This window comes from Roseisalinus antarcticus, from assembly GCF_900172355.1.
In the GTDB taxonomy this organism is placed as follows: domain Bacteria; phylum Pseudomonadota; class Alphaproteobacteria; order Rhodobacterales; family Rhodobacteraceae; genus Oceanicola; species Oceanicola antarcticus_A.
The window spans coordinates 1-56958 of record NZ_FWFZ01000021.1; the positions used below are offsets into that span (position 1 = coordinate 1).

Here is a 56958-nt window from a genome sequence, read left to right on the forward strand (position 1 = left end):
CCGCCCCAAAGCGTGTCGTCCTCGATCCCGCCCGAGATCTTGTCGTTGTCGTCGCCGCCCAGCAGGCTGTCGCGGCCGGCGTCCCCGGTGATGCTGTCGGCGCCCTGCCCGCCCGCGATGCTGTCGTCGCCATCGCCGCCCACAGCCAGGTCGTCGTCGGCGCCGCCCTCGATGCGGTCGTCGTCATCGCCGCCCCAGAGCCGGTCGGCCCCGTCGCCGCCGATCAGCCGGTCCTGGCCCACGCCGCCGAACAGCGTGTCGCGCCCGCCGTCCCCCTCCAGCCGGTCGTTGCCGTTGGCGCCGGTGATCACGTCGTCGCCGGGCCCGCCCGTCACCGTGTCGGAAGAGCCGCCGCCGTCGATCACGTCGTCCCCGCTGCCGCCGTCGATCAGGTCGGTGCCGCCCCCGCCCGACAGGGAATCCGCCCCGGATCCGCCCCAAAGCGTGTCGTCCTCGATCCCGCCCGAGATCTTGTCGTTGTCGTCGCCGCCCAGCAGGCTGTCGCGGCCGGCGTCCCCGGTGATGCTGTCGGCGCCCTGCCCGCCCGCGATGCTGTCGTCGCCATCGCCGCCCACAGCCAGGTCGTCGTCGGCGCCGCCCTCGATGCGGTCGTCGTCATCGCCGCCCCAGAGCCGGTCGGCCCCGTCGCCGCCGATCAGCCGGTCCTGGCCCACGCCGCCGAACAGCGTGTCGCGCCCGCCGTCCCCCTCCAGCCGGTCGTTGCCGTTGGCGCCGGTGATCACGTCGTCGCCGGGCCCGCCCGTCACCGTGTCGGAAGAGCCGCCGCCGTCGATCACGTCGTCCCCGCTGCCGCCGTCGATCAGGTCGGTGCCGCCCCCGCCCGACAGGGAATCCGCCCCGGATCCGCCCGAAATAGAGTCTGCGCCGCCAGCCCCCGACAGGGTATCGACCCCCCATGTGCCGGTCAGCGTATCGGCCCCGGGCCCGCCGGTCTTCGTCAGGCTGGGCGGGCCGAAGGTGCGCTGCGGCGCGCCCGCGATCAGCGCCTCGGTGACCTCGCTCCGGCTCAGCCGCCCGGTGACCGAGCGCAGCTCGATCTCGTCGCCGTCCCAGCTGACCAGCGCCCCCCAGGAGGTCGACGTGACCTCCAGCAGCCCCGGTGTGTAGATATAGGGCAGGCCCGACAGGTCGATCCGGTCGGCGCGGTGGTCGAAATCCTTGATCACGTCGCGGGCCTTGTCGCCCTCCAGCACGAAGATGTCCGCGCCCGCCCCGCCGGTCATGGTGTCGGCGCCTCCGCGGTCGAACAGGATGTCGTCGCCCGCCCCGCCGCGCAGGTCGTCGTCCCCCGTCCCGCCCGAGATCATGTCGTCCCGCGCCCCGCCGCCCAGGGTCTGGCCGCCGTTGCCGGCCTTGCGGGTGACGCCCTGGCCGGAGAGGTCCCAGGTCATCTGGGTCAGCCCGCGCTCGGCGCCCGAGGCGGCGAAGACCTGCAGCTCGTCGCCCACCACCGCGGCGGCCACCGCCTCGACCCCGGCCAGCGACCGGGTGGTGGTGTCCTCGACCGCGTCGAGGTGGAACAGCCGCCCGCCCGGCAGCACCGTGAACAGCGACACGCCCAGGTCGCCACCCCCCGCCACGACAAAGGCGCGGCCGTCGTGATGGGCGACTGCAAGGCTCTGTACCTGCGCGAAACGGGTGGCGAGCGTGTCCATCACGTGGTCCGCCGGGGTCAACTCGCCACTGGCCGAGAGCCGCATCAGCGTCAGTGCGCCGCTGCCGCCCGCGGCCGAGGCCAGCACCACGAAGGTCTCGCCGCCGACCTCGGCCACCGCGAGGTCGGTGGGCGCCATGATGCCCAGCCCGCTGGCGGCCGAGACGCTGCCGGTCACCTCGGCGCCGGCATTGGTGACCTTCCAGGCGGTGACGCCGTATTCCATCGAGCAGGCGCCGATCAGGAACTTGGCGCCGCCAAGCTCGGCCGTCTCCAGCGCCGACAGGCGGCGGGCATGGCTGTCGGAAGTGTCGGCGATCAGCCCGTCATGGGCAAAGCCCGACCCGGTCACGTCATAGCGCCGCAGCCCGCCCGCATCGGCCGCCAGAAAGACGTCGCCGGCGATCTCGACCCCGTCGGCCAGGCGCCTGGAGGCGGTGCCCGAGACGCTCTGTTGCGCCGGGCCAGAGACGGTCGCGTCGGCACTGGCCTCGACCACCATCAGCCGGCCGGCATCGTTGCGCCCGACGATCAGCTTGTCGCCGCACCAGACCAGCCGCTCGGCCGCGCCCAGGGTCCAGCCCTCGGCATAGACGATCGTGTCGGCGGTCACCGCCTTGGCGCCGTCCGACAGGCGGAACCCGGCGAGGCCGCCGAACCGGCCCGATGTGGCGAAGAGCTGGATCTCGCCGCCCAGGGTCGCGACGCTCAGGTCGGTCACCCCGTAATCGATCAGATCATTGCCGGTGCGGACGATACCGCGAACGGTAAGCCCCATTTCCCAAACCCCCATCCGAGACATGACGGAGGCAGGCTGGGAAGGCCGCGCGGCGCGGAGCGGCCGGGCATTGCGGCAGAAGGGCGACCTTTGTCGACAATCCTAGGGGATCGGCCGCTTTGTGGCGGCCTGCGGACGGGATGGGGGCGCCCGCGGGCCCGGAGCGGGCGGAAATGCGGCGAAATCGTGGCAGCCGGGGTGGCGCAGCGCACACCCCGGCATCCGCGCCCCGGCCGGGCGGGGACGATTCGGCGGTCATGTCCGAGAGCTCAGGTCAGAGGGGCCCGGTCAGGCCGCGAGGTTGATCGCCTCGTGCCGGGCGATGGCCTCATCGAGGTCCTCGTAATATTCCAGCCGCCCGTCGTTGAGCACGATGCCGGTGTCGCAGAACTGCTTCACCTGGCGCATCTGGTGCGACACCATGATGGCGCTGGCATCCTTCACCCGCTCGCGGAAGATCGCCTTGCTCTTGCGGTTGAAATTGGCGTCGCCCACCGCCGTCACCTCGTCGATCAGGTAGGTGTCGAACTTCACCCCCATCGACAGCCCGAAGATCAGCCGCGCCTTCATCCCCGCCGAGTAGCTGCGCACCGGCATGTTGAAATGCTGGCCGATCTCGGCGAAATTCTCGACGAAGGCGATCAGCTGGTCGCTGTCCACCCCGTAGACCCGGGCGACGAAGCGGACGTTCTGCGCGCCCGTCAGCTCGCGGTGGAACGAGCCGCCGAACCCCACCGGCCAGGAGATCGTGCCGTCGGTCACCACCCGGCCGGTATCGGGCGCCAGCGTGCCGGCGATGATCTGCAACAGGGTCGATTTGCCCGCCCCGTTGCGTCCCAGCAGGCCCAGCGACTTGCCGGTGGGCAGCTCCAGGTTCAGGTTGTCGATCACCAGCTTGCGGTGACCGCGGATCCAGAAGCTCTTGGAGAGGTTCTCGAAGCGGATCATGGGCGGCCCTCAGCGACTGTCGCGGATCGAGTAATAGACCAGGGAGACGATCGCCCAGGACAGGAACAAAAACAGCGCGGCCAGCCCCATCAGCACCAGGCGGCGGGGGTATTCCGCGCTCTGGGGCAGGGTCGGCTCTATGTAGGCGGCCAGATAGCGGGTCTGGCGCGTCACATCGGCCCGTGCGCTGTCAAGCGCGGCGCGCGCGGCGCGATAGCTCTCCTCGGCGAATTCCCGGTCCACGGCGAGGCTTTCGTATTCCGCCAGCAGCCGGGGGTAATCCTCGCTGACCACCGAGCTTTCGCGCTCTTCGTCGATCCGGGCGCGGATCGCGTCGATCCGGCTCTGGGCCTGGGCGACGCGGGGGTCGGTGCCGCCGGCGCCCTGCAACAGCAGGTCGTAGTCGATCAGCGCCTGGGCGAGCTGCTGTTGCAGCACGTTGATCAGGCTTTCCTGGCCGCGGCCATAGGTTTCGGGGTCGACGATCTGGGTGCGGGTGCGGAACAGCACCAGCGCCTCGCGGGCGTCGCGCAGGCGCGACTCAGCATCGGCCAGATCGTCCTGGGCATAGCGCAGGGTGTCGGACCGGGCGGTGGCATTGAGGTCGTTGATCAGCGCCTGGCTTTCCTCGACGATGGCGCGGGCGATGGTCCGGGCCTGCTCGGCTTCGAAGGCCAGCACCCGCAGCTCCATCAGCCCGGTGGCGGAATCGTAGGACAGCTGCACCACCCGGGACCAGTAATTGGTCAGGTCCTCGATCGTGGCATCGGGGTTGAGCGCGAAGATCGGATCCTTGTCATAGGGGACCGAGTAATGGCCGACCAGGTCGACCCGCTCGTCGATCCGGCTGACCAGGCTCTGACTCTGGATGAACTCGTAAAGCACGTCGCTGTCCGAGGACCCGCCGCCGCCGCCGAGCCCGCCCAGAAGCGGGGTCAGCAGCTCGGTGGCCGAGGTGCCCTCTTCCTTGCGGACGGTGAAGCCGACGATCGAGGCGTATTGGTCCTCCGAGCGGAACTCCAGATACCAGCCCGCCGCGGTCAGCGGGGCCACCACCATCAGCACGAAGACCAGCGCGAGGCCCCAGTGCCGCTTGCGCATGACCGCGGGCTGCGCCACCGGCGCGACCTCGATGACCTGGACGGTCTCGGCCTGTTTTGCGGGTTTCTTGCGCGGAGGCTCGCCGCCCTCGCCCTTGTTGGCGGGGCCGGGGCCGGGTTTCTTGTCGGCGGGCTTCTTGTCGGCGGGTTTTCCGGGCGCGGGTTTTCCGGGCCCGGGGGTGGCGTCGGCCTTGTTGGCGGGGCGGTCGCCGGCCTCGGCTTTCGGGGCCTGCGGTTTCGCAGTGTCCGCCTTCCCAGTGTCCGGCTGTGCCGTGCCCTGCCGTGCCGCGTCCGCTGTCGCGGTGTCCTGCGCGCCGGCCCGCGGCGCGGTATCTGCCTGGTCAGCGGGCGCCGTGGCTCCGGGCTCCGCCACATCGATGACGCTCAGTCGTCGTCCATCGCCCAACCTGTTATCCGCCAACGGCGTGCCTCGCTTGACCTGATTGATCTTTGTCCATCACCTCTACATAGTTGCAGCCTGAATTTCCAGCGCGCCGGAGCCGCAGCCCTGCCATGACAGACACCGCGCAGACGCCCCTGCCCGCCCCCCAGACCCCGCGCCGGCAAAGCAACTGGATCGTGGTCTCGCTGCGCACGATCATCGCGCTCATCCTGCGCGAGATGTCGACCCGCTATGGTCGCTCTCCGGGGGGCTATGTCTGGGCCATCCTGGAGCCGATGGGGATGATCGTCATCCTCGCCTACGGCTTTTCGCTGCTGATGCGGACGCCGGCGCTCGGGACCAGCTTCCTGCTGTTCTACGCGGCGGGCTTTCTGCCGTTCAACTTCTTCCAGACCACCAGCAAGCTGGTCGGCAGCGCGCTGAAATTCTCGCGCCCGCTGCTGAGCTATCCGGCGGTCAGCTGGATCGACGCGGTGATCGGGCGGTTCGCGCTCAACCTGCTGACCAGCATGCTGGTGTTCTACATCCTGATCACCGGCATCCTGACCCTGACCGACGCGCGGGCCACGATCTCGGTCGGGCCGATCCTGCTGTCCTACGCGCTGATGGGGCTGCTGGGCCTCGGCATCGGCATGGTCAACTGCGTGATTTCAGGCTTCATTCCGGTCTGGGATTCGGTCTGGTCGATCATCACCCGGCCGCTGTTCCTGGCCTCGGGCGTGATCCTGATCTACGAAGAACTGCCCCAGTTCGCCCAGCAGGTCCTGTGGTGGAACCCGCTGATGCACCTGACGGGGATGATGCGCACCGGATTCTATCCGATGTATCAGCCGGAATATATCTCTGTCGAATACGTGCTGATGGTGGGGATGCCGCTGCTGTTCTTCGGGCTGGTCTTCATGCAGCGCTATCACAAGGACATCCTCAGCAAGACCTGAGGGGGGTAGGCTAGAGCCGCGTCACAGCCTCATGCGGCCTCAGAGCCGCACCACCACCTCGTGCGGCAGCGACAGGTCGCGCCGCAGCCCGTCGCGCACCGCCCGCCGCAGGATCCTCCGGTAGGCGGCGCGGTCGGCCCCGTAGCGCAGGCCCATCCGCCACCAACGCGGCAGGATCAGCGCCAGCGCCGGCCAGAAGAACAGCGGCCCCGCCGCCCGGCGATAGGCCAGAAGCAGGTTGCGGTGATAGTAATAGGCCTTCCACAGGGGGCGGAACGCCTGGCTTTCGGGATCGAAAGTCGCGCAATCGTGTTCGAAGCGCAGCGCCGGGTCGAAAGCCATCCGCATCCCCCGCGCGGTCAGCCCCAGGGTATAGATCACGTCGTCGCCATAGACGAAGAGCCGCCCGTCGGGCAGCCCGCCCACCTTCACCGCCCGCCGCGACAGGAACAGCCCGACGAAGGACCCGCCGTCGATCGGGGTGGGCGCGGGCGCGTCATAGGCCGCGGTGGGCAGATGAAACCCGGCCCGGCCGCGGCGCAGGGTCCGCAGGAAGGCCCGCACATGCCAGAACGGGTTCACCCAGGGCCGGTTCATCTCGCAAAGCCCGCCGCCGGGGTAATAGACCGCCGCGGCCCAGCCGTCGCGGCGCGCGCGGTCGCCGGCCCGGAACCGGGCGAGCGCCTCGGGCTCGGGATGGGCGTCGTCGTCCATCAGCAGCATCCAGTCGGGGTCGAGCCGGTCGCGGGCATGGGCCAGCCCGGCCTCGAAGCCGCCGGCGCCGCCGCTGTTGACCTCCAGCCGCAGCACGGCCAGCCGCGGATCCTCCAGCCCGGCCAGCCAGGCGGCGGTCCCGTCATCGGAGGCGTTGTCGACCACGACCAGGTGCGCCAGATCTTCGGACGGCGACGACAGCAGCCGGGTCACGGTCGCCGTCAGCTTCTCCAGCCGGTTGTAAGTCACGACGATCGCCGCGACGCGCCCTGCACCCATCTGCTTTCCCCAAAAAGCTCGTGCCCAAAGGCCACGGATCGGCGCCACTGTCAAACAGGCGCGGGGTTTCAAAGGCACGGGGCAAGTCGCTGTTTCGGAAATGAAACATCCCGCCCCGTTTCGCGCGCGAAACGGGGCAGACGGGGCCGGGGCGGGTTGCGGGCGGATCAGGCCCCGGGGGCGCCGAAAGCCTTCAGCAGCCGGGTGCGGAAGGCATCCGTCACCCCCGGACCGTAGAGCGTGACACTGCCGTCGGCGGCCACCCGCAGCCGCACCTCGCGGGCGAGGGTGCAGGTCTGGCCCGGCGCGACCCGGGGCAGGGCGGGCGCCTCGGCGGGGGCGCCGCGCCGGGACCCGCCCGCCAGCAGCCTGGACAGCACCGCCTGTTCGGCGGCCGCATCGGGGCGCGGCGCGGCGGCCAGGGCCTCGGCCGCGCGGGCGGCAAGGCCCGGCTCTTCGGTCAGGGCCTTCGACAGCTGCAGGCCCAGCCGCTCGCCGATGGCCTGGGGAAAGCGAAGCGCGCCGTCCAGCCCGGCCACGATCGGCAGGAACGACTTGATCTTCGACCGCCGCGGCCGCGAGGCGCTGGCAAAGAGCGTCTGCAGCGCCGCGGTGTCATCGGCGAACACCCCCTGTTCCACGGCGCGGGCGGCGATGCGGGCGCGCTCGTAATAGCTCAGCCCGACGCGGATCTCGTTCTCCTCGACCATCGCGCGATAGGCGTCCGAGGCCTCCTCCGGCCGGCGCAACAGCGCAAGAACAGAGCCGAATTGCACGGCCCCGGTCTCGTCCCGCAGCGCGCTCAGCGCCTGCAGACGGCGCCAACCCGAGATCAGGCCATAGCGCTTTTCGCCGCCCGGGGTCTCGGCCACCTCGATCGGGGTCTGCTGGCCGCGGGCGCGGAGGCTTTCGACCAGCGCGCGGGTCTCGTCGGCCTCCACCGCGATGCGGTCGCGCACCAGATAGCCCGCGTCGATCTGCTCCAGCGGGATCGACAGCACCAGGCGGCCCTCGGCGCGGGCCTGCTCCATGCTTTGCGACAGCTCCGCCAGCGCCGCCGAGGCCGAGGCCTCGCCCGCAACGGAGGCGATCGGCGGGGCGGACAGACCGAAGGCTTTCGTCTCCAGCCCGGCAGGCCCCGGGGCTGCGCCGAAGACGTCGGAGCGGGCGGGGGTCAGGCGTTTGCGCTTGGCCATGATGTCTCTCCTCTCAGGCAGGCGGGGCAGGGTAGGGCGGATGGATTACCAGCGCCCTATGGCAGCGCCCGCTCACTTGGCGGCCTGCCGGGCGGTTGTGGCCTCGCCCGTCTGCCGGGCGGTTGTAGCCTCGCCCGTCTGCCGGGCGGTTGTAGCCTCGCCCGTCTGCCGGGCGGTTGTAGCCTCGCCCGTCTGCCGGGCGGTTGTAGCATCCCGATACCAGCTGCCCACCAGCAACGCCTTGAAGGCGGCATAGGTGGCATCGAACGTTTCGCGCCCGCGGGCATAGGTCTCGCGGTTGAAATCGCGGTAATCGGCCTCGTAGATCCCCTGCACCTGCTCGCCCGCCTGGCCGATCAGCGCGGTGAAATCCTGCCGGTGCGGCGACAGCGTCTGACCCAGATAGGCCTGCATCAGAGACGCAAGTTCCCCCTGCTGGCTGCCGTCGAACCGGGTGACCACGGCGCGCACCGCGTCCCATTCGAACCGCAGCTCGTCGCGCCCGAGCGCCCGGGCGGCCATGTTCTCGCCCTCCTCGATCGACCCGAAGGTGGCGTGCAGCATGTCGAAGAACCGCCCCGTGCTGTCGAACTCCAGGAACGACGCGCCCAGCGGCACCAGCAGGATGTCGGCCGCGGCCAGCCCGTTGATCGTGAGGTAGCCGAGCGCCGGGGGCGTGTCGATGAAGACGACGTCGTAGGCATCAAGAATGCCGTCCGCCTCAAGCCGGTCGGTCAGCGCGTCCCACAGCTTCCAGCCGCGCGCGGCCATCCGCCAGACCGGGATCTGGAACTCCGCCCAGTAGAGGTTCAGCTGCGCGCCGATCAGGTCGATATTGGGCCAGTGGGTGGTCTGGATCAGGTCGGTGCTGGAGATCTTCAGCGCCTCGTCCAGGGTCTCGTCCAGCGGCTGCGGCGCCTCGCCCCGGTCGGCCCGGCGCTGGTTCTCGCCCCGCAGATGCTCGGCGTAATGCCGCGCCAGCAGCGGGAACACCGTCTGCCATTCGTCCTCGACCCGGCCGCCGAAGATCGAGGTCATCGAGCCCTGGCTGTCCAGATCCACCACCAGCACCCGGTAGCCGTCGAGCGCCGCCGACATCGCCAGATGCGCCGCGGTGGAGGTCTTGCCCACCCCGCCCTTGAAATTCGCCACCGCCACCAGCTTGGCGGGCTGGCCCTCGGGGCGGTAGGGCAAGTACTGCTTGGCCTTCGAGCCTTCGGCGCCGAAATGCGCCCGCAGCCGCAGCACCTCGTCGAGGGTGAACCACTTGGCCCCGGCCTCGGTCTCGCTGCGGCCCTGGGGCAGGTCGGGATTGGCCTTCAGCACCCGGCGGAAATGCCCCTGGGCCACGGGGATGAGGTAGCGGCAGATCTCCCAGGTGGAGAACAGCCGCAAGCGGCGCGCACCGTCGGCCTCAAGGCCGCGGCTGGCCAGGTCGCTGCGCCCGGCGGCACAGGCCCGGGCGATGGCGCCGAAGCCTTCGGTGCTGGCCGGGGCGCCGAGGCTGGCGGCTGATTGCGCCGGGTCCACGCGGAAATAGGGGGGAAGGTCGGTGCTCATGCTCTGGGGTCCCGATGCTGCCTATGGGGCTGCGCCTCTTGATGTGCGCTGTTTCGGGCAGAATACCGAAAAACAGCTGACATGGAAGAAAAACCGCAACACGTGTGCGTTTTCTCAGCAAGATTCGGGGGGTTGGGCCGGGCGACCCCCTGCATATTGGGGCAAGCGGGGGCGTCCTGACCAGCCCGGCGCTGTTATTTCTGGTTAGTATAATGTTACGGGGGCGCTCCAGGGGCGTTTTGGCCTTGCAGGACAGGCCTGTGGCGCGGGGCCCCCGACTCCGAACCCCCGATAAGGCGACTCCGATGCCACGAGCCGGCGATTCCGATCCATGACTCCCGCGGCACTCCGGCGTGGACGGCGGCTGTGGATAACTCTAGGGTGTCACTGAAACCCCGATAACGGGGCGGCCGGCAACGACCGGCATCGGGCAAGCGCGGGCGGGCCAGCGCAGACAAGAGCAGGACGGACAGGCGAACGTCATGACAGAGGCCACAGGCGATCCGGGGCGGGGCGGGCTTTTGCCCCTGCGGCACCCGACGGGCGATTTCTTCGTCTGCGACATCTTCGGGGCCTCGCCCAAGGATGACCTCGGCACCATGGAGCATCCGGTCTTTTCGCTCTCGACCCGGCCCGACCGGCGGGTGCTGAGCTATGCCCACAACGGCATCACGGTCGAGGTGATCCCCAGCGTGAAGGGCCGCGCCACGATCCACGACAAGGACGTGCTGATCTATTGCATCAGCCAGCTGATGGCGGCGATGAACGCGGGCCGGCAGATCTCGCGCACGCTGACGCTCAAGGCCCACGACCTGCTGGTGGCCACCAACCGCGACACCTCCGGCGACGCCTACCAGCGCCTGCGCGAGGCGTTCGAGCGGCTGGCCGGCACCCGGATCACCACCAACATGGCCACCGACGACCAGGAGACGACCCGCGGCTTCGGCCTGATCGAGGCCTGGGAGATCGTGCGCAAGACCCGGGGCGGGCGCATGGTCAGCGTGACGGTGACGCTCTCGGACTGGCTGTTCCGGGCGGTGCTGGCGAAATCGGTGCTGACGCTCAGCCGCGACTACTTTCGCCTGCGCAAACCGCTGGAGCGCAGGGTCTACGAGCTGGCCCGCAAGCATTGCGGACGCCAGCCGATGTGGCGGGTCTCGGTGACAGTGCTGCACAAGAAATCCGGCAGCGCCGCGCCGCTGCGGGTGTTCCGGGCGGCGCTGCGCAAGATGATCCTCGAGGGCCACCTGCCCGATTACGAGATGGCCGAGGAGACCGGCGACATGATCGCCTTCAGCCGCCGCCGGGCGCTGTCGGACAGCGGCCCGCACCTGGGCGCGGAGGCGCTGGAGGCCGCCCGCGCGATCGCGCCGGGCTGGGATGTCCACGCCCTGGCCGCCGAATGGCGCGGCGTCTGGGAGGCCACGGGCCGGCCGCGGCTGACCTCCGCCGACCGCGCCTTCCTGGGCTGGGTCCGCAAGACCCGCGCCGGGGCGCCCCCCCGCTAGCTTTCCGGCGGGGCCGCGCGGCCCCGCCGGGTCAGCCCCCCGGGGTCAGGCGGCCGTCAGGACACCACCGCGCGGTCGGTCGTCCGGCGCCAGTCGGTGCCGTCGCTGAAGGCCGGGACCGGGCCGCCGGTCTCGTCGGTGACGAAGATCATCGCGCCGGCCCCCAGGGCGGCCGGGTCGGGCAGGGCCGCCACGCTGAAGCCGGCCGGCTGGACCGCGCCGGCAAACTCGCTGCACCGGGTGACGCCGTTGAACAGCACGTGGTCGATGCCGCCGGTCTCGTCGCGGATCTTGAACGAGCCGTTGTTGGTGGTCTTGACCTTCCAGTCCCCGCCCGAGGAATCGTCGATCATCCGGAAGCCGGCGCCGCCGATCCCGCCCACGTTGCGCACCTGGATGGTGGGCGAAAGCCCGTCGGCGGCCACGCTCAGCGTGGCGTCGGTCCCGGCCAGCGGCCCGATCCCGACCGCGCCCGTCGCCCCGTCGATGCGCAGCGCCGTGCTCCAGGCGGTGCCGTCGGCGCTGACCTTGACGGCGAAGCTGTCGTCGCCGGCCAGCCCCATCTCGGCCCGGCCCGACCAGTTCGACTGGAACAGCAGGCTGGCGGTGTCGGCGGGGGCGGCCTTGTTGACCTTGACCTGGTGGCCCGCCCCCGCATGGGTCAGCAGCGTGGCCTCGGCGGCCACGGCCAGCCGGTTGGTGGCATCCGCGCCGGTGTTGATCCCCAGCATGGCGGGATCGGCCAGGCTGGCCTTGGGCAGCACCCAGGCGGTGCCGGTCCAGATCCGCAGCTCCTGCGCGGCGGCGTCCCAGGCCCGCCAGCCGGTGCGCGGCGGGATGAAATCCCACCCCGCGCCGTCCCATGCGGCGACCGAGCCGTCCTGTCCGGCCCAGTCGCCGCCGGCCCCCACCCCCACCACATGGGCCTCGCCCGGCAGGGGCGCGGCCGGTGGTGTCACCGTGCCGATCCCGGCGACCGCCAGCTGGACGATCGCGTCCAGCCGGGCCAGGGCGGCATTGTGCGTCACGTGTTTTTGCGCCTGGGCGGGCTGCAGATAGGGCAGGGCGAGGCGGTCGGAGGTATCGGACATGGGGAAAGCCTTCCGGGAAACGGGCGGGAAACGGGCGTTGTGCCGCAGTCTCGCCGGAAGGGTTTAAGGACGGCTCAGGGGGCCGGCCGATCGGGTAGGGAAGCGTTAAGCTTTGCCCGCCACAGGGCCGAGACCGGGGCCGAGACCGGGGCGCAACAGGCTCTGTTCCGGGGGGCGGGGCGCCTCAGCCCCGGCTTGCGTAGTAATCGTGGGTCGCCCGGATCGCGTCGTCGAACGGGGTGATCCGGTCGCCCAGCAGCACCCGCACATCCTCGCCATTGGCGATCACGTCGCGCGGCTCTGTCGCCAGCAGGTCGGTGGCGGGGATCTTTTCATAGGCCAGCGGCTTGCCCGCGGCCTTTTCCACCGCCGCGATCACGTCCATCAGCGAGGTCGATTGCCCCGAGCCCAGCATGTTCACCGGCGCCACCTCTTCGCCGTCGCGCAGCCGGCGGGCCATGGTGGCGATGCCGTAGCCCACGTCGCCGGCATAGATGAAATCGCGCGTCTGCCCGCCGTCGCCGTTGACGAAGACCGACTTGCCCTCGATCGCGGCGCGGGTGAAGGCGTGGATCGCGCTCTTCTTGTTGTCGGAGAAGCGGCCGAACACGTTGGTCATCCGGATCACCCCGAAGCTGCCGCCGCGCAGCTCCACCAGGCGCTGCAGGATCATCTCTTCGGCGGCCTTGGTGGCACCATAGAAGTTCTTGGGGCAATAGGGGCTGTCGAGGCGCACCTCGAAGCTGCCGTCGAACAGCGCACCGGCGGTGGAGATCAGGATGAACCGGTCACCGGGCTGCACCGCCTCCATCACGAAGCGCGAGGGCTCGGCGATGTTGGCCTCGATGAAATCGAGCGGCCGGTCCTTGCTCTCCGCCACCCGCGTCTCGCCGGCCAGGAAGACGAAGATCCGGCCCTCGCCGGTGTCTTCGAGCCCCGCCAGGAAGTCGAGCGCACCCCGGCTCTCGTAGCCGCCCTTGTGGTGTGGCAGATCCAGCGCCTCGTGCCCCGGCGCGGCGTTCGACATGTCGTCGATGACCACGGGCGCGAGGCCCGAGAATTCTTCCGAGCCGGCGATGGTGTCGAGGATGTTGCGCCCGACGAAGCCGAAGCCGCCGACAAGGACGAGGGTGCTGGAATTCTTCATGGCGAAACAGGGCTCCGGAACGCGGGGGATACGGGAGGTCTCATAGGGCCGTTCGGGGGCGAGTTCAAATCCCCCGGGCGCCGCCGCGCCTGGCCTGGGGCGGCGCGGCCACAGGGCGGGCGGCGCCCCCGATTCCACGTTGAAGACGGAAGGGCGCGGCGGTAAGCGGGCGGTCATGCCTGGACCGGGGGACACAGACGGGATGCGCGGCCAGACCAGCGACGGGGCGAACGGGCGCGGCGGATTTCTCCGGCGCCTGGCCGACCGCCTGCCCAAGGGGGCGCTGCGGGCCGCCCGCGCCGCCTATGGCCGGGCCACGGGGCGCAAGCCCGGCGGCATAGAGATCCCGGCCGATGTCCGCGCCCGGGCGCTGGCCGAGATCCGCACCCGCATGCCGCCGCCGCATTGGGGCGTGCCCCTGGCCGCCCTGGCCCGGGCCGCCGAGATGGCCCCGCGCCCGGCGGGCTACGGCGCGGAATACGATCTGATCAAGCCGCATTTCGACGCTCTCTACTATTTCGGCCGCCATGCGGACGTGGCCCGGCGCGGCTTCGATCCGGTGGCCCATTACCTGCGCGCCGGCGCGGCCGAGAACCGCGACCCCGCCGCCTGGTTCGGCACCGCCGCCTATCGCGCCCGCTATGGCGCCGAGATCCGCAAGAGCGGGCTGACCCCGTTCGGCCACTGGGTGCGCGAGGGCCACGCCAGGGGCTATCTGACCGCGCCCTTCCACGCCTTCGAGGCGATGGCCGAACAGGTGCTGGGCCGCCCCCCCGCCGAGGTCCAGGCGCAATGGTCGGCGCAATACGACGACCTGCGCGACAGGCTCGGCCGCGGCACCTTGGGTGAAATGGTGACGAAAGCGGCGGCGCTCGACCCGCTCGTGGCGCTGTCCTGGCCCCGGGCGCAGGATATCCGCGTGCCGCCCTTCAACTCCGACCTGGTGGTGACCCGCACCGAGGCGCTGCACCGGCTGCAGGCCCGCGCCGGCGGGCGGCGGGCGGCGGCGGTGATCGTGGTCAACCGCCCGCGCTGGGGCGGGGGCCGGCGGATGGAGGGCCACCTGGCCCATGCGCTGGCCGATCTGCACGGGGCGGAGAACGTGCTGGTCCTGACCACCGAGGCGGACGGGGCGATGCCGCCGGGCAAGCTGCCCGAGGGTCTGCGGGTCGTCACCATGGCCGATATCGCCCCGGGCGATGCCGAGATGCGCGAGCGGCTGCTGTTCGAATTCCTGCGTGCGCTGCGGCCCGGGTCGGTGTTCAACGTCAACAGCCGCCTGTTCTGGGAGATGCTGACGCCCTATGGCCGCGCCCTGTCCCGCGACACCGCGATCACCTGCGCGCTGTTCTGCGCCGAGCGCACCGCGCTGGGGTACTGGACCGGCTACCCGGTGCGCATGGTCTACCGGCATTTCGACATCCTCCATGCGATCTGCACCGACAGCCAGGCCCTGGCCGAGGAGCTGGCGGCGCGCTTCATGATACCCGAGGCTGCCCGCGGCAAGCTGCGGGTGCTGCCCGCGCCGGCGGATGCCACGATCCCGGTGGCCGCGATCCCGGTGGCCGCGGCGCCCGTGGCCGCGGCGCCCGTGGCCGCGGTGCCGGTGGCGGCCGGGCGGCGGCCGCAGATCTTCTGGTCGGGGCGGTTCGATCCGCAAAAGCGCGTCGACCTGGTCCATGCCATCGCCGCCGCCCTGCCCGAGGCCGATATCCGGATGTGGGGCGCGCCGGTGCTGGACGGCGGCACCATGCCCCCGCCGATGCCGCCGGCCAACCTGACCCGCGAGGGGGTCTATGCGCACTTTGCCGACCTGCCGCTGCACGAGGCGGACCTGTGGCTCTATACCTCCGACTGGGACGGGGTGCCCTCGATCCTGCTCGAGGTCGCGATGACCGGCCTGCCGCTCGTGGGCAGCCGGGTCGGCGGCACCGGCGAGATCCTGCGCGAGGGGCTGGCGCATCCGCTGCCCGAGGGCGCCGGGGTGCAGGCCCATGTCGCGGCAATCCGCGCCGTGCTGGCCGACCCCGCGACCGCCCGGAAACAGGCTCTGATGTTGCGTGAGGCGCTTCTGGCCGAGCGCAGCGAGGCGGCTTTTCGCGCCGTCGTGGCAGAGCTTGCCCCCGTCGTTCCCGCCCCGGAGGACGCGGCATGAGCCCCGCCGCCACCGCGCCCCCCGACCTGACCCTGGCGCTGACGGTCCATGCCGAGAGCCTGGTCGCCGGCCCCACCCTGGCCAGCGCCGAGGCCGCGCTGGCGCGGCTCGAGGCGGCGGGCTACCGGGTGGAGCGGCTGATCGGGCTCGACGACCCGACCCCCGAGGCCCGCGCCTTCATGACCCAGCCCGCGCTGGCCGCCTGGGAGGTCCGCGAAATGGCCTTCCGCGACCAGGGCCGGACCCGCAACGCGCTGGCCGCCCAGGCCCGGGGGCGCTGGCTCGCGTTCCTGGATGCCGACGACCTGTTCTCGGAAAACTGGCTGATCGAGGCGGTACAGAGCCTTGAGGCGGCCGGCCCGGGCGCCCGCGTCATCCTGCACCCCGAGGTGGTCTGGGAGTTCGACGGCACCGCGATGAGCCATGCCAACATCGCCCAGGACAACCCGCTTTTCACCCCCCATCACCTGGGCATCCAGAATTACTACGACGCGCTGTGCCTGGCCCCGCGCGAGGCCTGGACCGAGGTGCCCTTCGCGGATCGCGACATCGCGGGCGGCTTTGCCTACGAGGATTGGCAATGGGCGGTGGAGACCATGGCCGCGGGCTGGCACCACGGGGTGGTGCGCGACACGCTGATCTTCAAGCGCCGCAGGGATTCCTCGCAGACCGGCGAGGCCCGAAGCCGCCGGGTGTCGATCCGCGGCCTTGCCGCGCTGGCGATCGACCGGATCGGCAGGCTCGGCCGGCCCGGGGCGGGCGGGACCGACACTGATACCGACACTGGCACTGGCAGGGCGGAAACTGGCAAGGCGGAAACTGGCAAGACAGACACTGGCGAGAGCGGCAGGACCGGGGGAGGGGCTGCGCCATGACCACCCGCTTCGTGCTGTTCTCGACGGCGCGGTCGGGGTCCTCGTGGCTGGTGACGGCGTTGCGCAGCCACCCCGAGATCCTGTGCCATGGCGAGGCGCTGGCGCCGGGGCTGGTGCCGCGCCACCTGCAGGGGGCGGCCCGCGCGGTGCTGACGCCCGAGATGTGCAAGGCCGACCCGCTGGGCTTTGCCCGCCGGCTGCTGGCGATGGACGAGGGCCACGGCGCGGTGGGCTTCAAGGTCTTCGCGACGCAAGGCCCCGCCGCCCATGCCGCGCTGCTGTCCGACGAGAGCCTGCACAAGATCGTCCTGCGGCGCGAGAACGCGCTGGCGGCCTGGTCCTCGCTGCTGATCGCGCGCCAGACCGGGCGCTGGAACACCCGCAAGGCCGGCATCGGCGCGGGCACCCGGACCCGGTTCGTGCGCGCCGAGTTCGACCATTACCGCACCCGCCGCGACGCCTATTTCGACCGGATCGACCGCCAGCTGCGCGGGCCGCGGCTGGATCTGACCTATACGGGTGACATCGTGACGAAAAACGCGGCCCCCGTTCTGGACTTTCTCGGTGTGGACAGGGCATTCGATACATCGACGGCCATGGCCCGGATTCTCGGGCCCTCGATCCTCGACCGGTTCGAGAACGCGGCCGATGCCGCGGCCTGTCTGGACGAGATCGGCCGGCCCGACTGGGCACGGGAATGACGAGAGGGGCAGGGGCCATGGCAGCCAAGGCGCAGGACACCGACACCGACGCTGACACCGGCGAGGCGATGCAGGACGACACCGCCGAGGACAGCTCTTCCGTCGCCGACCGCGAGCGCGAGCTGGGCGAGCGGCTGGCGCTGTCGAACCGCCGGCTGAAACGCGCCACCGAAGAGATCGCGGCCCTGACCCGCCATGTGCAGATCCTCGAAGGGGCGCTGCGCAAGAAGGACCGGGCCTTCGGCCAGGCGCTCCTGTTCGACAACGTCGCCATTCGGCTGCCCTATATCGGGCGCTGGCCCTGGGTCGCGCGCCGGGCGATGCGCTACCGCGCCAGGCGGATCGTGCGCGCCGGGCTCTTCGATCCCAAGTGGTATGTCCAGGAATATCCCGATATCGCGGAGACCGGCGTCGATCCCGCCCGCCATTACCTGCGGGCCGGCTGGCGCGAGGGCCGCCTGCCGCGCGCCGACATGAAGGTCAATCCTCTGACGCGAGGCCAGCGATGAAACAGCCAAGCCGCGGGGAGGTGGACGAGGTCCATGCCTCCGACCTGTTCGACGCCGAGTGGTATCTTGCCGAATATCCCGATGTCGCGCTGCTGAAGATGAACCCGATCGTGCATTACCTGCGCTTCGGCGGCCCGCTGGGCCGGCGGCCGGCGGAATGGTTCGACCCCGACGCCTATCGCGCCGAATACCCCGAGGTGGACGAGGAGGGCGTCGACCCCTTCCTGCACTACATCCGCATCAACCGCCCCTCGGACGCCACCGGGACGGGAACGGGGACCGGCGCCGCGCGGCCGGACCGGGACGGCGACGGGCCGCCCCTGCCCGAGCCCGCCGGCGGCCCGCTGCTGTCCGCGCCCCTGCCCGAGGGCACGGTGCCCCATTACGGCGCCAAGATGCAGCGGCTGGCCGGGCTGGCCCGCGCCGCCGCCCCGCCCAGCCCCGAGCCCGACGATTACGAGACGGTGATGGAGGGGTTCGACCACCTGTTCTACCTCACCCGCTACCATGACATGGCCGCGGTCGCGCACCGCTCGAACATGGTCCGCCACTACCTGCGGGCCGGGGCGAAGGAGGGGCGCGATCCCTCGCCGCATTTCTCGACCAAGGGGTATCTCGCGCGCTATCCCGATCAGCGCCACAGCCCCGAGAACCCCTTTGCCCACTGGCTGCGCCGGGGCCGGGCCGAGGGCCAGATCGCGACCCCGCTGACCGAGTTCGACAAGGTCAGCCAGATCCTGGGTCACGAGTCCCCCGCCGCCACCCAGGAGATGCTGATCGCCCGCAGGCGCGACCTGCGCGAGCGGTTCGAGACCGGCAAGCTGGGCGAGATGGTGCGCAAGGCCACCGCCCACGAGCCGCTGGTCGGCCAGGTCTGGCCGCAGGCGCTGCAGCCCAACATCCAGCCCCTGGTCCGGCAGGACCGGGTCAGGATGCTGGCCGCCCTGGGCGAGCTGCACGAGATGGCCGGCGCCCGCACAGCCCGCGCCGTGGTCGCCGTCAACGCCCCGCGCTGGGGCGGAGGGCGCCGGATGGAGGGCCACATCACCCATGCCCTGGCCGAGATGCTGGGGGTCGAGGAGGTGATCCTCATGGTCACCGACAAGGGCGGCGAGATGGCCGATTCCAAGGCGCCGCCCGGGGTCCGCTACGTGGATTTCGCCAGCGCCACCGCGTCCCTGTCCAAGCCCAACCGCGAACGGATGCTGTTCGAGTTCCTGCGCGGCCTGGCGCCCGAGGCGGTGTTCAACATCAACTCGCTGACGATCTGGACGCTGATGACGAATTACCCCGGCCCGGTCTCGGCGAGCCTGCCGATCGTGGGCTGTTTCTTCTGCAACGACCAGAACCGCTTCGGCCATTGGGGCGGCTACCCGGCCTCGCAGTTCTACCGGCATTTCGACAAGATGCGCGCGGTCTGTCCCGACAGCCATTACCTGGCCGATCAGCTGGCCACGCAATTCGCGGTTCCGCCGGAACAGAGACACAAGATCGCCGTGCTGGAAGGGCCGGTGGACCCCAGCCTGCCGGTGGCCTCCGCCCCCGCGCCGGGCCGGGGCCGGCGGCCGCAGTTCTTCTGGGCCAGCCGGCTCGACGACCAGAAGCGGCTCGACGTGGTCTATGCCATCGCCCGCGCCATGCCCGATGTCGACATCCGGATGTGGGGCGCCCCCGTCGCCAGCCAGATCGACCCGCGGGTCGACAAGCCCGGCAACGTGATCCTCGAAGGGGTCTACGACAGCTTCGCCGCGCTGCCGCTGGGCAAGGCCGACGGCTGGCTCTACACCTCGGAATGGGACGGGGTGCCGTCGATCCTGCTCGAGGTGGCGATGACCGGGATCCCGATGGTGGGCAGCCTGGTGGGCGGCTGCGGCGAGGTCCTGCGCGAGGGCCTGTCCTGGCCGATCGCCGATTTCGCGAACCCCGACGCCTATGTCGACGCCATGCGCGCCCTGCTGGCCGACCCCGAGGGCGCCCGCGCCCGGGCGCTGCAGCTGCGCGAGGCGCTGGTGGCCGAGCGCACGCCAGAGGCCTATGCCGCCACGCTGGCGCAATTCTTCGAAGGGACCGCCCCATGAGTGCCGATCTGACCGTGGCGCTGAACGCCCATTCCGAGACCGTCGTCGCGGGCCCGACCATGTCCAGCGCCGAGGCCGCCATCGCCGCCGCCGAGGCCGCCGGGCTGACGGTCGAGCGGATCATCGGCCTGGACCGGGTCAGCGACGGCGCCCGCGCCTTCTTCGAGCAGCCCGCCTTCGACAGCTGGCGGCGGCTGGAGCTCGATTGCGGCGACCTCGGGCTCTCGCGCAACGCGCTGGCCGAGGCGGCCACCGGCGAGATCGTGGCCTTTCTCGACGCCGACGACCTGTTCTCGGAAAACTGGCTGTCCGATGGCGCCGCCGTGCTGCGCGCCGCCGCCGCGGGCCGCGATCCGCGCGGCGAGCGGCTGATCCTGCATCCGGAGGTGAACTGGTTCTTCGACGCCGCGCGTTCGGTGCTGGTGAACCCCGACCAGGGATCGGAGTTCTACACCCCGCTCTACTGGCAGATGGCGAATTACTACGATTCGCTGGCCATGGCCCCGCGCACCGCCTTTCTCGAGGTGCCCTATGCCGGGCGCGACAAGGAACGCGGCCTGGGCTTCGAGGACTGGCGCTGGAACATCGAGACGATCGAGGCGGGCTGGCGCCACATGACCGTGCCCGACACGATCATCTTCAAGCGCCGCCGCGACGATTCTCTCGTGACGCAACTGGGCGCGAGCCGATCCGTCCTGTGGGATCTGGACGCGTTGCGGATCGACCGGCTCGAGACGCTGTAAGGCGGCCGCGCGGCGCAGCGCGGCCAGGGAGGCCCGGACGGGACGGGCTCAGGGGAGAGACAAGTCATGGCAAAGACCACCGCTCTGGTGCATTTCAATCACAAGATGGTCGACGGCAAGGTCGCCTGGAACGATCTCGGCACCACCGATTTCCGTCCCAATTACGGCGACATGCTGGTCTGTGCCGCGCTGCTGCAGCACCTCGGCCCGGCGGCGGCCGAGGCGGGCGAGACCCGGATGATGTTCGGCCAGCCGGCCAGGCCCGCCGACGTGGCGCTGGTGCGCGGCTCGACCTATGTCCACAAGAACTTCGATTACCGCAAGGCGATGAAGACGCTCGAGGGCTTCGACTGCCCGATCGCGATCATCGGGCTGGGTGCGCAGTCGCAGCAGAACGACCCGACCTTTCTGGATGACAATGCCGATGCGCGCGATTTCGTCGCCTGCCTGAACGAGCGGTCGAAAAGCATCTCGGTCCGGGGCGCCTTCACCGCCGAGGTGCTGACCCGGCTGGGGGCGCAGAACATCCGCGTCACCGGCTGCCCGTCGCTGTTCTATTCCTGCGCCGTGCCCAGCGTGACCCTGCCGGGATTGCTCGACACCCCCGAGCGGCGGCTGGGCGTGTCGCTGCACACCGGGCTGCGCGGCTCGATCTATTGCCGCGACCCGGCCAAGGCGCGCGAGAAGCACGTGCAGGCGCTGGTCCACGCGATCGAGGGCTCCTCCAAGGCGGGGTTCTTCGAACAGGGCGTCAAGCTGGAGTTCGACCTCGCCGACCACCGGCTGCCGTTCGAGGCGCGGATGGCGGCCGCCCGCGAGGTGCTGGCCCATATCGGCGGCGAGGGTGCGCTGAGCCCCGAACAGGTCATCGCCCATACCGTCAGCGTGCGCAGCATCGACGACTGGCTGTCGAAGGTGCGCGACGTGGACGCCATGGTGGGCTTTCGGTTTCACGGCAACATGGTCGGCCTGCTGCAGGGTCTGCCCTGCTATTACTGGACCTACGATTCACGGCTCAAGGAGTTCTGCGAGCTCTACAAGCTGCCCTACAGCGACGTGGCCGAGGAGTGGGTCGACCCGGTGCGGGCCATGCTCGACCACGATTGGGACGCCGCCAACGCCGCCTTCGCCACCTGCCATGCCGAGCTCAAGGCCTGCTATGCCGAGAACGGCATCGAGACGGTGCTCTGACAGGCGCGGGGGGCGGGCCGTGGCCCGGACGCCATGGCTCCGCGGGGCCATGGTTCGCAGGGTTTCCTTCCCCCCGGAACGGCGATAAAGGACGCGCAATTATTTGGGTCTCGAGAAGGGTTCTGGGAGCATGAAGGTCATCATTCTGGGCGGGGACGGCTTCTGCGGCTGGCCGAACGCCCTGTATCTTTCCAACCGCGGTCACGACGTCATCATCGTCGACAACCTCAGCCGTCGCCAGATCGACCTGGAGCTCGAGGTCGACAGCCTGACCCCGATCAAGCCCATCGGCGAGCGCCTGCGCGTCTGGAAAGAGCTGACCGGCAACGAGATCAAGTTCCACAACTTCACCGTGGGCGAGCATTACCACCGCCTTCTGACCCTGATCCAGGACGAGAAGCCGGACGCGATCATCCACTTCGCCGAACAGCGCGCCGCGCCCTATTCGATGAAATCCTCGAGCCACAAGCGCTACACCGTCTCCAACAACCTCAACGCCACCAACGACGTGCTGGCCGCGATCGTGGAATCGGGCCAGGACATCCACCTTGTCCACCTCGGGACCATGGGCGTCTACGGCTACGGCACCGCCGGCATGAAGATCCCCGAGGGCTACCTCAAGGTGCGCATCGACACCCCCGCCGGCGAGGCCGAGACCGAGATCCTCTATCCCACCAACCCCGGCTCGATCTACCACATGACGAAAAGCCAGGATCAGCTGTTCTTCCACTTCTACAACAAGAACGACGGGGTGAAGATCACCGACCTGCACCAGGGCATCGTCTGGGGCACCCAGACCGACGAGACCAAGCAGGACGAGCGGCTGATCAACCGCTTCGACTATGACGGCGATTATGGCACCGTGCTCAACCGCTTCATCATGCAGGCCGCGGTCGAGTACCCGATGACCGTGCATGGCACCGGCGGCCAGACCCGCGCCTTCATCCACATCCAGGACACCTGCCGCTGCATCGAGCTGGCGCTGGAGAACCCGCCGCAATCGGGCGAGCGCGTCAACATCCTCAACCAGATGACCGAGACCCACCGGGTCCGCGATCTGGCGCAGATGCTGCACGACGCCATGGGGGCCGAGATCGCCTATCTCGACAACCCGCGCAACGAGGCGGCCGAGAACGAGCTGCACGTGGCCAACGACCGCTTTCTGGGGATGGGCCTCGAGCCGATCAAGCTGGAAAGCGGCGTGATGGACGAAGTCCGCGAGATCGCGCAGAAATACGCCGCGCGCTGCGACACCTCCAAGATCCCTTGCGTCTCGCTCTGGCGCTGACGACGGACCCGGGCCGGGCGGCCGGGGCGGCGGCGGGGTGAGCCCCGTGCTCCATCTCCTTCTGGGGCTGGAGCGCACCGGCACCGCCGCCCTGCACGGCGCTGGCGCACAACCGGTCCTGGTTGCGCGACCGCGGGGTGCTTTATCCCGAAACCGGTTTCGGCCCGCCGATGCCCGGCGGGCTGCCCGACCTGCCCTGCGGCCACGGCGCGCTGCGCGGCGCCTTCCGCCTGCCGGCCGATGGCACGCGCCACCCGGTCCCGGCACGGATCCTGGCCTCGCTGGGCGAGGAGATCGCCGAGAGCGGCGCATAAAGGGTGCTGCTGGGATCGGACGCCTGGCTTGCCCTGCAATTCGCCCTGACCCCGGCCGAGGCCGCCGCCGCCCTGGGGCCGTTCGGGCGCCTGCGCCCGCTGGCCTACCTGTCCCGGCAGGACCGCTTCCTCGACCGGTTCTACCGCGAGGCCCTGTGCCGGATCCATCCGCGCGTCGGCCATGGCATCCAGGGGTTCTTCGCCCGGTCGGCCCGGGATTGGGTCGATTTCGAGGCCCGGCTCGCGCCCTGGATCGCCGCCGGCGGGCTGCGGCTGCGGTCCCGGGACGATGCCGAGGCGGGGCCGGGCGTGCTGGCCGATCTCTGCACCGAGGTGCTGGGGCTGGAGGGGCCGCCGCCCGCGCCTGCCGCGCCCGTGCCCCGGCTGCCGCGCGGGCTGGTGACCCTGGCGCGGGCGGTGAACCGGCGCCCCGACCTGACCCATGCCGCCCGGGCCGAGATCCTGCAACACCTGCGCACGGCGCCCGATTGGGCCGGAACAGAGACTGAACAGCGGCTGGAGCGCAAGGCCACGCTGCTGGCGCGACCGTTCCGGGCCCGGCTCGCGGCGGAGTACGCGGCGCTGAACCGGCGGCTGGCGGCGGAGGCGATGACCGGCCCCACGGTGCGCTTCGTCTTCCCCGACCCGCTGCCGCCCCGGCCCCAGGCCCTCCAGCGCCACGACGAGGCGGCGGCGGCGGCGCTGGCGCTCCGGTTCTGGCCGCCGGCGCCGCTGGCCCGGCCCCCGGTGCCGCCCGCACGGACCCCCGGATCGGGCTGGTCAGCCTGCAGCGCTGCCCGCCCGAACAGACCCGCGCCTTTCTGCGCTATCACCTGAACAGCGGGGCCGCGCACATCGTGCTCTATCTCGACCTGCCCGACGACCCGGCGGGCGCCGAATGGGCGTATCACCCGGCGGTCGAGGTCGTGCCCTGCACGCCCGCGGTCTGGCAGCGGCTTTGCGGCACCCCCGCCCCGGCCGACCTCGGCGACAAGCAGCGCGGGGTGATGGCCGACGGGCTGGCCCGGCTGCGCGCCGCGGGGATGGACTGGTCGCTGATGCTGGATGCCGACGAGCTGGTCCACGGCGACATGCACCGCGCCCTGGCCGGGGCGGGGGGCGAGGCGGGGGCCGGCACGGCCGCCCTGGTCACGCTGGAGCCGGCCGAGGCCCTGCGCCACCCGGAGATGGGCGAGGGGCTGTTCGATCCGCGCTGGTTCAAGCGCCTGTCCCGGGGCTCGCGGGTCGAGGCCCTGCGCCTGCGCGAGGCTTACGGCGACATCCCCCTGATGCCGGCCTCGGGGTTCTTCGGCCATACCTCGGGCAAGACCTTCGTGCGCACCGATGTGCCGATCGACCTCTATTCCCTGCACCTGCCCGAACATTCCCGCATCCGGCACGGGCAGGTCGCCGCCCGCGACGTCCTGCTGCTGCATTTCGACGTGCTGCCCCATGACGCCTGGTGCGACCGCTGGCGGATGCGGGCCCGCGCCGGGGTGCATTACTGCGACCGGCGCCCGCAGCTCGATCTGATCCGCGCCCTGCTGGAGGCGGACGATGCCGCCGGGCTGCGCGCGCTCTATGACCGGTGGTATTTCGCCGATGCCGACCGGCTGGCCTGGCTGCAGGAGGCGGGCCTGGCGATGCGGCTTGAGATCCCCGCCCGGCTGTTCTCGGCCCCCGCCTGAGCCGTGGCTTGCCCCATCCCCCCGCCTGACCCCGCCCGATCCGCAGCCCGATCCGCGGCCCGGGCGCCACGCCGCGGCCCCGGCTGACGCTGCGGCGCAGCAGAGACTTGGCGCAGCCCCCTTCCCCCTGCTAGACACGCCGCCATGAGAGATCTGCGCCCCGCACCGCCCGCCGCCCCGTTCGAGACCAATGCCCGGTTGGAGCTGGCCGAGCGTGCCCGGGCCCTGGCCGCGCATCACGCCGGGCAGGGCGCCGAAGAGGTGCTGCGCACGGCGATGACCGAGGATTTCCCCGGCCGCATCGGGCTGGTCAGCTCGTTCGGGACCGAGGCCGCCGTGCTGCTGCACATGGTTAGCCGGATCGACCCCTATACGCCGGTGATCTTCCTCGACACCTGGAAGCATTTCCCCGAGACGCTGGCCTATCGCGACACCCTGGTGGAGGCCTTCGGCCTGTGCAACATCCAGACGGTGACCCCGCGCCCGGCCAGCGTGAAGGCCGACGATCCGGCCGGCGATCTGCACGCCCGCAACCCGGATCTGTGCTGTCACGTCCGCAAGACCCTGCCGATGCTGGCCTCGCTCAGGGCGCTCGACGCCTGGATCACCGGGCGCAAGCGTCACCAGGCCTCGACCCGGCAGGGGCTGTCGCTGTTCGAGGCGCAGGACCGCTGGATCAAGCTGAACCCGCTGGCGGACTGGACGCCGGACGACGTCGCCGCCTATTTCGAGACCCACGACCTGCCGCGCCACCCGCTCGAGGCGCAGGGCTATCCGTCGGTCGGCTGTGCGCCCTGCACCCGCGCCGTGGCCCCGGGCGAGGATGCCCGCGCCGGCCGCTGGGCCGAAAGCGACAAGACCGAATGCGGCATCCATTTCGTCGACGGCAAGATGGTGCGCGGCCCGCTGCCCAAGGGCTGAGCGTCCCCGGCCTGCGGCGCGGCGGTCTGCCGCTGGAGCCCGGCGCGGCCGGGCGCTAGGCTCGGTGCGAGCCGACCCCACCCGCCCACAGCCAGAGAGATCCGCCATGGCCCCCGCGACCCCGCCCGACACCTATCTTGTCACCGCCGCCGAGATCGCCGCGATGGAGGGGCTGGCCAAGAGCCATTTCCTCAACCCCGGCGCCCGGCGGATCAACAAGTCCCTGGGCGACCTGGCCGGCCTGACCGGGATCGGCGTGCACCTGATCGAGGTCGCCCCCGGGAACGCCACCACCGAACATCACGTCCATCACCACGAGGACGAATGCGTCTTCGTGCTGTCGGGCACCGCCACCGCCCATATCGGCGATGCGGCCCATGCCATCGGCCCGGGGGATTTCATCGGCTATCGCAAGGGGGGGCTGGCCCATTCGATCCGCAACACCGGGTCCGAGACCCTGCGCTGCCTGGTGATCGGCGCGCGGCTGGCCCATGACGTGGGCGATTACCCGCGCCTGGGCAAGCGGATCTACCGCCATGCCGGGCTGCCCTGGAACCTGGTCGATCACGCGGACATCACCGAGCCCGGGGCGGGGGCTGGCGCCAAGAAATAGGCGCCGGGGCCATCGGACTGGACAAACAGCCCTCCGCAAGGATCAGCCCGCCGACCACCAGTGCCAGCGCCAGGTCCACGACGGCACAGGCCCGATAGGGTGAACGACCGGATTGGGCGTCGCCGGCCGTGCTGCCTTCGGTCAGGCCCTGGATCGTCGCGGGGTTGCTGGCGAAGTGATACATCGGCCCGGCGGTGGCAAAGGTGAGCATGCCGGTGCCGAACCTCATCGAGAACCATGAGAAGTTCGAGAATTCGGGTCGGGCCTCGTCATGCTCCAGCCGCAGCCGCCCAGCGGCCGGCCAGAGCGCCAGTGCGAAGCAGAGCAGCACGAAGAACGCCATGGCGTAGACACCAGTAGTTGAAGGTCGCCAGGATCACGCTGTTGACCGCCCCCAGAACCGCGGCGGCCTGGTCGGGAAAGGCGATGGCCCAGATGATCGGGCCCCATCGGGGGCGTAGGATGGGTGATTTCACCCATCCTTAACCAGGACAGCGCCACCATGGGTCATGACATCCTACCGCCGCCTGCGCCGTCCCGGGGCAACATATTTCTTCACCGTCATGCTGGCGGATCCCTCGGCCGATACGCTCGTCTCCGGGATCGACCACCTGCGGGCGGCCTGGCAGATCACCTGCGCGGAACGGCCCTTCCGGACCGAGGCTGTCGTCGTCCTGCCCGATCATCTGCACGCGATCTGGACCCTGCCACCGGGTGACGCCGATTTCTCGACCCGGTGGCGCCTCATCAAGAGCCGGTTTAGCCGCCGGATCGGCGGGACCGGCCGCCGCGGCCGCTCGATGCGGGCCAAGGGCGAGCGCGGGATCTGGCAGCGCCGCTTCTGGGAGCATCTGCTGCGGGACGGGGCCGACCGGAACCTGCACCTGAACTATTGCTGGTTCGACCCGGTGAACCACGGGCTCGTCCGGCAGGCCGGGGAATGGCCCTGGTCCTCGCTGCACCGGGACCTGCGCAGGGGGTGCGTTCCGGCGCCGGTCCAGCCGCCGCCGGGCCTGTGCTTCGGGGAGCGGATGGGTGAAGATCACCCATCCTACGGCTGAGCCGCGGGTCAGACCTTGGAGATGTTGCGCTTCGGAAAGCTCTGGCCGGTGTTCTCGATCCCGTAGAAGGCGCAGAGCGGGCCCATGTCGTCCATTCGTTCGAGCTGCAGCTCGAGGCAATCCTCGGGAAACTCCTCGGCCAGCTGCAGGAACCGCGCATAGCGCTGGTTCCAGCTGCGGCGCAGCGCCCGGCGCCGGCCCTTGGGGTCGTCGCGCCATTGGGCGGCGCGGCTGGCGTAAAGCTCGGGGCGGCCGGTTTCCCAGCGGCGCACGCTGTCGACCCAGGCCTCGTAGTCGCGGTTGATCCAGAGGAACCGTGCCCGGGGCGCCAGCGCCTTGCGCAGGATCGGATGCAGGTGGTTATGGCCGAAGGGCGCGTCGTGGAACACGTCGTAGGGGGCCAGCGCCCGGGTCAGGCCGCGCAGGTCGCGGGCCGCCCGGTCGCCGTTCCGGGCGATCCAGTCCCGGGCCGAGGGGGCCTGGTTGGCGGTCCAGTTCAGCGGCCGGAACGCCGGCCGGTAGGTCTTGAGCAGGTCGCCCCGGTAGGGCATCTCGGCCGAGCCGATCCCCAGGCTGATCAGCGCGTGACCCAGCGAGCTGGTGCCGGTCTTGTAGGGCGAGGCCACCACATGGACGACCCGGCTGATCCGGCCGGCCTTCATGTGGCGCCAGCGGGCGGGCAGGGGCAGCGGGATCATCGTCCACGCCGTCCCGGCGGGCCCAGCCTGCCCAGCACGCGCATCGCCTTGTAGACCACCGGCCGCAGCCCCGGCGCGCGCAGCAGCAGCGCCCGGCCCGCGTCGCGCACCCGGGCCCGCAGGCGGTCACGCCAGGGGCCCGTGGGCTTGCCGACCGCGGCGATCACCTCGGCATAAAACGGCGTGCGGATCAGCGCGGCCCAGTAATGCTCGGCGAAGGGCACGGGGGCGGCGTTCCAGGGTTTGTAATCGCCCGCGGCGTAATGGATCACCAGCGGGTCGCGCTTGGCCGCCAGCGCCGCCCGCTGCCCCGCCAGCGGCACCCGGCCATAGCCCGGCGCATCGGTGTTGAAGACATTCATCCGCGCCGGCAGCGGCAGGTAGCTGTCCTTGAAATGGGCGTTCAGGATGTCCTGGTCGCGGAACAGGTACTTGCCCTCGCCGGCCCGCGCCATCAGCGCCCGCCCGGTCGCCGCCACATCCATCGCCGCGAAGTCGAACAGGATCAGCCCGGCGTTGAAATAGACCCTGATATGGCGATCCTCGAGCCCCAGCCGCGTCCGCTGATACACCCCGAGGTCGGGCACGTCGGGGTCGATCGTGGGCGTGGGCCCGGTCAGCGTGCGGGTCATGATCCAGTCCGGCACGGCGGCGATCTGCGCACCGCCCATGTCGGTGTCGAAGATCTCGGCCACGTCGCCGCAGGCGATCATGTCCACATCCAGGTAGAGCAGCCGGTCCAGCGTCGGCAGCAGGTCGAACAGCAGGAACCGGTTGTAGGTCGCGTTCGACGGCGCCCGGCTTTTCGACCGGTAGGCCCCGGAAAAGCGGTTGCCGGCCGGAATCTCGTGCAGATGCACGTTGTCGGCCCCCGCGATCATCCCGCGCAGAAGCTCCAGCGCGTAATCGTCCACGTCGGAATGCAGGAAGAACAGGTTATAGACCCTGTCCCGGCTCATATGGTCGATCACCGAGCGCAGCATCGCCGCCGCGTGGGGCACATAGGCCCGGTCGGCGGAGAAGGCGATATTGACGTGCTCGGGCCCGTTCAGGCTGTCGTCGGAGATATAGGGCAGCACCAGCGCCTGGCCGATGTTGAGGATATGCACCTCGTGGATCCGGCGCGCGGGCTCCTCGGTGCGCAGGCGGTGCAGGAACACGGTGAACAGCCGCTCGGCCACGAAGCCCAGATAGCGCGACTGGTAGGCGTTGTAATCGGTGCGGTCGATGTCCGACGCCTCGAGCCGCTCGAGCACCGGGAACAGGAACGCGCAGTAGCGCTCGAACAGGTCGCGCCGCATGAGGCCCATGTTGCCCAGCCGGATCTCGTGGCCCGCGGCCACCGCGTCGAAGGCGGGCAGGTAGTCGGGGTGATCCTCGGCCAGGATCGCGCGGGTGCGGTCGAAATCGCCCGGCGCGTGGCCGTTGAGGTAATTCTCGCGCACGGTGGCGCCCATCCGGTGCGCCTTGGGGACCACCACGTCGATGTCGGGATTGGCGTCCAGCCAGGCCTCGGTCGCGTCCAGCCAGTCGGGGATGCGCAGCTCGCCCAGGAAAAGCTCGGCGGTGGGGCCGTGGTGGTCTTGGGCGAAATCCAGCACCCGGCGGTAATGCAGCAGGCCCAGGTGCGTGCTGTCTTTGTCGTTCTTCCAGGCCCACCACAGGGCGGTCAGCTCGCAATAGGCGGCGTTGCGGTCCGAGATGTTGTCGCCGGTGTCGTCGCCGATCATGTCGGGCAGCGGGGCCTTCGCCCCGGCCGCGCCCACGTGGATCGGCCGGACCGACCGGCTGGACAGGCGGGGCGCGGGCTTGTGATAGGCGCTGTAGAGTGTGGCCTGCACGCGCGGTCTCCGGGCTGGGCTGTCTGGCTGACGATCGCGGGACGGGCTAGCCCCGGGGGGCGGGCTTGTCAACGAAACGCGGGGCGCGGAAACCCGCCGTTCGGCTTGCCGCCCGGGCCGAACTGGGCAACAAGCGATCAAGCCGGCATGGTGTTGTTTCAGCCGGGGCCGACAGGGTACCAGCGGGGCATATGGAACATCTTCGGATCTTGATGTGCACATATAACGGGGCCGCGTGGCTGCCCGACCAGCTGGAATCCTTCCTGGCGCAGACCCGGGACGACTGGACGCTCTGGGTCAGCGACGATGGCTCCACCGACGACACCGCCGGGATCCTGGACCGGTTCGACCGCGACAACCCCGGCCGGCTGGAGCGGCGGCTGACGGGGCCGGGGCGGGGAAGTGCGGCGAATTACCTGCAGATGCTGGCCCATCCCGACCTTGCGGGCAGCTATGTCGCGCTGTCGGACCAGGACGATGTCTGGCGGCCGGAAAAGCTGGCCCGCGCGATGGCGGTGCTGACCGGGGTGCCCGAGGCCGACGACGGCCGCCCGCGCGCCTATGCCGCGGCCTATTACATCACCGACCGGCACCTGCTGGGCCAGCGGCCCTCGGCGCCCTGGCTGCAGGGGCCCTCGCTGGGCAACGCGCTGGTGCAGAACATCATGTCGGGGCACACCACGGTGCTGAATCCGGCCGCGCTTGATCTGGTGCGGCGGGCAGGCGCCCCCGAGATCGACCATCACGACTGGTGGATCTACCTGCTGATGGCGGGCACCGGCGCCGACATCCACATCGACCCCGAGCCCATGGTGCTTTACCGCCAGCATGCCGACAGCGTCTTCGGCGCCCGCCAGGGCAAGCGGGCGCTGGCGCGGCGGCTGCGCAACATGTCCGGCGGGACCTATGCCGGCTGGATCAAGGCCAACGTGGCCGCGCTCGAGACGGTGGATGCCATGCTGACACCCGAGGCGCGCCGGACCCTGGCGGCCTGGCGCACGATCCCCCGGCACCGTGGCCCCCGGCGCATGGCCGCGTTCCGCGCCCTCGGAATCCATCGGCAAAGCCACGCCGAGACAATGGTGCTCAATCTCGCATCCCGGCTTGGCTGGGCCTGAAGATTTCCGTAGAACCTATGCCATGCGCTTGGGGGAGTATGCTTTGACGAGAACCAGGGGCAGTCTTTCGGACAGACGGCGGCGGCGACAGATGCGCCGATGGCCCGACCCGTTCGCGGGCCTGCACCGGTTGCGCAGCCTCTTTGCCTATTACGTGGTCCATCACCTGCAGATCGTGCTGGCGCCGCAGAAGCTGATGACCGGGGGCGGCGCCACCCTGGGCTATATCGAGGATATCCGCGTGGCCCGGGGCCGGGTGCAGGTGCGCGGCTGGTGCCTGGCCAACCGGGTCAGCCTGCGGATCGGCGATCATGTCCACATGCTGCGCCCCACGATCGAGCGCAACGACGTGGCCGATGCCCTGCACTGCGAGCCCAATGTGGGGTTCGAGAGCAGCCTGCCCGCCGGGCCCGGCATGCTCGTGATCACCGCCGGGCACGAGGCGGCGCAGGGCGGCGACGTGGTGCGCGTCGAGACCCGGCTGCCGGGGCCGCGGCGGCTCGCCTGGGCGCGGCTGCGGCTCTGGGGGCCGTTCCTGGCCACCCTTCTGCGCCTGGCGCCGATGATCGTGACCGGCGCCCGGCGCGACGATCCGCTGCTGCGCCAGCGGGTGAAGACCGCGCTCGGCCTCGACCGGCTGGGCGGGGCCGGCGGCGGAGAGATCATGCCCCAGGCCCTGCGCAGGCCGGGCAAGGGGCGCGAGCCCGACCCGCCCGCGGCGGCGGGGTCGGCCACTCTGGTGATGCCGGTCCACAACGCCTACGACGTGCTGCCCGAGGCGCTGGAGCGGATCCGCAAGCATACCGGGGGGCACTGGCGGATGATCCTGGTCGAGGATGCCTCGACCGACGACCGCGTCCGGCCCTTCCTGCGGGACTGGGCCCGGGCGGCGCGGGCCGGGGGCGCCGAGGTGACCCTGATCGAGGCCCCGGACAACCGCGGCTTCGTCGCCAGCGCCAATACCGGGCTGGAGGCCGCCGCCGCCCATCCCGACCCGGTCGTGTTGCTGAACTCGGACGCGCTGGTGCCGGCGGGCTGGCTGGAGCGGCTGCTGGCGCCGATGCGGGCCGACCCCCGGGTGGCCTCGGTCACGCCGATGTCGAACGATGCCGAGATCTTCTCGGCCCCCGCCATCTGCGACCCGCTGCCGCTGGCGCCCGGCCAGGCCGACGCGATCGACGCGGTTGCCGCCCGGCTGATCGCACCGGGGGCCGGGGCCGGGATCGACGCGCCCACCGGCGTGGGCTTCTGCATGGCGCTCTCGCCGGAGTTCCTGTCCCGGGTGCCGCAGTTCGACACCGCCTTCGGCCGGGGCTACGGCGAAGAGGTCGACTGGTGCCGCCGCACGGCCGCCATGGGCGGGCGCCACGTGGCCGCGGCCAACCTCTTTGTCGAGCATCGCGGCGGGCAGAGCTTCGGGTCGGAGGAAAAGCGCGGCCGCCAGCGCGAGAACGGGGCGCTGATCTCGCGCCGCTATCCGGGCTACGACGCCAGGGTGCAGGAGTTCATCCAGGGCGATCCGCTGCTGACCCCGCGGCTGGTGCTGGCGCTGGCGAGCCTCGACACCCTGCCCGGCGGCCCCGGGATCCCGGTCTATATCGCCCATTCCATGGGTGGCGGCGCCGAAAGCTGGCTGCAGGAGCGGATCGCGGCGGGCTTTCCCCGCGCCGCGGTGGTGCTGCGCATGGGCGGCATCCGGCGCTGCCGCATCGAGGTCGAGACCGCGGCGGGCTGCACCATGGGCTCCACCGACGACCTGGACCTGGTCGCCCGGCTGATCGCGCTGCTGTCCCGGCGGCGGATCGTCTATTCCTGCGCCGTGGGCGACCCCGATCCGGTGGCGATCCCGGATTTCCTGCTGACCCTGGCCGCGGGCCTGCCGCTGGAGATCCTGTTCCACGATTTCCTCGCGGTCAGCCCGTCCTATACCCTGCTCGACAGCGACGGGGTCTACCGCGACCCGCCCGTCGCCCCGAACGACAACCCCGCCCATGCCAGCCGGCGCCCCGATGGCAGCACCGTCGACCTTGCCCGCTGGCAGCAGGCCTGGGGCCGGGCGATGATCGCCGCCGACCGCGTGATCTTGTTCTCCGAGAGCAGCCGCGAGATCCTCGAGACGGTTTATCCGGCGGCGCGCGAGGCCTTCGTCGTGACCCCGCACGAGCTGACCCACACCCTGCCGCCCCTGGTCCGGCACCGGGCCGACCCGGGCGGGCGCGAGCGGGTGATCGGCGTGCTGGGCAACATCGGTCCGCAGAAGGGGGCGGGGGTGGTGCAGGCCCTGTCGCGCCGGCTGAATGGCACCGGCCGGGCCCGCGGCAAGCTGGTGCTTCTGGGCCGGATCGACCCGGCGTTCCAGCTGGCCGCCTCGGCGCGGATCCACGGCCCTTACGAGCATGGCGACCTGCCGGCGCTGGTCGTGCGCTACGGCATCACCTGCTGGCTGATCCCCTCGATCTGGCCCGAGACGTTCTCCTATACCACCCACGAATGCCTGGCGACCGGCCTGCCGGTGCTGGCCTTCAACATCGGCGCCCAGGGCGAGGCGGTGGCCCGTGCGCCGAACGGCCACCCGGTGCCGCTGTCGCGCAAGCCGGTCCCGCCCGAACGGCTCTGCACCAGAATCCTCAACGTCCTGGAGACGCTGAGCCCCGCAAGCGACCCGCCCGGAGCCTCTGTGCGCAAACAGCGCCCGCGGCTTCTGAAAGGCCGCATATCATGAGTTTGCGAGACATGGGCAAAGGCCTGTTCCACAATCCCGACTTCGATCCCGACCGCTTTGCCGCCGACATGGAAAAGCGGGCCGCGGCGCGCACGCTGGGGATCCTGTTCACCCCGCGCTCGGGCTCGTCCTGGCTGACCGACGTGCTGACCCAGACCCGGCTGTTCGGCAAGCCGCAGGAATGGTTCAACCCCAATTTCATGGGCAATACCCTGAAACGGGTGAACGCCAATTCGCCCCAGGGCTATATCGACATGCTGCGCCGCAAGCATAGCCTGGGGAACTTCTTTTCCTTCGAGGTCACGATCTACCAGATGCACCGGGTGTTCGGGAAAGACCCCGGGCTGATGGCCTACCTGCCCGAGAAATTTCCGCTGATCTACCTGCGCCGCCAGGACATGGTGCTGCAGGCGGTGTCGCTGGCCAAGGCGGTGCAGACCGACGTGTTCCACACCGTCAACACCACCCCCGAAGAGATCGCCAGCGCCGAGGCGCGTTTCGAATACGACGGGGACCAGATCCGCCAGTGGCTGGAGCATATCTTCGACCAGGAGCGCAAGTGCGAGGCCTTCCTCGCGGACCGGGAGGGCCCGCTGCTGCGCATCACCTACGAGCAGATGATGCGCGCCGGGGCCGAACAGACCGTGCGCCGCTTCCTGCGCCGCTGGCGGCCGCTGAAGGCCGACGATCCGCTGACCTTCGAGCCGCGCCATGCCAAGATCGGCTCGGCCCGCAACAAGACCTTCGCCCAGCGGTTCCGCGACGAGAACCCCGGGGTCATGGCCGAGATCGCCGCCTTCCGCGAGGACGTCCGGGCCAGCATCGCCGGAGCGGGATGACCCGAATCGTCCTCCATATCGGGATGAACAAGACCGGCTCGACCGCGATCCAGTCGTTCTTTCTGGACAACGCGGCGGCGCTGGGGCGGCAGGGGGTGCTCTATCCCGAAACCGGGCGCGGCCGGTTCCGCCAGCACCTGGAGCTTGCCCGCGCGCTGGGGTTCGACCTGGGCGGCCGGCCCGCGCCCGAAACCGGCCCCGAGGCCCTGCGCCGCGCCCTCGATGCCGAGATCGCCCGCGCCGGGGCGGATCTGGTCGTGCTCAGTTCCGAGAATTTCAGCCGGCGCCGGGATCCCGCCCGGGTGGCGGCGTTCTTTGCCGGCCATGACGTGAGGATCCTGGTCTATGTCCGGCGGCACGACGACTGGTGGGCCTCGCGCTATGCCCAGGCGGTGCAGATGGTGACCAACCCGCCCTGGGATCCCGGCTTCGTCGCCTATTGGGAGCACGAGCGCAAACGCCCCGGCCTGCACCAATCCTACCGCGGGATGCTGGAGAGCTGGGCCGGGGCCTTCGGCCATGATGCCCTCGTGGTGCGCCCCTACGAGCCCGCCCAGATGTCGCCGGACCTGGTGTCGGACATGCTGGCGGCGATCGGGGCCGGGCCGGGGGTGCGCGGCCTGCACGGTGGCGATGTCTGGCACAACCGGTCGCTTTCGGCCGAGGGGCTGGCCGAGATCGACGCGATCCAGCGCAGCAGGGCGCCCGGGCCGCTGCGCCAGAAACGGATCCGCGCCGCCGTCGACCGCGATGCCGGACGGGCCGGCGGGCTGCGCGGGGCGGCGATGATCCCGCCGGATCTGCGCTGGCGGATGGTGGCCGAGAACCTCGACGATTACGCCCATATCGCCCGCCATCACCTGGGCCGCGCCGACGGCCGGCTGTTCATGGCCCCGCTGCCCGACCGGGAGCATCCGCCATGAGGCCCCCGCGGGTGTGACCTTGTCGCCTCAACGTCACACCCGCGGGGGCCTTGATCGCACAATCGGGGGGTGGACCCCCGGGCTCTTTGACTTGTATCGCTCTGCGAACCAAGGATCGGGCGATCGCTTCTCCGCAAACACCGCAACGACCGCAAAAACGGACTGAGTACACCTTACATGCGCGCCGTATTACACATCGGGACCGAAAAGACGGGCACCACCTCGTTGCAGGTCTTCATGCACGAGAACCGCGCCAGCCTTCTGCAGGCGGGTATCCTGTATCCCGAGAAGCTCGGCGGCGTGAACCACCGCTGGATCGCCTCCTACGGTCTGGACCCTGAGGCCGGCGACGAGACCTTCGTCGCCCTCGGTCTCAAGGACCAGGATGCGCTCGACGCGTTCCGCGCGGATGTCGAGGCACGGCTGGCCGAACAGGTCGCCGCCGCCTCCGACGCCCGGATCTGCTTTCTGTCCAGCGAGCACCTGCACTCGCGGCTCAGGACCGCCGATCAGGTCGCCCGGGTGCGGGACCTGCTGGCGGGGATGTTCGACGAGGTCGAGGTGCATATCCACCTGCGGCCGCAGGTCGACGTGGCGGTGTCGCTGGCCTCTACCAGCTCGCGGGTCGGCGGCCGGGTGGGGCACGATTTCTTCGAGCGGATCCGCGCCCGGCAGATCTATTACAATTACGACCTGCTGGTCTCGACCTGGGAAGAGGTGTTCGGCGCCGACAATGTCCTGTGCCTGCCGTTCAAGACCCAGCCCGATTTCCTGGGGTATATCGCCCGCCGCATGGATCTCGACCTGACCGGCCTGCCGCTGCCCGCCCGCGTGAACGAGGCGCTGGACGTCCGGGTGATGGCCATGGTCAACGCGCTGGTCGAAAGCGGCACGCCGCAGCGGATCGACTTCCGCGTGCTCGACATGCTGCCCGTCGAGCAGAAGCTGACCCTGGACCTGGCCACCGCCCGGCGGCTGCAGGCCCGGTTCGAGGACAGCAACCGCACCCTGATCGCGCGCCGCCACGACCTGGCGCCGGGGCAGCTGCAGCCGCAATGGAGCCGCTATCCCGAAGAGGGCAACCTCGACCTGCTGGACGAACCTTGCGTCTTCGCCAGCTCGCTGGCCGACCTGGTGCGGCACTACAACGGCCTGATCCGCGATCTCGCCAAGACCCGCTGACGGCCTCGCGCGGCGCCGCCGCCAGGCAGATGCTCGAAGACCGGGGCGGACCCGGCATGCCAGCGCCCGCTGGAGCGTGTCGCGTTCATTCGCATTCACGCGACGCGCAAAACTGGTTCCCACTTTTGCGCAACACGCTCTAGTACCCGAATGCGTCAAGATCGCAGGCGTAGATTTCCTCGACCTGCTTGCGGATTTCAGGCGTATAATACGTGTCGGTCTTGGTGCTCGACCCGGTCTTGAGCGGTGCGAAGACGTAGTTCTCGCTCAGCCGATGCCCGAGCCGGGCGTTCACCTGCGCGAGGTCCCGATCAAAGGTTTCAAGTCTTCCGATCAGGTCATACGGGATCAGGTCCGGCCGCAGGATCTTCTGCAACGGACGCCAATGGCCAATGCGGATTCCAGTTCACGGATTTGTCCCGCCGCTCATACAGAAACCCGACGAATTGCTCGAAGGTCATCATGTCCGATTCAATCGAGAGCCCCAGGGTCTTGTAGACGCTTCTCGCCTCGTTCTTCTTTGAGACGATCTTATCGAGATACGCTGACAACAGGCGATCGAAAGGATTGCGAACAAAGCAGAATTTGAAGAATTCGCTGCCATATACGATATCGGCGAACATCTCGGCGGGGAGTTGAAACGGTTTTATGTGTATGGATTCGCGCGGCGTGGGATGAAGCGGAAGCGTGTCGGGGTCAATCTTGCTCCCCTGGGCCTCCAGGCGGTTCAACGTCTTCTTCATGGTTGTCGATGCAACCTTGGGACTCTGAACGTAGAGATAGCGGTTCTTCAGGGAAATATTGAAGAACACGTCGATCTGGTGCTGATAGGCGGCCTCCAGTTTCTTCATATCACCGATCATTCAATCATCCTTTCATGGAGCGTGGCGGCGCTCAGCCCTGTCGGAGCCGGGCTGCCGCGGCGTGTCGTCCGTCGCTCCAGCCGCGGTGTTTCTCGGCGATGTTCTGCATCCGCATCTCGACCTCTTCGGGCCCCAGGCGCAGTTTCTTGGCCCAGCCGCGGAAGTGGCGCTGTTCGCGGTCGACGATGCTGGCGATCTCCTCGGGGGTGTCGCCGCCCAGCTCGTAGCCGAAATGCTCGTAGAAGAACGCGCCTTCGGTCTTCGACCGCTTGTAGGTCTCTTCGGGGCCGTAATCGTGGGAATGGTAGACGCAGGCGGTGGGGGCATAGAGCTTGGTATACCCCGCCTCGATGATGTCGCGGGCCCAGACCTGGTCCTCGCCGTAATCGACCTCGGCATAGGGGATATCGGTCCAGACATCCCGGCGCATGGCCGAATTGTTGTCCGAGTAGAAATGCAGCAGCTGCCGCCAGCCGCGATCCTTCGAGGCCCAGCGGTCGGGGTCGGTGTCGCGCGACAGGGCCAGCGGAAACGCCAGCATGTTGGCGAAATGCCGCTCGATCTCGTCGCGCACGAAGGTCGGGTGATGGGGGTAGGGGCGGTGGCGCCCGAACAGCCCGGCCGCCTCGGGCACATGGTTGAACATCCGCAGGATGTCCGCGCCCCAGGACCGGTCCGCCGGCAGCGCGTCCTGGGTCAAAAAGGCGATGATCGGGGCATTTCCCAGCGACGCGCCCTGGTTGCGGGTGCGGCCGTGCTGGAAATCCTTCTGGTCGATCACCGTCAGCGAGACCTCGGGCCGGGCGGCCAGCCAGTCGGCGGTGCCGTCCGACGAGGAGCTGTCGATGCAATGGATCTGCATCCGGTCCGCGCCGCGCTGCCGGGTCAGCGCCTCGATCACCGGCTCGATCTCGCCCATGCCGTTGTAGGTGGGGATCACCACGTCCAGCAGGATGTCGCGCCCGGGGGCGACCGCGGGGGCGGCCAGCCGGGTCAGATCGCCCAACCGTTCGGTCAGGGCGGCCTCGACCGCCTGCGCAGCACCCTCCCACGAGAACCCGGCCACCCAGTCCAGCGCCGCCGCGGCCTGGCGCCGGCGGGCGTCCGGCGCGTCGATCAGCGCACCCAGCGAGGCCGCGATATCCTGCGGCGCGGGCCCGCTGAGCGTCACCACGCCTTCGGGAAAGATCCCCCGGGTGCTGTCGCCGTTCAGCTCCAGCAGGGGCAGGCCGCAGGCCATCATCTCTTGCGGGACCAGCGAGTAATTGGTCCCCGACATGCAGATGCCCACGTGGCATTCGTTGTAGAGCGCGGCCAGCGCGTCGGGATCCAGCACCCCGTGGTTCAGCGCGGCAAACGGCGCCTCGGCGAAGGGCAGATCGTCCTGGCCGAAGAAATGCACCTCGATGTCCTGGCGCTCGGCGGCCAGCAGCTCCAGCGCCATCAGCACCAGCGGCACGCAGCGCCGCTCGGTATGGCCGCGGGCATAGATCGCGATCTTGTAGGGGCCCTCGGAGGTCTCGGCGAAGCGGGCCTCAAGGGCGGCCATGTCGCCGATGCGATAGAGGTCGCGGTCGTAGGCCAGGTGGAAATGCCGCGCCCAGAGCCCGTATCGCTCGCTCATGATCCGGTCGAGCCAGGGCGAGGCGCAGATGCAGTTCAGGCCGAAATCGTAGGTCTGGCGCGCCAGCAGGGATTCCGCCCCGGTCGGATAGAACTCGGGCTCGTGGTCCTGCACGAAGTAGAACTTGCCGGCAAAGCCCGTCGCCCGGTGCGCCAGGTAGGCGGTGGTCCAGCCGGTGGCGACGACCGCGTCGCCCGTGGCCTCGAAGAACCCGTTCTCGACGAACTCCACCGAGGCTTCGACGCATTGGAAATGCTTGACGATGGTCTCCCAGGCCTCGTGCCCGGTCTTGTGGAAGGATGGGGTCTCGATCCAGATATGGCAGCGGTGGCCGGCGAGCTCCAGGAACCGGATCATCCGGAAGATCGTCATGTGCCCGCCCGACCCGCGCGCGAAATCCGGGATCACCCAGTGCAGGTCCATGGCCGCGGTGTCGGTGGTCTCGGGCGGGGCGGGGGGGGCGGTGTCGGGATCGGGGGTGCGCAGGACCGAGACCAGGTGCTCGGGGGCCAGCCGGGCGCCTTCCCGGAACGGGATCCGCAGGTGTTCGTCGGGGGTCGCAAGACGCCCTTCCTTGCGGCCGAACAGGACGTAATGCAGGAACGGGTTGCTGCCGCTCTCGGCGATGTCGGAATAGCGTTCCAGGTAGAAGGCGCAGGAAAAGCCCGCCTGCGGGTCGCGCCCGTCGCGCCAGCCGTATTGCAGGAAATGCACCAGCAGATCCTCGTCGCTGCCGGCGACGTCGGCGTTCGAGGCGCGGTAGAACTCGGGGTCGAAATGCGGCCGCAGGGTATCGAGGTCATGGCGCGACAGGGTGAAGCGGCCCTCCTCCCGGCCCCAGCGGACATAATGCAGCAGCGGGTTCACGCCGCTTTCGGCCACGTCGGGATAGGTCTTGAGGTAATGGGCGCAGGAAAAGCCCGCCTGCGGATCGCGCCCCTCGCGCCAGCCGGTGTTCAGGAAATGGTTGAACATGTCGCCGTCCGACCCGGCCAGGTCGGGGTTCGCGGCGCGATAGAAGATCGGGTCGAAATGCGGCCGCAGAAGGGCCTTCTCGTCAACATCGGACGAGGAAGAGGAGGCCGGCGCCCCCGGTCCCCCTGTCTTGCGCGTCGCCCAGTCGGCAGCAGCCTTGAAAACTCTTTTCATGAAGCCCGTTCTGCCCCGTACAGATGATCGGACCGCCATTCGGAGCGCGATCGGCAAGGCCATGCAGGCCCCAAGATCTCCCGAAGACGGCATGTATCCGAGAGTGTTCGTTTGTCCGACATTTTCCCAGCCCCTTCAAGGCCGGCCCCCGCAGGGCCGGATCCGCCGCGCGCCGCCGCCGTCATGCCAGCAGGTCCGCCAGGTATTTGCCGTAATCGGTCTTGGCGAAGGTCCGGGCATGGTCGCGCAGGCGGTCCGCGTCGATCCAGCCGGCGGCATAGGCGATTTCTTCGGGGCAGCCGATCTGCATGCCCTGGCGCAGCGACATGGTGCGCACGAAATTGCCCGCGTCCAGCAGGCTGCCGTGGGTGCCGGTGTCGAGCCAGGCATAGCCGCGCCCCATCAGCTGGATGTCGAGGCTGCCCTCGGCCAGATAGGTCTCGAGCAGCGAGACGATCTCGATCTCGCCCCGCGCGGACGGCGCGAGGTCGCGGGCGCGGGCCGGCGCCTCGCCATCGAGAAAGTAGAGCCCGGTGACCGCATAGCTCGACGGCGGCTTCGAGGGTTTCTCGACGATCTCGCGCACCTTGCCGGCGTCGTCGAAGGCCACCACGCCATAGCGCTCGGGGTCGGCCACGTGGTAGCCGAACACCGTGCCGCCGGCGGGCCGGGCCATCGCCGTGGCCATGATCTGCGACAGGCCGTGGCCGAAGAAGATGTTGTCGCCCAGCACCATCGCCGAGGGCGCGCCGTCGAGGAACTCCTCGGCCAGCAGATAGGCCTGGGCCAGCCCGTCGGGCGAGGGCTGGGCGATGTAGGTCAGGCTCAGCCCCCATTGGCTGCCGTCGCCCAGCAGGTGGCGGAACTGGGCCTGGTCGTGGGGCGTGGTGATGACCGCGATCTCGCGGATCCCGGCCAGCATCAGGGTCGAGAGCGGGTAATAGATCATCGGCTTGTCATAGACCGGCATCAGCTGCTTGGAGACGCCGATCGTGATGGGATAGAGCCGCGTGCCCGAGCCCCCCGCGAGAATGATACCCTTGCGATCGGTCATCGCCGCGCCCCCAGTTCTGTCAATATTTCGGTCAAATCCATGCGCCAGTCTGGCCGGTCAATTCCGAGGCGCGTCAGTGTCGTGCAATCCATCCGGGAGTTCGCCGGGCGTTTCGCCGGCGTCGGAAACTCGGACGCGGGGATGTCGACGACCTCGACCGTCCGCCCGCTCTGGCGAAAGATCTCGCGGGCGAAATCGGCCCAGCTGGTGTCGGGGGCCCCTGAAAAATGATAGGTTCCGGCAAGGTTCGGGTCTGTTGTCAGCCGCCCGGCCGCGGTCAGGCAGGCCTGCGCGATGGGGCCCGCGGCGGTCGGCCCGCCGATCTGGTCGGCGACGATGGTCAGCCGGTCGCGGGTCTCGGACAGGCGCAGCATGGTCTTGACGAAATTGCCGCCATGGGCCGAGACCACCCAGGAGGTGCGCAGGATCACATGGGCCCCGCCTGCGGCCCGCACCGCCTCTTCGCCCGCAAGCTTGCTGCGCCCGTAGGTGCCCAGCGGCGCCACCGGGGCGTCGGGGGCGAAGGCCGCCGTGCCCGCCCCGTCGAAGACGTAATCGGTCGAGATATGGACGAAGGGGATCCCCAGCGCGGCGCAGGCCGCGGCCATCGCCCCCGGGGCCGCGCCGTTGATCGTAGTGGCCAGGTCCTCCTCGTCCTCGGCCCGGTCCACGGCGGTATAGGCGGCGGCGTTGATGACGGCCTCGGGCGCACGGGCGCGGATCGCGGCGGCGCAGGCGGCGGGATCGGACAGGTCCGCCGCGTCGCGCCCCAAGAATGTGGCTTCCGGCGCACGGCGCGCAAGTTCGGTGGCGACCTGGCCGGTCTTGCCGAAGACAAGCAGGCTCATGATGCCTGCCCCAGGCGTGTGCCCACGCCTTGCCGGTCCTGCAAGGCCCGCCACCAGGGCTCGTTCTCAAGATACCAGGTCACGGTCTTCTCCAGACCCTGTTCCAGCGTCACCGAGGGCCGCCAGCCCAGTTCCTCGCGGATCCGGCCGGGGTCGATCGCATAGCGCATGTCATGGCCGGGGCGGTCAGTGACAAAGGTGATCTGGTCGGCATGGGGCGTGTCCTTCGGCCGCATCCGGTCGAGGATGGCGCAGATCGTCCGCACGATGTCGATGTTGCGGGCCTCGTTCTCGCCGCCGATGTTGTAGGACCGGCCCAGGGCGCCGCGCTGCAGCACGGTCAGCAGGGCATCGGCGTGATCCTCGACATAGAGCCAGTCGCGCACGTTCTCGCCCGCGCCGTAGACCGGGATCGGATCGCCCGCCAGCGCCTTGAGGATGACCACCGGAATGAGCTTCTCGGGGAAATGGTAGGGGCCGTAATTGTTCGAGCAATTGGTCAGCACCACGGGCAGGCCGTAGGTCTCGTGCCAGGCCCGCACCAGGTGGTCCGAGGCCGCTTTCGAGGCGGAATAGGGACTGCGCGGATCGTAAGCCGTGTCCTCGGTGAACTGCCCCTCGGGGCCGAGGCTGCCGAACACCTCGTCGGTGGAAATGTGGTGCAGCCGGAAGCTCTCGGGCCGGCCCGCGGCGGTCCAGTAGGCGCGCGCGGCCTCCAGCAGGTTGTAGGTGCCGGTGATGTTGGTCTCGATGAAGGCGCCCGGCCCGTCGATCGACCGGTCCACGTGGCTTTCGGCGGCCAGGTGCATGATCGCGTCGGGGCGGTGCTCGGCCAGGGCCGCGTCCAGCGCCGGCCGGTCGCGCAGATCGGCCTGCACGAAGGCATAGCGGTCCGACGTCGCCGCCTCGGCCACGTTGTCGAGGCAGGCGGCATAGGTCAGCGCGTCGAGGTTGACCACCTGGTGGCCCGCGGCGATCGCCTGCCGCACCACCGCCGAGCCGATGAAGCCCGCGCCCCCTGTCACCAGGATCTTCATGCCGCACCCTCCGTCCAGGTGAAGGGCGTGTCGAACTCCTTCAGCAGCGGCGCGGCCTCGTCCTTGGCCGACAGAACCGGCGGGTGGCCGGTGTCGGGCCAGTCGATGCCGATGTCCGGATCGTTCCAGCGGATCCCGCCGTCACACTCGGCCGAATAGAAATCCGAGCATTTGTAGACGATCTCGCTGTCGGGCTGCAGCGTCATGAACCCGTGCGCGAAGCCCGCCGGCACCAGCAATTGCCGGCCGTTGTCGAAGCTCAGCTCGGCGCCGTACCATTGGCCGTAGGTCGGGCTGCCGCGGCGGATGTCGACGGCCACGTCGAAGATCGCCCCGCGCCCGCAGCGCACCAGCTTGGCCTGGGCATGGGGCGGCGTCTGGAAATGCAGCCCCCGCACCGTGCCCACCGCCGATGACAGCGAATGGTTGTCCTGCACGAAGTCCAGCGTCACCCCGGCCTCGGCGAAGGCGCGGGCGCTGTAGCTTTCGCTGAAGAACCCCCGGTGGTCGCCGAAGCGCCGCGGCGTCACCAGCAGGACCCCGGGCAGGGGCGTCTGTGCAAAATCCGTCATTCGGAACATACCTCCGATCATCGACGCCGCTACCTCTAGAGGCTAATCGGCTTCATTTAAAGTGAGTGTCTGCCCAAGGCCCGCCATCGCGCCGCGCGCGGACGGCCGGGCCACGCCGCGGCGCAGCCATATTTACCATAATGTTGCTTACACGGAGAATTTTCGCCCCGCCCGCACCCGCCGGGCCGGGCCACGGGGTCCGCGATTCGAGGTCGCCCCGGCCCCGTGGTTCGCAAGCTGCCCCCAAGTCGGGCGCGGGCGCGGGAATGACGCCTACAAACCAGCCGAACCCCGCCGACGCTCAGTTTCAGCGTTGATTTCCGACGAAAAACAGGCGAAGCGAAAATTGACGACGCCCGGTGTGGGGGCGCCGGTTAACGAGTCCATGTGTTGCGACAATTTGGACACACGACCTCTGGCTACCGGACAGGTCCCTTCATTGCGGGGACCGGACAACGGACAGGTCCCATCGTTACGGGGACCGGACAACGGACAGGTCCCTTCATTGCAGGGACCGGACAACGGACAGGTCCCTTCGTTACGGGGACCGGACAAGGGAGAGGCCCCCAGTATCATGGGCGGCCGCGCCTCCGTCTCGATCTATCCGGGCCGTCCTCCGATTTGCCATAGGCTGTGAGTTGCATGCAGGAGTCCGATCCGGATGCCCCAGAACACACATGCCAGGAACGCGCCGGCGCCGGGGGCCGGCGCCGGAATGTTTCGCCCGCGAGACATGCGCACGGACACCGTTCCGGGCACCGTGCAGCCCGCTGACCGGACCGGGACCACGACCGACGCAAGCCGCGACACCGGCCGGCCCGACCCAAGGCTCGACGCGGAAATCGTGATCGCCATGCCCGCCCTGAACGAGGGCCCCCGCGCCGAGGCCGCGATCCGCTCGCTGCTGGCCGATCCCGCCGCCGACCGCTGTGCCTTCGTGCTGGTCGACGGCGGCAGCACCGACGGCACCGCCGAGGTGACCCGCGCCGCCTTCGGCGACCGGGTCGTGATCCTGGCCAATCCCGGCCGGCTGCAGGCCCATGCGGTCAACCTGGTGGCCCGCGAGGCGGCCCGGACCGCCTCTGCCCGCTACCTGCTGCGGGCGGATCTGCACGCGGTCTATCCGGCGCATTTCATCTCGACCCTGGTCGAGACGGCCGAGCGCACCGGGGCCACCAGCGTCGTCGTGCCCATGCGCACCCGCGGCGGCAGCCCGGTCCAGGACGCCGCCGCCCTGGCCTTCGGCAGCTGGTTCGGCACCGGCGGCGCGCCGCACCGCATGGCCTCGGGCAGCGGCTGGGTCGCCCATGGCCACCACGCCCTGCTGGACCTCGATGCCTTCCTGCGGGCCGGCGGCTACGACACCGGGTTCGTGGCCAACGAGGATGCCGAGTTCGACGTCCGGCTGCAAAAGCAGGGCGGGCGGATCTACATGGAGGCCGCGGCGGCGATCGACTACATCCCCCGCGCCAGCCTGACCGGGACCTTCCGGCAATATTGCCGGAACGGGCGCTACCGGATCTGGACCGCGGCCAAGCATCGCCGGATGCTGGGGGCCCGGCAGCTTCTGCCGCTGGCGATCCTGCCGGTGCTGGGGACCGCGGTCCTTGCCGGGCTCTGGCTGCCCTGGCTCTGGCTGGTCCCGCTGGGCTATGGCGCGTTACTGCTGGGCCTGGCCTTCGCGGCGCGCGGGGCGGCGGTGAAACCCTGGACCCCGCGGATGATCGTGCTGGCCGCCGCCATCGCCGGCATGAGCCAGATCGGCTTCAGCGCCGGCAACCTCTGCGGGCTGGCCGACCTCTTCGTTCTGAACCCGGCCCGGCGCCGGGCGCTGCGGGGCCGCCGGCGCCCGGACCCGAGGATATAGGCCGGTGACATCGAACCTGTTCCTGATCGCGGCCCCCCGCTCCGGGTCGACCCAGCTGTCGGCCTGGCTCGGCTCTCATCCCGACATCGGCATGCCGCCGATCAAGGAGCCGAACTTCTTTTCCCAGCACGAGTTTCCGCCCGCCTTCGTCGCCGAGACCCGGCTCAACGACGTGATCCCCGAACGCTATGTCGCCAGCCGATCGAAGGCCGAGATGCAATTCGCGATCTTCCGCGAGCCGGCGCAGTACGACTACCTTTTCGAGGACCTCAAGACCCGCTGGCGGCTGGATGCCTCGACCACCTACCTGCAATGCCCCGAGGCGCCCGCGGCCATCGCCGCCCATGCGCCGGACGCCCGGGTGATCCTGCTGACCCGCGACCCGGTGGCCCGCGCCCTGTCCCATTACCGGCTGGCCGCGCGGATCGGGCAGACCACCCGCAGCCTGCGCGAGGAGATCGACGCCGAGCTGCGCGGCGAAACGCCCCTGCCCGGGCGCTTCCTGCTGCGCCCCAGCCGCTATGACGCGGCCCTCGCGCGCTACCGGCAGACCTTCGACGACAGCCGCCGGCTGGAGCTGACCTTCGAGGAGATGGTGGCCGACATCGAGGGCACCCTGGCCCGGATCGCGGCGTTCCTCGGGATCCCCGCCGCGGGCTTCGACCAAGGGCTCGACCGGCAGAATTCCGGCGATGCCCCGCGGTTCCGGCGGCTGAACGTGTTCCTGCACCGCTCGGGGGCCAAGACCGTCCTGCGCCGGCTGCTGCCCCCGAGCCTCAAGCGCCGGCTGAAGGCGGTCTATTTCAAGCCCAACACGGACAGCGTCGACGACGGCGACACGGCCTACCTGCGCGAGCTGCTGGAGGTGCGGGCATGACCGCCGCCGCCGCGCGGGGCCCCGGGGACCGTCCCATGCGGGTGCTGCTGGCCCATGCCTATCTCGCGGCCAACGGCGGCGCCGAGACCGTCGCCCGCGCCTTCGAGACAGCCCTTCGGGCCCGCGGCGTGGCGGTGGGCGTGGTCGATGTGGCGGGCCACGTCACCCCCGAGGGCAAGCACAGCCCCCTGCCCCTCGCCGGCCTGGTGCCGCGCCGCATGGGGCTGGTGAACTGGGCCGTCACCTGCCGCCACGTCCCCGCCCTGGCGCGGGATTACGACGCCGTCCTCTACATGTTCGGCGAGGGACCGCGGCTGGACAGGCCGACGCTGGTGTTCCGCCATGCCCCCGTCGTGTTCGCCCAGAGCCGCCCCCTGGTCGAGGCCCTGGCCGGGCAGAGCGGCGCGCCCTTCGCGATCCGCAAGCTCTATGGCCGGCTCGGCGCCGCGATCGCCCGTCTCGGCCGGCCCGATCCCGACGCCTTCACCGTCGCCAATTCGCGCTGGACCGCCGGGCACGTGGAGACCGGGACCGGCATCACGGTGGACCGGATCCTCTATCCGGCGATCGACCTCGACCCCGCGACCGCCGCCCCGATGACCGGAGAGGGGGCCAGCGCGCGGACGCCCGACCGGCTGGTCATGCTCGGGCGGATCGTGCCGAACAAGCGCATCCACGAGGTGATCGCGCTGGTGGCGGGCCTGCAGGCGAAGCGCCCGGGGCTGCGGCTGGACGTCATCGGCCGGGCCAGCCGGAAATACGCCCGCGACCTGATCGCCCGCCATGCCGGGGACGCGGTCGTCCGCTTTCACCCCGATGCGGACGACGCCGCGCGGGGCGCGATCCTCGCCGCGACCCCGGTCGGGGTCCATGCCTACCGGGCCGAGCATTTCGGCATCGCCGTCGCCGAGATGATCCATGCCGGGGTGCTGCCGCTGGTCTATGACAACGGCGGGGTCTGCGAGCTGGTGCCCTTCCCCGACCAGCGGTTCGACGACGATGCCAGCCTCTGGGCGCGGATCGAGGCCTGGCTCTCGGCCGACGGCGCCGTGCGCGCCCGGCGCATCGAGAGCCTGCGGCAGGCGCCGGCCTACCTGGCCGCCTGCGAGTTCGCGGACCGCCTGGAGGGGATCCTGGGCGAGTTCCTGGCCTATTGCGACCGCTGGCACGCGGCCGGGCCCGCGGCGGCCAAGCGGGCGCTCTCGGCCGTGCCCGCCGCCCCGACGGCGCCCGCCGTCCTGCCCGCCTCCGCGCCCGCACCCGCGCCCGCCCACAAGGAGTGACCCAGATCAACAGCCTTGTCCGCAGAGTCCTGAAGGAATCCTCGCTCGCCCTGGTGACCAAGCTGATCGGCGCGCCGGTCAACTTCATCATGGTGGTGGCGCTGGCCCGCGCGATGACCTTCGAAACCTATGGCGAGTTCGTCTTCGCCTTCAGCATCGTCATGATCCTGGGACAGGCCGCGACGGCGGGCCAGCCGCAACTGATGCTGCGGCTGCTGCCCGGGTTCGAGGAGGCCGGAGCGGAGGCGCAATGGCGCGCCGCCCTGCGCCACGGGCTGCGCCTGGTGCTGGCCGCCGGCCTGCTGGCCACCGTGGCGATGATCGCCGGTGCGCTGGCGCTTGGCGCGGGGGGCTACATGATCCTGGCCGCGCCGCTCTGCCTGCTGTTCGCCTTCGCCCAGTTCCAGGCGGCGATCCTGCGCACCCGGGGCAAGGTCGTCTGGGCGATCGGGCCGCGCGACATCCTCTGGCGGCTGACGCTGATCGCGCTCTGCGGGATCGTCCTGCTGTTCTCGCTGCCGCCACTGCCGAGCTGGGGGGTCTTCGCCTTCGGCGTGGTCTCGCTGGCGCTTCTGCTGCTGTGGCAATCCCGCGCCGACCGGACCACACGCTACCGCAGCGCGCTGGCCGGGCCGGTGGCCGGGGCCGAGGGCGCCTGGCGCAACCTGTCGACGCGCTACTGGATCACCGCGCTGGTGATCTTCGGCACGCCGAACCTGGCGGTGGTCATCGTGGGCACGGTGCTCGACGTGACCGAATCCGGGCCGTTCTTCGCGGCGTTGCGGACGGCGCAGCTGATGCAGCTGATCCTCATCGCCAGCAACATCGCCGCGACGCCGCTGATCTCGCGCTACCATGCCGCCGGGGACACGGCGGCGGTGCAGTCGATCTCGGCGGTCGTGGCCAGCCTGGCGGGGGCGGCCGCGGTGGTCGGCTTCGTGATCCTGCTCTTCCTGGCCGGCCCGATCCTGTCGCTGTTCGGCGAGGGGTTCGAGGCGGCCCGGGCGTCCCTGCTGATCCTGGCGGTGGGCTTCGCGATCAGCGCGCTCAACGGGGCCAACGGGCCGCTGCTGCAGATGACCGGCCATGAGAAACCTTTCAACCGGATCATCGTGGGCGCCAACGGGCTGGGACTTGTGTGCCTGGTGCCGGCGGTCTGGCTGGGCGGCGCGGTGGGCGGTGCGCTGGCGGTCAGCGGCGCGATGATCCTGTGGAACGTCCTGGCCTGGCGGGCCTGCCGCGAGTTGACCGGGATCGACCCCAGCATCCTGGGGGCGCTGCGCCACATCCGGGCGCAGCGGTCATGAGCGCACCGCTCTGCCCGGCCCGCCGCGCCCCCCGGAGAGACCCCGCCTGCCGGAGAGACCGTCGCCGCGCCGGCGGTTTCCTGATACCCTGGGCGGTGAGCCTGGCCATGATCCCGATGCGATGCCACCGATGACCCATACGATGACGGCCGCGCACCCCCGGGCCCGGACCGCCCGGGATGTGCTGAAGGTGTTCGCCTCGGTCCTGGCCTTCCTGCTCTGGGTGCCCGCCATCGGCCTGCCGGCCGGCCCGATCTGGCTGCAGCCCGTGGATATCCTGGTGATCCTGGCCTATCCGCTGATCGTCACCTTCCTGCCGCAGATGCCGGTGCGGACCGGGCTGATGATCCTGTTCTCCATGGGCGCCTCGATGATCTCGCTGCTGGTGGGCGGCGAGGTGATGATCCTGATCTACTACCTGGGCTTCGTGATGCCGTTCATGGCGGTGATCGGCGTCATCGCCCGGGCAGAGGACACCCGCCGCGCCTTCATCCGCGGCTTTGTCCTGGGCGGGGCCTGTTCGGCGCTGTTCTTCCTGCTGCAATTCGCGGTCGGCGCCGAGACCCTCGACTTCCGCACCAACCGGACCTTCGGCCTCGTACCGCAATACGGCCGGGGCTTCGCGCTGTTTCCCGAGGTCAGCACCTTCACCACCCACACGATCTACCTGCTGGCGGTGCTGATCGTGCTGTGGCGCGGCGGCCGGGCCTACGCCCGGGTCTTCAGCTTCGGCCGGGTGGTTCCGCTGATCCTGATCGCCCTGGCCTGCCTGATCCTCAGCCGGTCCTCCTCGGTGGTGCTGATCGCCCCGATCATGGTGATCGTGGCCTATTTCAAGGGCCGCCGGCTGGGCCGCAACGGGCTGATCGGCGCGGCCTTGCTGGTCATCCTCGGCTCGGCCGTCCTGAACGTCTTCGTCACCGAGTTCTATGCCGAGCGGTTCGGCGAGGGCGGCCTGCGCTCGATGTACCTGCGCGGCATCTCCATCGTGTCGGGCCTGTCGGTGCTGACCTCGGGCGAGACGCTGGGGGTCGGGGTCGGCAACAACCACATGATCACCGAGCGCGCCTGGGATGTCGCCCGCCAGATCGGCTTCGTGCTGATCCTGGTGCCCGAGGGGATCAACAGCTTCGTCGTCAGCCGGATCTTCGAGGAGGGCTGGCCCGCGGCGCTGATGTTCCTGCTCGGCGCGGTCTTCGTGGTCCGGGCGATCGGACAGACACAGCCCACCCCCTATGCCCGCGCCTTCGCGGTGCTGGCGGTCGGCTCGATGCTGGTGTCGCTGATGGTGACGGGCTACCGCGGGATCTACATGAACTGGTTCTGGCTGGCGGCCGCCCCGGCCCTGATCCAGGGCGGGGGCCGGCGCGATCAGGCGCCGCGCAGCGGATAGCCGAAGCGCGCGAAATCCTCGGCATATTCGGCCTCGACATAGTCGAGATCGGCGCGCGGGAGATCCGCGACCGAGAGCTTCTTGTCGGCCGAGATGTTCTTTCTGGGCAGCTCCGCCGGGCGGCCCAGCGTCCGCTCGAACGCTGTGGCCAGCCCGGTGCGCATGTCCTCGAACGTCACGATCTGGTCCACCAGCAATACGCCCGTGGCCGGATCGACCACGAACCGGGATTGCGGGGCGATGTGGCGGTAGAGGTCGTTATGCTCGTCGCGCGGAATGGACGACAGGAAATCCCGCAGGGTCCCCGTCGCCCCGGACCGGAAATTATAGGTCGAGACCGCCCGGTGATAGGGGTCGCGCACGATCGCGAACTTGTAGAAGGCGCTGAATTCCTCGGGCGTCACATACCCCAGAGAGACATATTCGTCCCCGTAAAGATGGGCGAGCCGTTCGGGCCCTTTGGAGCGGTCCCGGTTTTCCTTCAGCAACAGGCGCCGCCGGTCATTCCAGGGAAAGAGGCTGCGCCATTTCAGGCCGAGATCCTCGAGAAACAGGGTTTCGACACTCTGGCCGGCCGTTTTCGGAATATGGACGAAAATCGTCGAATGATGGCGGGATATCATTCCAGGGCCTCCAGGGTCGAAAATCCGATGCCCGATCACCTGTCTCTTGTCAACCTTGGCCGGGGGGCTGTCCCGGCCGCGCCGCCTTATTCGGCATCGCCGCGGGAGATCTGGACAAAATGCACAAAAAACATCGCCTTGTCGCCTGCGGATCCGCCCTCGGGCGGGGGCGGCCGGGGGCGCGAACAGCGATGCTTGACCCCGCAATGGCAGTCGGGAATACCGGTGCCTGACCGTGACCGCGCCCCGGGGGCGCAGGGCGCGGCAGCCCTGGTTCAAGGTGCCGAAAAATGATTGTCAGTCACAGCCGCAAGATCATTTTCTTCTCGTTTCCCAAGACCGGATCGGAATCCGTGCGGGACATGCTGAGCGAAATAAACGAGGAGCCAATTCACCATTTCAAGGACGCGACACCGCAATCTCCGTATTACTCGCACATGTCCCCGGCCGAGGCCCAGGCGGAATTCGAGAAACGCGGTCTGGATTATTCCGGGTATTTCCGCTTTACGGTCACCCGCAACCCCTATCCCAGGCTCGTGTCGATATACGAGATGGTGATGGCGGTGGACGGGGTGGAAAAGCTCAAGCGCCGGATCGGCCTGCGGCAGCAGGGCTTCGCCGACTGGCTGGCCGCGACCGAACCCTCGGGGTCGGGCGGCGGCGGGCGGCGGCATCAGCGCTGGCGCAGGTTCGGGACCTGGTCCACCGCGGCCTGGATCGCGGGCCGCGACGGCGAGGTCGCCGTCGACCGGGTGCTGCGGCTCGAATACCTGGCGGACGAGCTTCCCGGCGTGCTGCGGGACCTGTCGCTGCCCCGGCCCGAGACGCTGACCCACAAGAACCGCCGGGTCACCAGGGACTGGCGGTCCTATTACGACGACCGGTCCCGCGCCCTGGTCGCCGCGCGCTATGGCGACGACCTCGCGACCTACGGCTACGGCTTCGACTGAGCGCGAGGCCCGCACCGGGGGGGCACGGGCACGGGGCCCGGGCACAGGGCTTGAAAACGGGGCCTGGAAACGGAACCCAAGCGGGCCCCGCGCCGGTCACAGGACCAGCCGCTGGGCCGACCAATAGGTGCCGAGGCCGCCCGACCCGCTGTTCGTCGCCCGGATCCCGGTCCCCGACACGTCGAGCCCCAGCTCCCCCTGCTGGGCCAGCGTGGCGATCTGCGGCGTGGTATGGCCATGGACGATGGCGGTTACGAAATGGGCCGCGTTGAAGGCCGCGCGGACGGTCACCAGCCAGGACCGCCCCGTGGTGGCGGCATCGAACAGCACGGTCTGCCCCCCGGCGGGCACCTGGGTCGTGCCGGCGGCATCGCTGCGGGTGCCGAACTCCCGCTCGCCGGCGTTGGTATAGGTGCCCTGAAGCGGCACCTCGACCCGGTAGTTCCGGCCCACCGGGCTGGTCGCGCCGTAATCCCACCAGCGGGTGTAGCCGGTCAGAAGCGAGCCCCGGTCGACGAATTCCGTCACCGCCGCGCGGGTCGCGCCGGGGTTGGCATCGGCGATCTCCAGCGCCCCGTTGGACGCCGGCGCACCCGGGCCGGTCCCCTGGCTTTCGAAGGTGCAGGAGATGAACTCCAGCCGGTCGATGCTGCTGTCGCTGGCGGCGCCCCGTTCCACGTAGATGCTGCCGCCGACCCGGCTGGCGGCCGTGCCGCCGTACTGGGCGTGGAAGTTGCGGAACAGGACGCCGCCGCCGATCTTGGTGCTGCTCGAATCGTTCTGCGGGTCGGCATCGTTCAGCAGAAGGCCGACGTCGGCGGTATCGCAGCCCGAGAGCTTGCAATTGGCGAACTCGGACTTGTTGATGAACTGGCCGCCCTCGATCCCGAAATCGGTCAGCGCCAGGCAGAGCCCGTACCGCACAGCGCCCTTGACCGTGCATTGCTCGAGAAAGGTCCGCTCGAAGTAATGGCCATGCGAATCCTGCTCGAAGTGGAAGGCGTCCCGCCCGGCCTGCAGGACCGACACGAAGCGCGCGCCGCAGCCGATGCCCCCGGTCCAGCGCACCGCGTCCCGGCCCGTGTCCTGGCAATCCACCGTCAGGCGCGAGAGCCGGCCCGCGCGCTGGCCCGCGCCGCCGCCCGAGAGCCCCCCCGAAAGCGTCAGCGCATCCTCGGTGGCCGCCAGCCCGCTGAACACCAGGCGCGTCCCGTCGCCCTGGCCCAGCAGGTTGCGGTCGCCGAGGTCGATCGCCGCGCCCAGCGGGATCGACCAGCGCGGCAGGCGGAGCGTCGCCAGCGGGTCATGGGCCGCGACCCAGGCCTGGAACGCCGCGGCATTGGCCGCGGGGTCGGGCGCCTCGGATTCCGGCTTCACCCCGAAGGCGGCAAGTGGAAGGCCGGCGTCGGTCCCGGCCTCCGCCAGCAGGCAGAGCCCGCCCGCGGTCTGCACATGCCAGGACACAGCCCCCGGCGCACAGAGCCGGAAGGCCAGCCCCGGGTCCCGCACCTGCAGGATCTGCCCGGCGGCGAACCACGCGGCGGGCCGGGTATCGGCCAGCAGCGCCGCCATGTCGGGCAGCGGCGCATCGGGGGCCAGCACCGCCTGCCTTTCCGTGCCCGCCAGATCCAGCACCGTCTGCCCGTTGGCCGCGCGCCCCCCGGCATCGGCGATCCGGAACCGGCCCGCGGGCGTGATCACGGCATCCCCGGTCAGAAACCCGTCGGCATCGGACACGGCGGCGAGATCGTCGAGGCGCAGGACCGCGTTCGACCGGATGGACTGCATCGCGGCCAGAAGCTCGCTTCCGGTCATCGGCAATGACGGCAATCGGGAGATCATGCGAAAATATTCCTTTTGTCAGCCTCGGCCCATTTATCCCGCAAGGGGTTAAGCCCCGCCGACAGGGGCGACCGCCCCGGGGCCCGGCCCCGCAACGCCGGGGCCCCGGGCGACTCGGGGGCGCCATCGGTCTGCGATTCGACGCCGGGGCCCCCGGGCGGCCCCGCCACGGGGCGGGAAAACCGCCGCCCCGGCGCAACAGGGACAGCCTCCAAAGGGCCGACCGGGGGTGCAGGCGCGCGAGACAGGTTTCCCCTGCGCACCGCTGCGGCTAACATCGCAGTCAATCACAAGACCTGGGGGGTCGGATGAACGTTCGGATCGTGCTGCTCATGTGGCTCGTGGGGGCCCTTGGCGCCTGCAGCACCCTGCCCCGTGGCGCCGGGCTCCAGCGCGAGGTGCTGTCCGTCTCCGCCGATGTCCGCTCGGGGGCCGAGCTGCCCGAGTTCGCCGTCGAGCAGGTGACCCGCGACACTGTCGCGCTCTTCGCCTCCTGGCCCTCGGTGGGCGAGGAGCGGATGGCCTGGATCGAGCGGGTCGACCAGCCCAACAACCGCATCATCTCGCCCGGCGACCGGGTCTCTGTCACGATCTGGTCGACAGAGGACAACGGCCTGCTGACCACCGCCGGCCAGCGCTTCGTCACCCTGCCCGACATGCAGATCTCGCCCGGCGGCACGGTGTTCCTGCCCTATATCGGCACCACCCGGATCGCCGGCATGTCGCCCGAGACGGCGCGCGAGCGGATCGAGGAGAAATACCTCGTGGTCACGCCCTCCGCCCAGGTCCAGCTCACGATGACGGAGGGCCGCGCCAATACCGTGAGCCTGGTCTCCGGCGTGGCCACGCCCGGCACCTACCCCCTGCCCGACCGGGATTTCACCGTCATGGGCCTGATCGCCGAGGGCGGCGGCGTGCTGCAGAGCTTCAACAACCCCCAGATCCGGCTCCAGCGCGGCAGCAGCATCTACGGCACCTCGGTGGAGCGGCTGCTGGGCACCCCCCGGCTCGACACCACGCTGCAGGGCGGCGACAAGGTCTTCGTCGAAGAGGACGACCGCTATTTCCTCTCGCTCGGCGCCGCCGGGTCGGAATCGCTGCATACCTTCGCCCAGGATCACCTGACCGCGCTCGACGCGCTGTCGATCATCGGCGGCGTCGAGGAAGACCGCGCCGACGCCCAGGGCATCCTGATCCTGCGCCGCTATCCCGCCGAGACGATCCGCAGCGACCGGAGCGGGCCGAATCACGAGCGCACGGTGTTCACGGTCGATCTGACCTCGGCCGATGGGCTGTTTTCGGCGGGTCAGTTCCTGATCCGGCCCAACGACCTGGTCTACGTGACCGAAAGCCCGCTGACCTCCGCCCGCACCATCGCCAGCCTCATGGGCGCCAGCCTCAGCGTGCTGAACACCGCCAGCAACCTCGCCAGACGTTAAGGCCCCGGCCCAGACCCCGGACCTTCCCCCGGACACAGGGCCCCCCCCGGGGGGGGGGAGGCCGGCCGCAGGCCTGGCCGGGGGGGCCGCCCCCCGACCGCCCGGGGCTCCCCGCAGGGGAGGCCGGGCTGGCACAGCGCGCCCCGCAGGGGCGCTCCGCCAGCTCGGGACGTGCAGCTCGGGACATGGTGGAAGACGGGCGCGGGGCGCAAGCCGCGCGAGGCTCAGGAGCCGGTGTCGGACCCGTCGTCGGCCTCTTCGGGGGCCTCTTCGGGGGCCGGGGCATAGCCGTCGACCCAGCGGCGCACGGCGGCCCGGGCGGCCTCCGCGTCGCCCTCCTCGATCGCGGTGCGCAGGGTCTTGAGCGCATTGGCGACCTCGATCTGGCTCAGGTGGCCCTCCAGCGCGCGCAGGATCTTGGGGTGATGCGTGCCCAGCATCTGCCCGCCGATCAGCAATTCCTCGTGCAGCTTCTCGCCCGGGCGCAGGCCGGTCACCTGGATCTCCACATCGCCGTCGGGATTGACCACGTCGCGCACGGAATAGCCGGCCGCCTCGATCATGTCGCGGGCCAGCTTCAGGATCGCGATCGGCCGCCCCATGTCGAGCACGAAGACATCGCCGCCCTCGGTGAAGGTCCCCGCGGTCAGCACCAGCCGCGCCGCCTCGCCGATCGTCATGAAATAGCGGGTGACCTCGCGGTGGGTCACCGTCACCGGCCCGCCCCTGCGGATCTGCTCCTCGAACAGCGGAATCACCGAGCCGGATGAGCCCAGCACGTTGCCGAACCGCACCATCGAGAACCGCGTGCCCCCCGACCGGGTCGCGAGATCCTGCACCACCAGCTCGGCCAGCCGTTTCGACGCGCCCATGATGTTGGTCGGCCGCACCGCCTTGTCGGTAGAGATCAGCACGAAATGCGACACCCCCGCGTCCCGTGCGCCCGCCGCCAGGGTCCGCGTGCCGATGACGTTGTTGTAAAGCCCCGAGAGCGGGTTCTGCTCGACCATGGGCACGTGCTTGTAGGCGGCGGCGTGCAGGACGATCTCGACCCCCTGCTCGGCCAGCACCCGGCGCACCACCGCCTCGTCGGTGACCGAGCCCAGCACCGGGACCACCTCGGTCCCCTTGCGCTTGCCGCGCGGCGCGGCCAGGTCGCGCAGCTCGCGCTCGATCTGGTAGAGCGCCAGTTCGGATTGCTCGAACAGCACCAGCCGGTCGGGCCGGCAGGCCAGCACCTGGCGGCAGAGCTCGGAGCCGATCGACCCCCCCGCCCCCGACACCATCACCGACTTGGCGCGGTAAAGCTCCGACATGCCTTCCATGTCGCGCTCCAGGCCCCGGCGGCCGAGAAAGCTGACCGGGTCCACCGGCTGCATCCGGTCCTTGAGCTCGCCCTCCCCCAGCAGGACAGAGAACGACGGCACCGTGCG

The 56958-nt window shown here is 70.1% G+C and carries 49 protein-coding genes (1 of these 49 only partly in view); 28 read left to right on the top strand and 21 right to left on the bottom strand.

The genetic code is table 11. The annotated features are described in order from the left end of the window. The 3 genes from ROA7023_RS16385 to ROA7023_RS16395 form a co-directional block, all read right to left on the bottom strand. Positions 1–2453: calcium-binding protein (locus ROA7023_RS16385; RefSeq protein WP_268808008.1), on the bottom strand; the 2453-nt coding region annotated here is incomplete at its 3' end. Between the two features lie 288 nt (positions 2454–2741). After that, complete coding sequence (locus tag ROA7023_RS16390; RefSeq protein WP_085880118.1) at positions 2742–3401, bottom strand: ABC transporter ATP-binding protein; 660 nt, start codon at positions 3399–3401, stop codon at positions 2742–2744. Between the two features lie 9 nt (positions 3402–3410). Then, positions 3411–4874 (bottom strand): KpsE/RkpR family capsule polysaccharide export protein, encoded by a 1464-nt coding sequence (locus ROA7023_RS16395; RefSeq protein WP_234992277.1) that lies wholly within the window; start codon positions 4872–4874, stop codon positions 3411–3413. A gap of 140 nt (positions 4875–5014) precedes the next feature. Between ROA7023_RS16395 and ROA7023_RS16400 the strand changes: the two genes are divergently transcribed. Further along, positions 5015–5842, top strand: coding sequence for an ABC transporter permease (locus ROA7023_RS16400; protein ID WP_085880119.1), 828 nt, complete (start codon positions 5015–5017; stop codon positions 5840–5842). A 39-nt stretch (positions 5843–5881) separates the two neighbouring features. Here the strand turns inward: ROA7023_RS16400 and ROA7023_RS16405 are convergent, their stop codons facing one another. The 3 genes from ROA7023_RS16405 to ROA7023_RS16415 form a co-directional block, all read right to left on the bottom strand. Next, a complete protein-coding gene (locus ROA7023_RS16405; protein WP_085880120.1) occupies positions 5882–6835 on the bottom strand; it encodes a glycosyltransferase in 954 nt (317 codons plus the stop codon). A gap of 167 nt (positions 6836–7002) precedes the next feature. Continuing rightward, positions 7003–8031 (bottom strand): ParB/RepB/Spo0J family partition protein, encoded by a 1029-nt coding sequence (locus ROA7023_RS16410; protein ID WP_085880121.1) that lies wholly within the window; start codon positions 8029–8031, stop codon positions 7003–7005. Positions 8032–8103: 72 nt separating this feature from the next. After that, entirely contained in the window at positions 8104–9591 is a 1488-nt protein-coding gene (locus tag ROA7023_RS16415) for an AAA family ATPase (protein WP_085880122.1), read from the bottom strand. A 482-nt stretch (positions 9592–10073) separates the two neighbouring features. Between ROA7023_RS16415 and ROA7023_RS16420 the strand changes: the two genes are divergently transcribed. After that, a complete protein-coding gene (locus ROA7023_RS16420; protein WP_085880123.1) occupies positions 10074–11099 on the top strand; it encodes a replication initiator protein A in 1026 nt (341 codons plus the stop codon). A gap of 56 nt (positions 11100–11155) precedes the next feature. Here ROA7023_RS16420 and ROA7023_RS23930 read toward each other — a convergent pair whose 3' ends face one another. Beyond that, entirely contained in the window at positions 11156–12190 is a 1035-nt protein-coding gene (locus tag ROA7023_RS23930; RefSeq protein ID WP_143535603.1) for a DUF2793 domain-containing protein, read from the bottom strand. A 184-nt stretch (positions 12191–12374) separates the two neighbouring features. After that, the gene (locus ROA7023_RS16430; protein ID WP_159458551.1) at positions 12375–13337 is read right to left on the bottom strand and encodes an NAD-dependent epimerase/dehydratase family protein; all 963 of its coding nucleotides are present in this window, start codon (positions 13335–13337) and stop codon (positions 12375–12377) included. A 202-nt stretch (positions 13338–13539) separates the two neighbouring features. Here ROA7023_RS16430 and ROA7023_RS16435 point away from each other — a divergent pair, with 202 nt between their 5' ends. The 13 genes from ROA7023_RS16435 (at position 13540) to ROA7023_RS16490 (ending at position 26413) form a co-directional block, all read left to right on the top strand. Next, the gene (locus ROA7023_RS16435) at positions 13540–15492 is read left to right on the top strand and encodes a glycosyltransferase family protein (RefSeq protein WP_085880125.1); all 1953 of its coding nucleotides are present in this window, start codon (positions 13540–13542) and stop codon (positions 15490–15492) included. Beyond that, a complete protein-coding gene (locus ROA7023_RS16440) occupies positions 15489–16367 on the top strand; it encodes a glycosyltransferase (protein WP_085880126.1) in 879 nt (292 codons plus the stop codon). Before ROA7023_RS16435 ends, ROA7023_RS16440 begins: the two co-directional genes overlap by 4 nt. Beyond that, entirely contained in the window at positions 16364–17068 is a 705-nt protein-coding gene (locus ROA7023_RS16445) for a hypothetical protein (RefSeq protein ID WP_085880127.1), read from the top strand. The genes ROA7023_RS16440 and ROA7023_RS16445 overlap by 4 nt, the downstream gene beginning before the upstream one ends. 17 nt (positions 17069–17085) lie before the next feature. Further along, complete coding sequence (locus tag ROA7023_RS16450) at positions 17086–17577, top strand: hypothetical protein (RefSeq protein ID WP_085880128.1); 492 nt, start codon at positions 17086–17088, stop codon at positions 17575–17577. Beyond that, positions 17574–19655, top strand: coding sequence for a glycosyltransferase family 4 protein (locus ROA7023_RS24500; RefSeq protein WP_085880129.1), 2082 nt, complete (start codon positions 17574–17576; stop codon positions 19653–19655). The genes ROA7023_RS16450 and ROA7023_RS24500 overlap by 4 nt, the downstream gene beginning before the upstream one ends. Next, positions 19652–20398: a glycosyltransferase family A protein gene (locus ROA7023_RS16460; protein ID WP_085880130.1), complete on the top strand. Its 747-nt coding sequence runs from the start codon at positions 19652–19654 to the stop codon at positions 20396–20398. Before ROA7023_RS24500 ends, ROA7023_RS16460 begins: the two co-directional genes overlap by 4 nt. Positions 20399–20464: 66 nt before the next feature. Beyond that, positions 20465–21589 (top strand): polysaccharide pyruvyl transferase family protein, encoded by a 1125-nt coding sequence (locus ROA7023_RS16465; protein WP_085880131.1) that lies wholly within the window; start codon positions 20465–20467, stop codon positions 21587–21589. 130 nt (positions 21590–21719) lie between these two features. Continuing rightward, a complete protein-coding gene (locus ROA7023_RS16470) occupies positions 21720–22877 on the top strand; it encodes an NAD-dependent epimerase/dehydratase family protein (RefSeq protein WP_085880132.1) in 1158 nt (385 codons plus the stop codon). Positions 22878–23014: 137 nt separating this feature from the next. After that, positions 23015–23191, top strand: coding sequence for a hypothetical protein (locus tag ROA7023_RS24505; protein ID WP_159458552.1), 177 nt, complete (start codon positions 23015–23017; stop codon positions 23189–23191). Positions 23192–23194: 3 nt separating this feature from the next. Next, positions 23195–24028 (top strand): hypothetical protein, encoded by an 834-nt coding sequence (locus ROA7023_RS25195; RefSeq protein WP_234992278.1) that lies wholly within the window; start codon positions 23195–23197, stop codon positions 24026–24028. Between the two features lie 20 nt (positions 24029–24048). Beyond that, complete coding sequence (locus tag ROA7023_RS16480) at positions 24049–24879, top strand: hypothetical protein (RefSeq protein ID WP_234992279.1); 831 nt, start codon at positions 24049–24051, stop codon at positions 24877–24879. A 144-nt stretch (positions 24880–25023) separates the two neighbouring features. Further along, a complete protein-coding gene (locus tag ROA7023_RS16485) occupies positions 25024–25800 on the top strand; it encodes a phosphoadenylyl-sulfate reductase (RefSeq protein WP_085880135.1) in 777 nt (258 codons plus the stop codon). 106 nt (positions 25801–25906) lie between these two features. After that, the gene (locus tag ROA7023_RS16490) at positions 25907–26413 is read left to right on the top strand and encodes a cupin domain-containing protein (protein ID WP_085880136.1); all 507 of its coding nucleotides are present in this window, start codon (positions 25907–25909) and stop codon (positions 26411–26413) included. On the opposite strand, the gene ROA7023_RS16495 is transcribed toward ROA7023_RS16490, so the two are convergent. Beyond that, positions 26376–26756: a BCCT family transporter gene (locus ROA7023_RS16495; RefSeq protein ID WP_234992280.1), complete on the bottom strand. Its 381-nt coding sequence runs from the start codon at positions 26754–26756 to the stop codon at positions 26376–26378. The two genes, ROA7023_RS16490 and ROA7023_RS16495, sit on opposite strands and share 38 nt — an antisense overlap. A gap of 166 nt (positions 26757–26922) precedes the next feature. Between ROA7023_RS16495 and ROA7023_RS23935 the strand changes: the two genes are divergently transcribed. Then, on the top strand, positions 26923–27474 hold the full coding sequence (locus ROA7023_RS23935) for an REP-associated tyrosine transposase (protein ID WP_200812542.1): 552 nt from the start codon (positions 26923–26925) through the stop codon (positions 27472–27474). Between the two features lie 8 nt (positions 27475–27482). On the opposite strand, the gene ROA7023_RS16505 is transcribed toward ROA7023_RS23935, so the two are convergent. Both ROA7023_RS16505 and ROA7023_RS16510 read right to left on the bottom strand, forming a co-directional pair. After that, positions 27483–28172, bottom strand: coding sequence for a sulfotransferase (locus ROA7023_RS16505; protein ID WP_085880138.1), 690 nt, complete (start codon positions 28170–28172; stop codon positions 27483–27485). Then, complete coding sequence (locus tag ROA7023_RS16510; RefSeq protein WP_159458553.1) at positions 28169–30013, bottom strand: DUF4422 domain-containing protein; 1845 nt, start codon at positions 30011–30013, stop codon at positions 28169–28171. Before ROA7023_RS16510 ends, ROA7023_RS16505 begins: the two co-directional genes overlap by 4 nt. 212 nt (positions 30014–30225) lie before the next feature. Between ROA7023_RS16510 and ROA7023_RS16515 the strand changes: the two genes are divergently transcribed. From ROA7023_RS16515 to ROA7023_RS16535, 5 genes are all read left to right on the top strand, one after another. Next, positions 30226–31131, top strand: coding sequence for a glycosyltransferase (locus ROA7023_RS16515; protein WP_159458554.1), 906 nt, complete (start codon positions 30226–30228; stop codon positions 31129–31131). A gap of 91 nt (positions 31132–31222) precedes the next feature. Next, entirely contained in the window at positions 31223–33853 is a 2631-nt protein-coding gene (locus ROA7023_RS16520) for a glycosyltransferase family 2 protein (protein WP_085880140.1), read from the top strand. After that, on the top strand, positions 33850–34692 hold the full coding sequence (locus tag ROA7023_RS16525) for a Stf0 family sulfotransferase (RefSeq protein ID WP_159458555.1): 843 nt from the start codon (positions 33850–33852) through the stop codon (positions 34690–34692). Before ROA7023_RS16520 ends, ROA7023_RS16525 begins: the two co-directional genes overlap by 4 nt. Then, the gene (locus tag ROA7023_RS16530; RefSeq protein WP_085880142.1) at positions 34689–35615 is read left to right on the top strand and encodes a hypothetical protein; all 927 of its coding nucleotides are present in this window, start codon (positions 34689–34691) and stop codon (positions 35613–35615) included. The genes ROA7023_RS16525 and ROA7023_RS16530 overlap by 4 nt, the downstream gene beginning before the upstream one ends. A gap of 177 nt (positions 35616–35792) precedes the next feature. Next, on the top strand, positions 35793–36797 hold the full coding sequence (locus ROA7023_RS16535; protein ID WP_085880143.1) for a hypothetical protein: 1005 nt from the start codon (positions 35793–35795) through the stop codon (positions 36795–36797). A gap of 139 nt (positions 36798–36936) precedes the next feature. Here ROA7023_RS16535 and ROA7023_RS16540 read toward each other — a convergent pair whose 3' ends face one another. The 7 genes from ROA7023_RS16540 to rfbC all read right to left on the bottom strand — a co-directional run bounded on the left by ROA7023_RS16540 (position 36937) and on the right by rfbC (position 43944). Continuing rightward, complete coding sequence (locus tag ROA7023_RS16540) at positions 36937–37173, bottom strand: sulfotransferase family 2 domain-containing protein (RefSeq protein WP_159458556.1); 237 nt, start codon at positions 37171–37173, stop codon at positions 36937–36939. Beyond that, entirely contained in the window at positions 37136–37660 is a 525-nt protein-coding gene (locus ROA7023_RS16545; RefSeq protein ID WP_085880145.1) for a sulfotransferase family 2 domain-containing protein, read from the bottom strand. The genes ROA7023_RS16540 and ROA7023_RS16545 overlap by 38 nt, the downstream gene beginning before the upstream one ends. Positions 37661–37691: 31 nt before the next feature. Further along, positions 37692–40433 carry a rhamnosyltransferase WsaF family glycosyltransferase gene (locus ROA7023_RS16550; RefSeq protein WP_085880146.1) on the bottom strand — a complete coding sequence of 914 codons (2742 nt, stop codon included), beginning with the start codon at positions 40431–40433 and terminating at the stop codon, positions 37692–37694. A gap of 181 nt (positions 40434–40614) precedes the next feature. Continuing rightward, a complete protein-coding gene (gene rfbA / locus ROA7023_RS16555) occupies positions 40615–41487 on the bottom strand; it encodes a glucose-1-phosphate thymidylyltransferase RfbA (RefSeq protein WP_085880147.1) in 873 nt (290 codons plus the stop codon). Further along, entirely contained in the window at positions 41484–42335 is an 852-nt protein-coding gene (gene rfbD, locus ROA7023_RS16560; protein ID WP_085880148.1) for a dTDP-4-dehydrorhamnose reductase, read from the bottom strand. The genes rfbA and rfbD overlap by 4 nt, the downstream gene beginning before the upstream one ends. Continuing rightward, complete coding sequence (gene rfbB / locus ROA7023_RS16565) at positions 42332–43372, bottom strand: dTDP-glucose 4,6-dehydratase (protein ID WP_085880149.1); 1041 nt, start codon at positions 43370–43372, stop codon at positions 42332–42334. The genes rfbD and rfbB overlap by 4 nt, the downstream gene beginning before the upstream one ends. Then, positions 43369–43944: a dTDP-4-dehydrorhamnose 3,5-epimerase gene (gene rfbC, locus ROA7023_RS16570; protein ID WP_143535606.1), complete on the bottom strand. Its 576-nt coding sequence runs from the start codon at positions 43942–43944 to the stop codon at positions 43369–43371. The genes rfbB and rfbC overlap by 4 nt, the downstream gene beginning before the upstream one ends. Before the next feature lie 661 nt (positions 43945–44605). Here rfbC and ROA7023_RS16575 point away from each other — a divergent pair. The 5 genes from ROA7023_RS16575 (at position 44606) to ROA7023_RS16595 (ending at position 50671) form a co-directional block, all read left to right on the top strand. Then, complete coding sequence (locus ROA7023_RS16575) at positions 44606–45811, top strand: glycosyltransferase family 2 protein (RefSeq protein ID WP_085880150.1); 1206 nt, start codon at positions 44606–44608, stop codon at positions 45809–45811. Between the two features lie 4 nt (positions 45812–45815). Then, on the top strand, positions 45816–46688 hold the full coding sequence (locus ROA7023_RS16580) for a sulfotransferase family protein (protein ID WP_085880151.1): 873 nt from the start codon (positions 45816–45818) through the stop codon (positions 46686–46688). After that, positions 46685–47971 (top strand): glycosyltransferase family 4 protein, encoded by a 1287-nt coding sequence (locus ROA7023_RS16585; RefSeq protein ID WP_085880152.1) that lies wholly within the window; start codon positions 46685–46687, stop codon positions 47969–47971. The genes ROA7023_RS16580 and ROA7023_RS16585 overlap by 4 nt, the downstream gene beginning before the upstream one ends. Continuing rightward, the gene (locus tag ROA7023_RS16590; protein WP_085880153.1) at positions 47968–49278 is read left to right on the top strand and encodes a lipopolysaccharide biosynthesis protein; all 1311 of its coding nucleotides are present in this window, start codon (positions 47968–47970) and stop codon (positions 49276–49278) included. Before ROA7023_RS16585 ends, ROA7023_RS16590 begins: the two co-directional genes overlap by 4 nt. 130 nt (positions 49279–49408) lie before the next feature. Continuing rightward, a complete protein-coding gene (locus tag ROA7023_RS16595) occupies positions 49409–50671 on the top strand; it encodes a hypothetical protein (RefSeq protein ID WP_085880154.1) in 1263 nt (420 codons plus the stop codon). On the opposite strand, the gene ROA7023_RS16600 is transcribed toward ROA7023_RS16595, so the two are convergent. After that, the gene (locus tag ROA7023_RS16600) at positions 50650–51294 is read right to left on the bottom strand and encodes a sulfotransferase family 2 domain-containing protein (RefSeq protein ID WP_085880155.1); all 645 of its coding nucleotides are present in this window, start codon (positions 51292–51294) and stop codon (positions 50650–50652) included. The genes ROA7023_RS16595 and ROA7023_RS16600 overlap by 22 nt on opposite strands. Positions 51295–51584: 290 nt before the next feature. On the opposite strand from ROA7023_RS16600, the gene ROA7023_RS16605 reads away from it, so the two are divergent. Beyond that, positions 51585–52244 (top strand): sulfotransferase family 2 domain-containing protein, encoded by a 660-nt coding sequence (locus ROA7023_RS16605; protein WP_085880156.1) that lies wholly within the window; start codon positions 51585–51587, stop codon positions 52242–52244. Positions 52245–52340: 96 nt separating this feature from the next. Here ROA7023_RS16605 and ROA7023_RS16610 read toward each other — a convergent pair whose 3' ends face one another. Beyond that, positions 52341–54086, bottom strand: coding sequence for a hypothetical protein (locus ROA7023_RS16610; protein ID WP_159458557.1), 1746 nt, complete (start codon positions 54084–54086; stop codon positions 52341–52343). A 308-nt stretch (positions 54087–54394) separates the two neighbouring features. Here ROA7023_RS16610 and ROA7023_RS16615 point away from each other — a divergent pair, with 308 nt between their 5' ends. After that, positions 54395–55525 (top strand): polysaccharide biosynthesis/export family protein, encoded by a 1131-nt coding sequence (locus tag ROA7023_RS16615; protein WP_085880158.1) that lies wholly within the window; start codon positions 54395–54397, stop codon positions 55523–55525. A gap of 224 nt (positions 55526–55749) precedes the next feature. Here the strand turns inward: ROA7023_RS16615 and ROA7023_RS16620 are convergent, their stop codons facing one another. Beyond that, positions 55750–56958, bottom strand: the 3' portion of a protein-coding gene (locus ROA7023_RS16620) for a polysaccharide biosynthesis protein (RefSeq protein ID WP_085880159.1). The gene runs 726 nt beyond the window's last position; only the last 1209 of its 1935 coding nucleotides appear in the window; its start codon lies off the right edge, out of view — the gene reads right to left on this strand; its stop codon occupies positions 55750–55752.

Excerpts from the sequence above, each read along its gene's own strand:
- ROA7023_RS16390 (WP_085880118.1), bottom strand. The coding sequence starts at position 3,401 with ATGATCCGCTTCGAGAACCTCTCCAAGAGCTTCTGGATCCGCGGTCAC.
- ROA7023_RS16400 (WP_085880119.1), top strand. The coding sequence starts at position 5,015 with ATGACAGACACCGCGCAGACGCCCCTGCCCGCCCCCCAGACCCCGCGC.
- ROA7023_RS16405 (WP_085880120.1), bottom strand. The coding sequence starts at position 6,835 with ATGGGTGCAGGGCGCGTCGCGGCGATCGTCGTGACTTACAACCGGCTG.
- ROA7023_RS16410 (WP_085880121.1), bottom strand. The coding sequence starts at position 8,031 with ATGGCCAAGCGCAAACGCCTGACCCCCGCCCGCTCCGACGTCTTCGGC.
- ROA7023_RS16415 (WP_085880122.1), bottom strand. The coding sequence starts at position 9,591 with ATGAGCACCGACCTTCCCCCCTATTTCCGCGTGGACCCGGCGCAATCA.
- ROA7023_RS16420 (WP_085880123.1), top strand. The coding sequence starts at position 10,074 with ATGACAGAGGCCACAGGCGATCCGGGGCGGGGCGGGCTTTTGCCCCTG.
- ROA7023_RS23930 (WP_143535603.1), bottom strand. The coding sequence starts at position 12,190 with ATGTCCGATACCTCCGACCGCCTCGCCCTGCCCTATCTGCAGCCCGCC.
- ROA7023_RS16430 (WP_159458551.1), bottom strand. The coding sequence starts at position 13,337 with ATGAAGAATTCCAGCACCCTCGTCCTTGTCGGCGGCTTCGGCTTCGTC.
- ROA7023_RS16435 (WP_085880125.1), top strand. The coding sequence starts at position 13,540 with ATGCGCGGCCAGACCAGCGACGGGGCGAACGGGCGCGGCGGATTTCTC.
- ROA7023_RS16440 (WP_085880126.1), top strand. The coding sequence starts at position 15,489 with ATGAGCCCCGCCGCCACCGCGCCCCCCGACCTGACCCTGGCGCTGACG.
- ROA7023_RS16445 (WP_085880127.1), top strand. The coding sequence starts at position 16,364 with ATGACCACCCGCTTCGTGCTGTTCTCGACGGCGCGGTCGGGGTCCTCG.
- ROA7023_RS16450 (WP_085880128.1), top strand. The coding sequence starts at position 17,086 with ATGGCAGCCAAGGCGCAGGACACCGACACCGACGCTGACACCGGCGAG.
- ROA7023_RS24500 (WP_085880129.1), top strand. The coding sequence starts at position 17,574 with ATGAAACAGCCAAGCCGCGGGGAGGTGGACGAGGTCCATGCCTCCGAC.
- ROA7023_RS16460 (WP_085880130.1), top strand. The coding sequence starts at position 19,652 with ATGAGTGCCGATCTGACCGTGGCGCTGAACGCCCATTCCGAGACCGTC.
- ROA7023_RS16465 (WP_085880131.1), top strand. The coding sequence starts at position 20,465 with ATGGCAAAGACCACCGCTCTGGTGCATTTCAATCACAAGATGGTCGAC.
- ROA7023_RS16470 (WP_085880132.1), top strand. The coding sequence starts at position 21,720 with ATGAAGGTCATCATTCTGGGCGGGGACGGCTTCTGCGGCTGGCCGAAC.
- ROA7023_RS16485 (WP_085880135.1), top strand. The coding sequence starts at position 25,024 with ATGAGAGATCTGCGCCCCGCACCGCCCGCCGCCCCGTTCGAGACCAAT.
- ROA7023_RS16490 (WP_085880136.1), top strand. The coding sequence starts at position 25,907 with ATGGCCCCCGCGACCCCGCCCGACACCTATCTTGTCACCGCCGCCGAG.
- ROA7023_RS16495 (WP_234992280.1), bottom strand. The coding sequence starts at position 26,756 with ATGGCGTTCTTCGTGCTGCTCTGCTTCGCACTGGCGCTCTGGCCGGCC.
- ROA7023_RS23935 (WP_200812542.1), top strand. The coding sequence starts at position 26,923 with ATGACATCCTACCGCCGCCTGCGCCGTCCCGGGGCAACATATTTCTTC.
- ROA7023_RS16505 (WP_085880138.1), bottom strand. The coding sequence starts at position 28,172 with ATGATCCCGCTGCCCCTGCCCGCCCGCTGGCGCCACATGAAGGCCGGC.
- ROA7023_RS16515 (WP_159458554.1), top strand. The coding sequence starts at position 30,226 with ATGTGCACATATAACGGGGCCGCGTGGCTGCCCGACCAGCTGGAATCC.
- ROA7023_RS16520 (WP_085880140.1), top strand. The coding sequence starts at position 31,223 with ATGCGCCGATGGCCCGACCCGTTCGCGGGCCTGCACCGGTTGCGCAGC.
- ROA7023_RS16525 (WP_159458555.1), top strand. The coding sequence starts at position 33,850 with ATGAGTTTGCGAGACATGGGCAAAGGCCTGTTCCACAATCCCGACTTC.
- ROA7023_RS16530 (WP_085880142.1), top strand. The coding sequence starts at position 34,689 with ATGACCCGAATCGTCCTCCATATCGGGATGAACAAGACCGGCTCGACC.
- ROA7023_RS16535 (WP_085880143.1), top strand. The coding sequence starts at position 35,793 with ATGCGCGCCGTATTACACATCGGGACCGAAAAGACGGGCACCACCTCG.
- ROA7023_RS16545 (WP_085880145.1), bottom strand. The coding sequence starts at position 37,660 with ATGATCGGTGATATGAAGAAACTGGAGGCCGCCTATCAGCACCAGATC.
- ROA7023_RS16550 (WP_085880146.1), bottom strand. The coding sequence starts at position 40,433 with ATGAAAAGAGTTTTCAAGGCTGCTGCCGACTGGGCGACGCGCAAGACA.
- rfbA (WP_085880147.1), bottom strand. The coding sequence starts at position 41,487 with ATGACCGATCGCAAGGGTATCATTCTCGCGGGGGGCTCGGGCACGCGG.
- rfbD (WP_085880148.1), bottom strand. The coding sequence starts at position 42,335 with ATGAGCCTGCTTGTCTTCGGCAAGACCGGCCAGGTCGCCACCGAACTT.
- rfbB (WP_085880149.1), bottom strand. The coding sequence starts at position 43,372 with ATGAAGATCCTGGTGACAGGGGGCGCGGGCTTCATCGGCTCGGCGGTG.
- rfbC (WP_143535606.1), bottom strand. The coding sequence starts at position 43,944 with ATGACGGATTTTGCACAGACGCCCCTGCCCGGGGTCCTGCTGGTGACG.
- ROA7023_RS16575 (WP_085880150.1), top strand. The coding sequence starts at position 44,606 with ATGCCCCAGAACACACATGCCAGGAACGCGCCGGCGCCGGGGGCCGGC.
- ROA7023_RS16585 (WP_085880152.1), top strand. The coding sequence starts at position 46,685 with ATGACCGCCGCCGCCGCGCGGGGCCCCGGGGACCGTCCCATGCGGGTG.
- ROA7023_RS16595 (WP_085880154.1), top strand. The coding sequence starts at position 49,409 with ATGACCCATACGATGACGGCCGCGCACCCCCGGGCCCGGACCGCCCGG.
- ROA7023_RS16600 (WP_085880155.1), bottom strand. The coding sequence starts at position 51,294 with ATGATATCCCGCCATCATTCGACGATTTTCGTCCATATTCCGAAAACG.
- ROA7023_RS16605 (WP_085880156.1), top strand. The coding sequence starts at position 51,585 with ATGATTGTCAGTCACAGCCGCAAGATCATTTTCTTCTCGTTTCCCAAG.
- ROA7023_RS16610 (WP_159458557.1), bottom strand. The coding sequence starts at position 54,086 with ATGATCTCCCGATTGCCGTCATTGCCGATGACCGGAAGCGAGCTTCTG.
- ROA7023_RS16615 (WP_085880158.1), top strand. The coding sequence starts at position 54,395 with ATGAACGTTCGGATCGTGCTGCTCATGTGGCTCGTGGGGGCCCTTGGC.